Source organism: Pseudoalteromonas sp. Angola-7 (genome assembly GCF_028599255.1).
In the GTDB taxonomy this organism is placed as follows: domain Bacteria; phylum Pseudomonadota; class Gammaproteobacteria; order Enterobacterales; family Alteromonadaceae; genus Pseudoalteromonas; species Pseudoalteromonas atlantica.
In genome coordinates, this window is record NZ_JAQREL010000015.1 from 57,672 (window position 1) to 115,342 (window position 57,671).

The 57,671-nt window shown below is 41.5% G+C and carries 51 protein-coding genes (2 of these 51 cut by a window edge); 28 read left to right on the forward strand and 23 right to left on the reverse strand.

Translation table 11 applies throughout. The features are described 5' to 3' along the window. The 4 genes from PSH50_RS17150 to PSH50_RS17165 all read left to right on the forward strand — a co-directional run. Positions 1-345, forward strand: partial view of an ABC transporter substrate-binding protein gene (locus PSH50_RS17150; protein ID WP_273609873.1) — the 3' portion only. 408 nt of this gene lie to the left of the window's left edge; 345 of the gene's 753 nt are visible here — the last part of the coding sequence; the start codon falls outside the window, past its left edge; its stop codon occupies positions 343-345. 177 nt (positions 346-522) lie between these two features. Continuing rightward, on the forward strand, positions 523-1,257 hold the full coding sequence (locus PSH50_RS17155; RefSeq protein WP_273609874.1) for an ABC transporter substrate-binding protein: 735 nt from the start codon (positions 523-525) through the stop codon (positions 1,255-1,257). 186 nt (positions 1,258-1,443) lie between these two features. Next, positions 1,444-3,045: an ABC-F family ATPase gene (locus PSH50_RS17160; protein ID WP_083901829.1), complete on the forward strand. Its 1,602-nt coding sequence runs from the start codon at positions 1,444-1,446 to the stop codon at positions 3,043-3,045. 1,176 nt (positions 3,046-4,221) lie between these two features. Then, complete coding sequence (locus PSH50_RS17165; RefSeq protein ID WP_095206753.1) at positions 4,222-4,677, forward strand: transposase; 456 nt, start codon at positions 4,222-4,224, stop codon at positions 4,675-4,677. Positions 4,678-5,111: 434 nt separating this feature from the next. Here the strand turns inward: PSH50_RS17165 and katG are convergent, their stop codons facing one another. Beyond that, positions 5,112-7,292 carry a catalase/peroxidase HPI gene (katG, locus tag PSH50_RS17170; RefSeq protein ID WP_273609875.1) on the reverse strand — a complete coding sequence of 727 codons (2,181 nt, stop codon included), beginning with the start codon at positions 7,290-7,292 and terminating at the stop codon, positions 5,112-5,114. A 658-nt stretch (positions 7,293-7,950) separates the two neighbouring features. On the opposite strand from katG, the gene PSH50_RS17175 reads away from it, so the two are divergent. Further along, positions 7,951-8,829, forward strand: coding sequence for a tetratricopeptide repeat protein (locus tag PSH50_RS17175; protein WP_024032988.1), 879 nt, complete (start codon positions 7,951-7,953; stop codon positions 8,827-8,829). 313 nt (positions 8,830-9,142) lie between these two features. On the opposite strand, the gene PSH50_RS17180 is transcribed toward PSH50_RS17175, so the two are convergent. From PSH50_RS17180 to PSH50_RS17200, 5 genes are all read right to left on the reverse strand, one after another. After that, positions 9,143-9,463 carry a hypothetical protein gene (locus PSH50_RS17180; protein WP_248444208.1) on the reverse strand — a complete coding sequence of 107 codons (321 nt, stop codon included), beginning with the start codon at positions 9,461-9,463 and terminating at the stop codon, positions 9,143-9,145. Positions 9,464-9,479: 16 nt separating this feature from the next. Then, positions 9,480-10,211, reverse strand: coding sequence for a nuclear transport factor 2 family protein (locus PSH50_RS17185; RefSeq protein WP_029773547.1), 732 nt, complete (start codon positions 10,209-10,211; stop codon positions 9,480-9,482). A 92-nt stretch (positions 10,212-10,303) separates the two neighbouring features. Next, positions 10,304-11,047 carry a ferredoxin--NADP reductase gene (locus tag PSH50_RS17190; RefSeq protein ID WP_273609876.1) on the reverse strand — a complete coding sequence of 248 codons (744 nt, stop codon included), beginning with the start codon at positions 11,045-11,047 and terminating at the stop codon, positions 10,304-10,306. Between the two features lie 398 nt (positions 11,048-11,445). Then, on the reverse strand, positions 11,446-12,147 hold the full coding sequence (gene deoD / locus PSH50_RS17195; protein ID WP_004587192.1) for a purine-nucleoside phosphorylase: 702 nt from the start codon (positions 12,145-12,147) through the stop codon (positions 11,446-11,448). 15 nt (positions 12,148-12,162) lie between these two features. Then, the gene (locus PSH50_RS17200) at positions 12,163-13,380 is read right to left on the reverse strand and encodes a phosphopentomutase (RefSeq protein ID WP_096042662.1); all 1,218 of its coding nucleotides are present in this window, start codon (positions 13,378-13,380) and stop codon (positions 12,163-12,165) included. 194 nt (positions 13,381-13,574) lie between these two features. Here PSH50_RS17200 and udk point away from each other — a divergent pair, with 194 nt between their 5' ends. The 3 genes from udk (at position 13,575) to PSH50_RS17215 (ending at position 16,501) form a co-directional block, all read left to right on the forward strand. Next, the gene (gene udk, locus PSH50_RS17205; RefSeq protein ID WP_004587190.1) at positions 13,575-14,204 is read left to right on the forward strand and encodes a uridine kinase; all 630 of its coding nucleotides are present in this window, start codon (positions 13,575-13,577) and stop codon (positions 14,202-14,204) included. 17 nt (positions 14,205-14,221) lie between these two features. Continuing rightward, positions 14,222-15,445: a NupC/NupG family nucleoside CNT transporter gene (locus tag PSH50_RS17210; protein WP_055013477.1), complete on the forward strand. Its 1,224-nt coding sequence runs from the start codon at positions 14,222-14,224 to the stop codon at positions 15,443-15,445. 354 nt (positions 15,446-15,799) lie between these two features. Continuing rightward, positions 15,800-16,501 carry an ABC transporter substrate-binding protein gene (locus tag PSH50_RS17215; protein ID WP_273609877.1) on the forward strand — a complete coding sequence of 234 codons (702 nt, stop codon included), beginning with the start codon at positions 15,800-15,802 and terminating at the stop codon, positions 16,499-16,501. Between the two features lie 93 nt (positions 16,502-16,594). Here PSH50_RS17215 and PSH50_RS17220 read toward each other — a convergent pair whose 3' ends face one another. Beyond that, a complete protein-coding gene (locus tag PSH50_RS17220) occupies positions 16,595-17,350 on the reverse strand; it encodes a transporter substrate-binding domain-containing protein (protein ID WP_337946903.1) in 756 nt (251 codons plus the stop codon). 121 nt (positions 17,351-17,471) lie between these two features. Continuing rightward, positions 17,472-17,681 carry a cold-shock protein gene (locus PSH50_RS17225; RefSeq protein WP_004587186.1) on the reverse strand — a complete coding sequence of 70 codons (210 nt, stop codon included), beginning with the start codon at positions 17,679-17,681 and terminating at the stop codon, positions 17,472-17,474. A gap of 557 nt (positions 17,682-18,238) precedes the next feature. Between PSH50_RS17225 and PSH50_RS17230 the strand changes: the two genes are divergently transcribed. From PSH50_RS17230 to PSH50_RS17240, 3 genes are all read left to right on the forward strand, one after another. Beyond that, the gene (locus PSH50_RS17230; protein ID WP_273609878.1) at positions 18,239-20,035 is read left to right on the forward strand and encodes a glycoside hydrolase family 3 protein; all 1,797 of its coding nucleotides are present in this window, start codon (positions 18,239-18,241) and stop codon (positions 20,033-20,035) included. 19 nt (positions 20,036-20,054) lie between these two features. After that, positions 20,055-20,789 (forward strand): 5-oxoprolinase subunit PxpA, encoded by a 735-nt coding sequence (locus PSH50_RS17235; protein ID WP_054982061.1) that lies wholly within the window; start codon positions 20,055-20,057, stop codon positions 20,787-20,789. A gap of 363 nt (positions 20,790-21,152) precedes the next feature. Beyond that, a complete protein-coding gene (locus tag PSH50_RS17240; protein ID WP_273609879.1) occupies positions 21,153-23,189 on the forward strand; it encodes a S9 family peptidase in 2,037 nt (678 codons plus the stop codon). A 489-nt stretch (positions 23,190-23,678) separates the two neighbouring features. On the opposite strand, the gene PSH50_RS17245 is transcribed toward PSH50_RS17240, so the two are convergent. Continuing rightward, the gene (locus PSH50_RS17245; RefSeq protein WP_004587182.1) at positions 23,679-25,280 is read right to left on the reverse strand and encodes an isocitrate lyase; all 1,602 of its coding nucleotides are present in this window, start codon (positions 25,278-25,280) and stop codon (positions 23,679-23,681) included. Positions 25,281-25,516: 236 nt separating this feature from the next. Here PSH50_RS17245 and PSH50_RS17250 point away from each other — a divergent pair, with 236 nt between their 5' ends. Further along, positions 25,517-27,709, forward strand: a complete 2,193-nt coding sequence (locus PSH50_RS17250; RefSeq protein ID WP_064385846.1) for a malate synthase G — start codon at positions 25,517-25,519, stop codon at positions 27,707-27,709. A gap of 280 nt (positions 27,710-27,989) precedes the next feature. Here PSH50_RS17250 and PSH50_RS17255 read toward each other — a convergent pair whose 3' ends face one another. From PSH50_RS17255 to PSH50_RS17270, 4 genes are all read right to left on the reverse strand, one after another. Continuing rightward, positions 27,990-28,715 (reverse strand): YebC/PmpR family DNA-binding transcriptional regulator, encoded by a 726-nt coding sequence (locus PSH50_RS17255; protein ID WP_024032996.1) that lies wholly within the window; start codon positions 28,713-28,715, stop codon positions 27,990-27,992. A 178-nt stretch (positions 28,716-28,893) separates the two neighbouring features. Beyond that, entirely contained in the window at positions 28,894-29,511 is a 618-nt protein-coding gene (locus PSH50_RS17260) for an HAD family hydrolase (protein ID WP_004588262.1), read from the reverse strand. A gap of 257 nt (positions 29,512-29,768) precedes the next feature. Next, positions 29,769-30,260 (reverse strand): DUF6702 family protein, encoded by a 492-nt coding sequence (locus PSH50_RS17265; protein WP_004588263.1) that lies wholly within the window; start codon positions 30,258-30,260, stop codon positions 29,769-29,771. Next, positions 30,260-32,695: a M1 family metallopeptidase gene (locus PSH50_RS17270; RefSeq protein ID WP_273609880.1), complete on the reverse strand. Its 2,436-nt coding sequence runs from the start codon at positions 32,693-32,695 to the stop codon at positions 30,260-30,262. The genes PSH50_RS17265 and PSH50_RS17270 overlap by 1 nt, the downstream gene beginning before the upstream one ends. Positions 32,696-33,077: 382 nt before the next feature. On the opposite strand from PSH50_RS17270, the gene PSH50_RS17275 reads away from it, so the two are divergent. The 5 genes from PSH50_RS17275 (at position 33,078) to PSH50_RS17295 (ending at position 39,327) form a co-directional block, all read left to right on the forward strand. Next, positions 33,078-33,314 (forward strand): hypothetical protein, encoded by a 237-nt coding sequence (locus PSH50_RS17275; RefSeq protein ID WP_004588265.1) that lies wholly within the window; start codon positions 33,078-33,080, stop codon positions 33,312-33,314. Positions 33,315-33,449: 135 nt separating this feature from the next. Then, on the forward strand, positions 33,450-33,686 hold the full coding sequence (locus PSH50_RS17280; protein ID WP_004588266.1) for a hypothetical protein: 237 nt from the start codon (positions 33,450-33,452) through the stop codon (positions 33,684-33,686). A gap of 77 nt (positions 33,687-33,763) precedes the next feature. Next, positions 33,764-35,011 (forward strand): exonuclease SbcCD subunit D C-terminal domain-containing protein, encoded by a 1,248-nt coding sequence (locus tag PSH50_RS17285; RefSeq protein WP_273609881.1) that lies wholly within the window; start codon positions 33,764-33,766, stop codon positions 35,009-35,011. Next, a complete protein-coding gene (locus PSH50_RS17290) occupies positions 35,008-38,658 on the forward strand; it encodes an AAA family ATPase (protein WP_273609882.1) in 3,651 nt (1,216 codons plus the stop codon). The genes PSH50_RS17285 and PSH50_RS17290 overlap by 4 nt, the downstream gene beginning before the upstream one ends. Before the next feature lie 12 nt (positions 38,659-38,670). Next, a complete protein-coding gene (locus PSH50_RS17295) occupies positions 38,671-39,327 on the forward strand; it encodes a class I SAM-dependent methyltransferase (RefSeq protein ID WP_096042652.1) in 657 nt (218 codons plus the stop codon). A 1-nt stretch (position 39,328) separates the two neighbouring features. On the opposite strand, the gene PSH50_RS17300 is transcribed toward PSH50_RS17295, so the two are convergent. Together PSH50_RS17300 and PSH50_RS17305 are read right to left on the reverse strand one after the other, a co-directional pair. Next, the gene (locus tag PSH50_RS17300) at positions 39,329-39,499 is read right to left on the reverse strand and encodes a hypothetical protein (RefSeq protein WP_273609883.1); all 171 of its coding nucleotides are present in this window, start codon (positions 39,497-39,499) and stop codon (positions 39,329-39,331) included. 103 nt (positions 39,500-39,602) lie between these two features. Then, positions 39,603-40,190 carry a short chain dehydrogenase gene (locus PSH50_RS17305; protein WP_273609902.1) on the reverse strand — a complete coding sequence of 196 codons (588 nt, stop codon included), beginning with the start codon at positions 40,188-40,190 and terminating at the stop codon, positions 39,603-39,605. Positions 40,191-40,375: 185 nt separating this feature from the next. Between PSH50_RS17305 and PSH50_RS17310 the strand changes: the two genes are divergently transcribed. Further along, positions 40,376-41,257 carry a LysR family transcriptional regulator gene (locus PSH50_RS17310; protein ID WP_273609884.1) on the forward strand — a complete coding sequence of 294 codons (882 nt, stop codon included), beginning with the start codon at positions 40,376-40,378 and terminating at the stop codon, positions 41,255-41,257. Positions 41,258-41,382: 125 nt separating this feature from the next. Here PSH50_RS17310 and PSH50_RS17315 read toward each other — a convergent pair whose 3' ends face one another. Genes PSH50_RS17315 through PSH50_RS17325 form a run of 3 tightly spaced genes read right to left on the reverse strand, consistent with a single transcriptional unit; the run spans position 41,383 to position 42,792 of the window. Further along, the gene (locus tag PSH50_RS17315; protein WP_273609885.1) at positions 41,383-41,775 is read right to left on the reverse strand and encodes an ACT domain-containing protein; all 393 of its coding nucleotides are present in this window, start codon (positions 41,773-41,775) and stop codon (positions 41,383-41,385) included. A 17-nt stretch (positions 41,776-41,792) separates the two neighbouring features. Continuing rightward, entirely contained in the window at positions 41,793-42,335 is a 543-nt protein-coding gene (locus PSH50_RS17320; RefSeq protein WP_138685448.1) for a hypothetical protein, read from the reverse strand. A gap of 1 nt (position 42,336) precedes the next feature. Beyond that, positions 42,337-42,792, reverse strand: coding sequence for a YaiI/YqxD family protein (locus tag PSH50_RS17325; RefSeq protein ID WP_004588273.1), 456 nt, complete (start codon positions 42,790-42,792; stop codon positions 42,337-42,339). 120 nt (positions 42,793-42,912) lie between these two features. Here PSH50_RS17325 and PSH50_RS17330 point away from each other — a divergent pair, with 120 nt between their 5' ends. Continuing rightward, a complete protein-coding gene (locus PSH50_RS17330; RefSeq protein WP_004588274.1) occupies positions 42,913-43,434 on the forward strand; it encodes a lipocalin family protein in 522 nt (173 codons plus the stop codon). A gap of 237 nt (positions 43,435-43,671) precedes the next feature. Here PSH50_RS17330 and PSH50_RS17335 read toward each other — a convergent pair whose 3' ends face one another. From PSH50_RS17335 to PSH50_RS17345, 3 genes are read right to left on the reverse strand one after another with little or no spacing between them, the layout of a single operon-like run. Then, on the reverse strand, positions 43,672-44,013 hold the full coding sequence (locus PSH50_RS17335; RefSeq protein WP_273609886.1) for a DUF3325 domain-containing protein: 342 nt from the start codon (positions 44,011-44,013) through the stop codon (positions 43,672-43,674). After that, positions 44,010-45,605: a PepSY domain-containing protein gene (locus PSH50_RS17340; RefSeq protein WP_273609887.1), complete on the reverse strand. Its 1,596-nt coding sequence runs from the start codon at positions 45,603-45,605 to the stop codon at positions 44,010-44,012. Before PSH50_RS17340 ends, PSH50_RS17335 begins: the two co-directional genes overlap by 4 nt. After that, positions 45,602-45,940: a hypothetical protein gene (locus tag PSH50_RS17345; RefSeq protein WP_138579619.1), complete on the reverse strand. Its 339-nt coding sequence runs from the start codon at positions 45,938-45,940 to the stop codon at positions 45,602-45,604. The genes PSH50_RS17340 and PSH50_RS17345 overlap by 4 nt, the downstream gene beginning before the upstream one ends. Before the next feature lie 222 nt (positions 45,941-46,162). Here PSH50_RS17345 and PSH50_RS17350 point away from each other — a divergent pair, with 222 nt between their 5' ends. The 4 genes from PSH50_RS17350 (at position 46,163) to PSH50_RS17365 (ending at position 50,530) form a co-directional block, all read left to right on the forward strand. Next, the gene (locus tag PSH50_RS17350; RefSeq protein ID WP_006793291.1) at positions 46,163-46,519 is read left to right on the forward strand and encodes a VOC family protein; all 357 of its coding nucleotides are present in this window, start codon (positions 46,163-46,165) and stop codon (positions 46,517-46,519) included. Between the two features lie 150 nt (positions 46,520-46,669). Further along, positions 46,670-47,260, forward strand: a complete 591-nt coding sequence (locus tag PSH50_RS17355) for a uracil-DNA glycosylase family protein (RefSeq protein WP_054982047.1) — start codon at positions 46,670-46,672, stop codon at positions 47,258-47,260. After that, positions 47,257-47,994 (forward strand): phytanoyl-CoA dioxygenase family protein, encoded by a 738-nt coding sequence (locus PSH50_RS17360; protein ID WP_273609888.1) that lies wholly within the window; start codon positions 47,257-47,259, stop codon positions 47,992-47,994. The genes PSH50_RS17355 and PSH50_RS17360 overlap by 4 nt, the downstream gene beginning before the upstream one ends. A 163-nt stretch (positions 47,995-48,157) precedes the next feature. After that, entirely contained in the window at positions 48,158-50,530 is a 2,373-nt protein-coding gene (locus PSH50_RS17365; protein WP_273609889.1) for a TonB-dependent receptor, read from the forward strand. On the opposite strand, the gene PSH50_RS17370 is transcribed toward PSH50_RS17365, so the two are convergent. Next, positions 50,514-51,443 carry a LysR family transcriptional regulator gene (locus tag PSH50_RS17370; RefSeq protein WP_024033009.1) on the reverse strand — a complete coding sequence of 310 codons (930 nt, stop codon included), beginning with the start codon at positions 51,441-51,443 and terminating at the stop codon, positions 50,514-50,516. The two genes, PSH50_RS17365 and PSH50_RS17370, sit on opposite strands and share 17 nt — an antisense overlap. Before the next feature lie 90 nt (positions 51,444-51,533). Here PSH50_RS17370 and PSH50_RS17375 point away from each other — a divergent pair, with 90 nt between their 5' ends. From PSH50_RS17375 to PSH50_RS17385, 3 genes are all read left to right on the forward strand, one after another. Continuing rightward, a complete protein-coding gene (locus PSH50_RS17375; protein WP_273609890.1) occupies positions 51,534-52,340 on the forward strand; it encodes a class II aldolase/adducin family protein in 807 nt (268 codons plus the stop codon). A gap of 129 nt (positions 52,341-52,469) precedes the next feature. Continuing rightward, positions 52,470-54,455: an AMP-binding protein gene (locus PSH50_RS17380; RefSeq protein ID WP_273609891.1), complete on the forward strand. Its 1,986-nt coding sequence runs from the start codon at positions 52,470-52,472 to the stop codon at positions 54,453-54,455. Position 54,456: 1 nt separating this feature from the next. After that, on the forward strand, positions 54,457-55,329 hold the full coding sequence (locus PSH50_RS17385; protein ID WP_126009617.1) for a bile acid:sodium symporter family protein: 873 nt from the start codon (positions 54,457-54,459) through the stop codon (positions 55,327-55,329). A gap of 57 nt (positions 55,330-55,386) precedes the next feature. Here PSH50_RS17385 and PSH50_RS17390 read toward each other — a convergent pair whose 3' ends face one another. Next, on the reverse strand, positions 55,387-56,295 hold the full coding sequence (locus PSH50_RS17390) for a LysR family transcriptional regulator (protein ID WP_273609892.1): 909 nt from the start codon (positions 56,293-56,295) through the stop codon (positions 55,387-55,389). Between the two features lie 115 nt (positions 56,296-56,410). Between PSH50_RS17390 and PSH50_RS17395 the strand changes: the two genes are divergently transcribed. Both PSH50_RS17395 and PSH50_RS17400 read left to right on the forward strand, forming a co-directional pair. Continuing rightward, positions 56,411-57,631: an acyl-CoA dehydrogenase family protein gene (locus PSH50_RS17395; RefSeq protein WP_273609893.1), complete on the forward strand. Its 1,221-nt coding sequence runs from the start codon at positions 56,411-56,413 to the stop codon at positions 57,629-57,631. Positions 57,632-57,640: 9 nt separating this feature from the next. Further along, a protein-coding gene (locus tag PSH50_RS17400) for an SDR family oxidoreductase (protein ID WP_273609894.1) crosses the window boundary here: on the forward strand, positions 57,641-57,671 show its 5' end (the start). It continues 791 nt past the right edge of the window; 31 of the gene's 822 nt are visible here — the first part of the coding sequence; its start codon is at positions 57,641-57,643; its stop codon lies off the right edge, out of view.

Genomic DNA, 57,671 nt, shown 5'->3' on the forward strand with positions numbered 1-57,671 from the left:
AAAAAAGGCTTAACAGCCGGCGTTAATCGCGGCAGCTTTTTAGGGCACACGTTTAAAACGTTAAGCGATAAATATAACAAGCAAATAGTACTTACTAGCGATGCCGATAAACGCTTTGCTTTATTAAATAAAAAGCGGGTAGATTTTGTAGTAGACGATTCGTTAGTGGCGCACCATTTTGCTAACAAATACACGGCTATTTTACCCGTTGAGCAAGTAGCGCCTATTAACGTAAATAATGTGCATTTTATGATGAGCAAAAAAACGATTTCTTTAGAAGAAGTTAACACTATTAATGCGCATATTGTAAAAAATAAAGCGGCGCTTAAGGCGTTATTTAAGTAATAATACCAACCCACATTAATACTTAATCATTTTCAGGGGCTAAATGTGTCGCTATCTGCGTTAAAAAATTCTCATTTAGAACAACTAAATAGCGAATTTTTTGCCTTGCTATCAACACGTTTATCCATCCTCAAAATAGATCACTTAATTATGCGGATTGGTATAAAAGGACGTTTTATGAAGATGTTTCTGTTAGCGTTTATATTTTTGGTTGCGCAATTTAATGTGCTGGCATGCACTAAAACGCTAAAAATGGGCACCAACGAAACCAACTGGGCGCCCTATTTAATTAAACAAGGCAATGCCTTTGTAGGCGCAGAGGTAGATACGGTTAACGCTGTTTTTAAAAATTCGCCTTTTTGTATTGAGTGGGTTTATTTTCCGAGCTTATCGCGGGTTCAGCAAGAGCTAAAAACAGGCCATATTGATATTACCTTTGCGGCAAGTTATACAAAAGAGCGCGCCGAGTACTCTTATTTTACTGATGTTTATCGCGATGAAGTTATGCTGCTTTATAAGCATGAGAACGCTAAAGATGTAATTAATTTGGCGGCGCTTTTTAAACGTGGCTTTATTGTTGGCGTTAACAGAGGCAGCTTTTTTGGCGCTGAGTTTGAAAAAATAAGAAAACACTACCCCAACCAAATAGTACTGACCGCAGATGCAAATACGCGCTTTGGTATGCTTAACAAAAAGCGAGTTGATTACGTGATTGACGACTCTGTTGTCGCAGAATATTTTGCTAAGCGCTACAGCACCATTTTGCCGGTAAAAACGGCGCCAGCTATTAATGTTAATGGCGTACATTTTATGATGAGTAAACAGTCGGTCACGGTTGACGAAGTAGCAGTAATTAATCGCCTTATTAAAAATAATAAAGCGGCCATAGAGCGCATTTACAAACCCTATTAACCCGCGGCTTTACACTTATATAGATTCATAACCCAACGTGCTGCCATTTTAGGTATGTATCTTTTACCTTTCATTACCATGGGGGGATCTGTATAATTCGCCAGCTAATTTACCCTATTGCTTGGTCTTGTTTGTGGCGTTTTGCTGCAGTTGGCCCCTGTCAGTACTCATTCTAGGACTAACTTTTTGATCTCCACCGCAAATATTACGATGCAGTTTGGCGCAGAGCCGTTATTTGAAAACATTTCAGCTAAATTTGGTAACGGTAACCGTTACGGTTTAATTGGCGCTAACGGCTGTGGTAAGTCGACCTTCATGAAAATTTTAAGCGGTGCGCTTGTGCCAAGTGCGGGTAATGTGTCGATTACGCCAGGGCTAAAAGTAGGTAACCTAAGCCAAGACCAGTTTGCGTTTGAACAATACAGCGTTGTAGATGCCGTAATTATGGGCGACGTAGAGCTTTGGAAAGTAAAGCAAGAGCGCGACCGTATTTACTCATTACCCGAAATGAGCGAAGAAGACGGCATGAAAGTGGCCGACCTTGAAAGCGTTTTTGCCGAAATGGACGGTTACACAGCCGAAAGCCGCGCTGAAGAAATACTATTAGAAGCGGGTATAGATAAAGAGTTTCATTATGGGTTAATGGCAAACGTTGCCCCAGGTTGGAAATTACGTGTGCTTTTAGCGCAGGCGCTGTTTGCAAACCCAGACATACTGCTACTCGATGAGCCAACCAATAACTTGGATATTCATACCATTACGTGGCTTGCTAATGAGCTTAATAAACGTAAATGCACCATGATTATTATTTCCCATGACCGCCACTTTTTAAACTCGGTATGTACTCACATGGCCGACATTGATTACGGTGAGCTGCGTATTTACCCAGGTAACTACGAAAAGTTTTTAGAAGCGGCTGGCTTACAGCGCGAGCAATTATTAGCCGAAAACGCTAAAAAAAGCGCTGAGATTGACGAGCTTCAAGACTTTGTTAACCGTTTTGGTGCTAACGCGTCTAAGGCTAAACAAGCCAGCTCGCGTGCTAAAAAAATGGATAAAATTAAGCTTGATGAAGTAAAAGCGTCAAGCCGTATGAGCCCATCATTAAGTTTTGACGAAGGCAAAAAAATGTACCGCCAAGCGCTTGAAGTTAATAAACTTGGCCACGGTTTTGATGGTGAAACATTATTTAGCGGCGGCGACTTTTTACTAGAAGCAGGCGCTAAGCTTGCGGTTATTGGCGAAAACGGTGTGGGTAAAACCACCTTTTTACGCTGTTTAGTAAACGAGCTTAAAAGTAATGAAGGCGAAATTAAGTGGTCTGAAAATGCGACCTTTGGCTACTGCCCGCAAGACAGCACAAAAGATTTTGATAACGATTTAACGTTATTTGATTGGATGTCGCAATGGCGTACAGCCAAGCATAACGATTTAATGGTTCGCGGCATGTTAGGGCGTTTGTTGTTTACCGCCGACGATTCAAACAAAAAAGCGCGTAACTGTTCTGGTGGTGAAAAAAACCGTTTGTTGTTTGGTAAGCTAATGATGCAAGACGTAAACGTACTTGTAATGGACGAGCCAACCAACCACATGGATATGGAAGCCATTGAAGCGCTAAACAATGCACTTAAAGACTTTGCGGGTACGCTTATTTTTGTAAGCCACGACCGCGAGTTTGTATCATCTTTGGCAACACGTATTATTGATATTAAAGACAAGCAGGTCATTGATTTTCAGGGTACGTTTGACGAATACCTAGCAAGCATAGAAGAGAAAAAAATCGCTTAAGTTGTAGCAGCGATTTTATATCGCGTCTGTTTTAGGTTTAAGGTTTAAGCTTTTAGGTTTCAAAAACTAAAAATAGAGCCTAAATCATTTTAAAAAGGTGCTGTTTAGCGCCTTTTTTGTGGGTGTTTGAATAGGTGGGTGCGCATTGTTTTAGCCATAAGAAGCTAAGCTCTGCTCTGTAGACGCGCAGCTTGCTGGCGTTTTAAAAGCAGCGCTTTTACCTAAGTGTAAACCCCTCGGCTAAAACCATGAGAAGCTACGCTTCTAACGTGAGCAAGCTCTACGTCTTGTATATCTCATTTTAAGCTTCAAGGTCGTATTTAACTTTCTTGGAACTTAAAATGAGAGATGGTATCTACAAGACAAATTAACGCCGAGTCTAACCTCTTCCTTGTAGACGCGCAGCTTGCTGGCGTTTAAAAGCAACGCTTTTACCTAAGTGTAAACCCTTGGCTAAAACCATGAGAAGCTGCGCTTCTAACGTGAGCAAGCTCAACGTCTACAAGACAAACTAACTCCGGAGCTAAACCCTACTCTGTAGAAGCGCAGCTTGCTGGCGTTTAAAAGCAACGCTTTTACCCTAGCGTAAACTCCTTTGCTAAGGCCATGAGAAGCTACGCTTCTAACGTGAGCAGGCTCAACGTCTAAAAGTTAAACTAATAACGCCGGAGCTAAACCTAGCTCTGTAGACGCGCAGCTTGCTGGCGTCTTAAAAGCAACGCTTTTACCTAAGTGTAACAACCTTTGCTAAAGCCATGAGAAGCTGCGCTTCTAACGTGAGCAAGCTCAACGTCTACAAGTCAAATTAACGCCAGAGCTAAGCCCAATCCTGTAGACGCGCAGCTTGTTGGCGTTTAAAAGCAGCGCTTTTACATAAGTGTAACCACCTTTGCTAAGGCCATGAGAAGCTACGTTTCTAACGTGAGCAAGCTCAACGTCTACAAGTCAAACTAACGCCGGAGCTAACCTCTACCTTGTAGACGCACAGCTTGCTGGCGTTTAAAAGCAACGCTTTACCCTGATGTTAAACCCCTTCGCTAAAGCCATGAGAAGCTACGCTTCTAAAGTGAGCAAGCTCAACGTCTACAAGTCAGATTAACTACTGTTTTAAAAACTTGCCTTGTGTAATAAACAGGTTTTCCTATATTTATTAAAATATATTAAGAAATGGCTCTCATGGTTTCTTCAACAAAACTATTAAAAGGTCGCTGCTCGTCTGCAAATAAATATTATTCAGTCACCATATGCTGCGTGCAAAGAGCCGATTTATTTGAAAACTTTGAGAATGCCTGTATAGCCGCTCGCGCGATCTTTTATATGCAAAAAAATGTTAATACTATTTGCTATACCGTAATGCCAGATCACCTTCATTGGCTTTTTCAAGTTAAGGCGCTCTCACTATCTGAGGTAGTTAGGCAGTTTAAAAGCTTAACAACCGTGAAGATTAATGCGCTTAGTGGTGATAAAGGTCCAATTTGGCAACAAAATTATTTTGATCATCAAATCCGCAATGAAAGAGATTTAATAATTCAGGCTCGTTATATTGTTGCAAACCCATTAAGAGCTGGGATTGTGCAAAAGATTGAACAATACCCTTTTTGGGATTGTATATATTTGAACGGCGGGGGTTGAGGGTATTATTTTTATTTTTCGTGAACAAGCATCGTGTACCAACGCCGGAGCTTAGCCCTAGTCTGTAGACGCGCAGCTTGCTGGCGTTTTAAAAGCAGCGCTTTTACCTAACCTAAGTGTAAACCCCTTTGCCAAAGCCATGAGAAGCTACGCTTCTAACGTGAGCAAGCTCTACGTCTACAAGTCAAATTAACGCCGGAGCTAAACCTTGCTCTGTAGACGCACAGCTTGCTGGCGTTTAAAAGCAGCGCTTTTACCTAAGTGTAAGCCCCTTTGCTAAAACCATGAGAAGCTACGCTTCTAACGTGAGCAAGCTCTACGTCTACAAGACAAACTAACGCCGAAGCTAAGCTCTGTGCCTACAGGCCACGAACTAAAATTTAGATAATAAAAAAGGGAGCTATGTTGCTCCCCTTCGTGCCTATAATTTTGATTTATTTAAGATCAAATCTGTCGGCGTTCATTACTTTTACCCATGCATTTACGAAGTCATGTACAAAACGTTCATTGTTGTCGTCTTGTGCATAAAATTCGCTTAGTGCACGTAATATAGAGTTTGAACCAAACACTAAATCTATACGTGTTGCAGTCCATTTTATGGTGCCTGTTTTACGTTCAACAATGTTGTAAACACCTGGCTCAGACGGTTTCCAGTTATTGGCCATGTCGGTTAAGTTTACAAAAAAGTCGGTAGAAAGCGCACCTACATTGTCGGTAAATACGCCGTGTTTGCTGCCTGCGTAGTTTGTGCCTAACACGCGCATTCCGCCAAACAGTACGGTCATTTCTGGTGCTGTTAGGCCCATTAACTGGCTACGCTCTAAAAGTAGCTCTTCTGGCGATACGCTAAAGTCGCCTTTAAGGTAGTTTCTAAAGCCGTCGTGTACTGGCTCTAACGGTTCGAACGACTCGGCATCGGTCATTTCGTCGGTTGCATCGCCGCGCCCTGGCGCAAACGGTACTGTTACATTAACACCAGCTTGTTTTGCAGCTTGCTCTACAGCAGCTGTGCCACCTAATACTATTAAATCGGCAATACTGATAGGCTTAGCTAAACCTGCTTTAAATTTTTCAAGGGCGCTAAGTACGCTTGCTAGGCGCTCTGGCTCATTACCTTGCCAATCTTTTTGCGGAGCTAAGCGAATACGCGCGCCATTTGCACCACCACGGCGGTCTGAGCCACGGTACGTACGTGCGCTATCCCACGCTGTAGTAATTAAATCAGTTGCGCTTACGCCACAATCAAGAATTTGTGCTTTTAGCTCGCTAATTTCATCATCAGACAGAGTGTAGTCAACAGCCGGAATTGGGTCTTGCCAAATTAGGTCTTCGCTTGGTACGTCTTTACCTAAGTAACACGCTTTAGGACCTAAGTCGCGGTGCGTAAGTTTAAACCAGGCGCGGGCAAACACATCAGAAAAATACTCAAAGTCGTTGTTAAAACGTTCAATAATTTTACGGTAGATTGGGTCTACCTTCATGGCCATATCGGCGTCGGTCATCATTGGGTTTAAACGAATTGATGGGTCTTCTACATCTACCGGCTTGTCTTCTTCTTTAATATTTACAGGCTCCCATTGGTGCGCGCCTGCTGGGCTTTTAGTTAGTTCCCACTCGTAGTTTAATAGTAAGTGGCAGTAGCCGTTGTCCCATTTTGTTGGGTGGGTAGTCCACGCGCCTTCTAGACCCGACGTTACAGTATTGCGACCAAAGCCGCCTTCTTTAGTGCTGTTCCAGCCTAGGCCTTGCTCGTGTACGTCGGCCGCTTCTGGCTCTGGGCCTAAGTGCTCAGCTTTACCGTTACCGTGGGTTTTACCTACCGTGTGACCACCTACAGTGAGCGCTGCGGTTTCTTCGTCGTTCATTGCCATGCGAGCAAATGTTTCACGTACGTGCTGCGCGGTTTTTTGCGGATCGGGTATCCCATTAACGCCTTCTGGGTTTACGTAAATTAAGCCCATTTGTACCGCAGCTAATGGGTTTTCCATGGTGTCGGGTTTTTCTACGTTGTCGTAACGCTCATCACTCGGTGCTAGCCATTCTTTTTCTGCGCCCCAGTAAATGTCTTTTTCTGGATGCCAAATGTCTTCACGGCCGCCCGCAAAGCCATAAATTTTTAGGCCCATTGATTCGTATGCCATGTTACCGGCTAAAATAAATAGGTCGGCCCACGATAATTTGTTACCGTATTTTTTCTTGATTGGCCACAATAGGCGGCGCGCTTTGTCTAGGCTTGCGTTGTCTGGCCACGAATTTAGCGGCGAAAAACGCTGGTTGCCGGTGCTTGCGCCACCACGGCCGTCTGATAATCGGTACGTACCCGCAGAGTGCCATGCCATGCGGATCATTAAGCCGCCGTAATGGCCCCAATCGGCAGGCCACCAATCTTGGCTATCGGTCATAAAGGCTTTTAGGTCTGCTTTTACTGCGTCTAAATCGAGAGATTTGAATGCTTCGGCGTAGTCAAAGTCTGTGCCGTAGGGGTTTGATTTTGTGTCGTGCTGATGAAGAATGTCTAAATTTAGAGTATTTGGCCACCAATCTGTGTTTACTTTAGAAATAACTGAGTTACTACCGTGCATTACGGGACATTGGCCCGATTTAGTGCTGCTCATTTTCAGCTCCTTACTTTAAATGAAGAGTTTAACTATTTTACTCAAGCCCCAGCGCTTACATTTAAAGTAACACGCTAAGGTTTATTAATTTTGTGCATAATTTTTATTTACTGCTCAAACAATATAGACCCCTAATATTACATTCGCCAGCGTATTAACTTGAATTAAATCGATTGAAACCATTGGTTTAATGAATACAGTTTAAACTCCACAATTAGTGTGATCGGATTAAATAGATAACGCGTAATGGTATGTGAAGGGTTTGAAAGTGGCTTTTAATTAAGCGCACATTGGAATACCCCCCTTCACCATGAAATTAAAGTTGTTTATAAAGGTGCATTACTAAGCCCAATGCACCTTTACTTTATAACTTATTGAAATCTATTTTGAATAATTAAGTAAATGTTCAGATTAACTTGATTATTATGACCACTCACTCCTGTTATTTCCCTGCGACAATTTATTGTTGTTTTAAGCAGTTTTGCCAGCCCACATTGAGCTGGCTTTTTTTTGCCTAAAATTTAGAATCCTTTGAGGCTATGTGAACAGTTGTATGATTTTGTTAACTTGTTTAATGTTCAAAGCCAACACGCCCTAGTGCCAATAAGCCTTGCATGTTAAAGTGCGATTAGTCACTAATAATTAACTAGGCGTACCCATGCGTTTTTATATAACTATTCTATTTGTTTGTTTTGTTTCGCTTTTAAATACTGTTAATGCCCAAGAATCTGCTGCACCAACAGAAGAGCAACAGCAACAAGCGTTAGCGCAATTAAATGAGCCCATGTATAAACCGCTTTTAGAACGCTATATTCTTGATGAGTTAAAAGCCGTTCGCCAAGACCAACAACAATTACGCGAAGATGTAACAAAACAAGTTACACACGCCCAGTTAGATACCGCCGACAGAGCGCTTATTTACACCACCGACACTATTAATAACGTGTTTTTTATTATTACTGCTACGGCCTCTATTTTGGTTTTAGTAGGCTGGAACTCGCTGCGCGATGTTAAAAATAAAGTAGAAGACATTGTAAATACGCGTGTCAGTGTGATCACTGACGAGTACGAAGATCGCTTAAAAATTCTTGAAGAAAAACTGCGTGTACGCTCAGAAGAAATACTCAGTAACCAAGAGCGTATATCGGTCACTAACGAGGTGCACTCGTTATGGATGCGCGCAAACCTAGAAAGCGACTTTGCAAACAAAATAGAAATATTTGACGAAATTTTAAAACGTAAGCCAGAAGATGTAGAAGCCATTGCCTATAAAGCCGATGCATTATTAGAGCTAAACGAAACCGCCAAAGCCATTGAGTTATGTAACCAAGCCATTGATATAGATAGCGACTACGGCTATGCCTACTGGCAGCGTGCGTGTGCGTATGCACTTACACACAAACATGCCGATGCATTAGCCGATATAAAAATGGCCCTTGAATACTCGCCAAACTTACGTAATGAGCTACTACACGAAAGTGCATTTGCTAGCCTACACGACAACGACAGCTTTAATACCATAGTAGCGGGTAGCTAGAGTTTTGTAGGCGCGTTATTGGCGTAAAGTGCGAAGCCCACAATAGCAGTAGCAGCGGCTTTATGCCGCGAAAAAGTTTAATATAAAACGCGAGGTAAACTCGCTGCTACACGATAAACCCTATTCTGTAGACACGTCTTAAAAGTGATTATCTCACCACAAAGAAGTAACTCACCAATGCCTGTTTTCTCTGTGTAGCGCGAAATGCCTTCTGTGGTGCAATTAGTGAGAAGCTGCGCTTCTAAGGTGAGCAAACTAGGCGTATACAGGCAAAATTAGCTACAGGGTAAAACTTGTATTCAGGCGTTTATAATTATCGTTTAAAGTATAAATCGATGGCTTTGGTGAGGAGTTCGTCGAGTTGCTCTTCGAAGGTATCTATATCAATTTCAAAATGGTTTAAATAGGCCTTGGCTTGTACTCGCGATAGGTTGCGGTTTTTTACGCTGTATTGACGCTCATCTTTTTGTTTATCAAAACGTGGTAAAAACAAAAATTGCCCGTAATAAGGTGATTTAATATGCTTATTAGCATAACGACAAAAGTCTTCTATGTGTTCTGCGCCCTGCGGCCCTAAACACCCTGGCTCAACGCGGTACATTAAGCGAATTTTTTTGTCGTCTGCTAACTGCATAGTATGCCTTTTATAATTATCTAAAAAATAATACGCGGATTATTTTTCCGTCTTTTATTTGGTAGCTCGATACTAACTCAGAGCGTTTATCTACCACGTTTTCGTCTGTTGAACAGGTTTCTGATAGTTCGTGGTCTATTACTATGTCGCCGTGCACAATACGCTTTATTGGCGAGCTATTAATGCACTTTAATTTTTTAAACATTAAGCCATAACGGGCTATTAGTTTTTCTTTTCCTTTAAATAATAGCTCATTAGGAAAAATATAAAACTCTACATCTTCATCGTACATACGAATAAATTGTTCAATATTACGTGCGTTATAGGCTTCTACTAATTGCTCTACAACAGCAAGCGACTCGCGAGATTGCTTAGCTTTAGCTTGCTGCTTAGCGGTTAATGCCTCTTTGGCTTGCGTTACCGCTTTTTCTGCCTCAGCCACAGCTGCTGCTTTTTCTACTTTGTTTTTTGGTTTTTCTACCGGTTTTGGGGTTTCGCTACCCAGTACTTTTGAGTCGTCAGGTTTAGTAGTATCTACTGTTGGCGTTTTAAGCTCTGGGGCTTGGTACTCAAGCGTGTTTAACTTTTCATCTTTTGCTTTTGTTGGTGAATTGCTGGCTTGAGTAGAGCTTGACGCTTGCTCGGTACTTTTTTGCTCTTCTTGAGTCTCTTCGGTTTGCTCTGCTGCATAACTGATCAGGGCAACAGTGGCAATAAGCGAAGCAAAAATAATAGATAACGATTTCATAACTTTCCTAATATGAACATATAACGCTGTTAATGCTGCAACATAACAAATTTGAGCGTTTTCGGGTAGCAATTAAATGATTGTTATACACTTTACCAATACTGCTCAACCGTTATGTGCCCTGGGTCTCTGCGACGATTTCGTTTAAAGTTTTTGTCTAAAAGTAACTGTGTGGTGTCTTTTACCATTTGTGGGTTACCGCAAATCATAAATTGCGAATTACTCGGGCTTGGGGTTCTAGAGGCTTTACTAAATAGCTCGCCGTTTTGAATTGCTGTAGTTATACGACCTTTCAGGCCTTGCTGTGGCTCCTCACGGCTTACAACCGGAATGTAGTTAAGTTGCGTAGGGTGTGTGTTTATTAGGGTGTGTATTAAATTTTGATAGCTTAAATCGGCATTAAAACGTACGCCGTGCACTAAATTAATCTGTGTGTATTTTTGCCATACCTCTTGTTGCTGCAAAATAGATAAAAACGGCCCTATTACAGTGCCTGTACTTAGCATCCATAACTGCTCGCTTGGCGGTATTTCGTCTAAGGTAAAAAAGCCTGTGGCACGTTGCTCTATTAATACAGTGTCGCCTGGTTTTAATTGCGCCAATCTAGGCGATAATAAGCCGCTCTCTACATTGATAAGGTAAAATTCTAAATCGGGGTTATTAGGCCCGTTTACATAAGAGTATGCCCGAGCAATTCGTTTATCGCCCTCCATAATCGAGAGCTTAGTAAACTGCCCCGCTTTAAATGGCTCTACGCTTGCGTTTACTACCAGGCTGAAAAGTGTATCGCTCCACCATGTTACTTTTTTTACGGTTGCATCTACCCAGTTAGACATAGTCAACTCCATAGCTTAACGGTTAAACAACAAAAACAATAAATGGTTGTAATTTATACACTAGCATTAACTTAGTAAGAGTGACACTGGGTGTAGTGACTTTTTAAACGTAATGCTTTTACTTTGGGTGTTATATTGGTTTGTTTAAAGAAGATGAGTAGCAGCGGCTTTATACCGCGAAAAAGATTAATACCAAACGCGAGATTAACCCCAGCTACGCGGTTAGCTCGTGCTGTGCAGCTTGCTGGCGCTTTAAAAGCAGCGCTTTTATAGGTATAAAAAAAGCCGCATAAAATGCGGCTTTGGGGGTTTAGTCTCACTTCACTTTGGGCGTGTCTCCAAAACTTAGTGAATACGTTACCAAGGAACTGTTTGCTAATTTAATAAAATTGCGTTTATTAAATAGACTCTAAAGCAATTTTAACCATTTCGTTAAATGTGCTTTGGCGCTCATCTGCAGGTGTTGCTTCACCGGTGATCACGTGATCACTTACGGTAAATAGTGCCATTGCGTTAGCACCATACTCTGCAGCTACACCATATAAACCTGCTGTTTCCATATCTACAGCTAGTACACCTAGTTTATCTAGGTCTTTGTAGAATGTGTCGTCAGCTTGGTAGAAGGTATCGGTAGTAAATACGTTACCTACTTTTGCTTTAATGCCTAGGTCTTTAGCGGCGTTAACACCGTTTAAAAGTAGGTCAAAGTTAGCAATTGCTGAAAAATCATAACCACGAACGCGTGCACGGTTTACGTTTGAGTCGGTGCTTGCGCCTTGTGCAAAAATTACGTCGCGAATTTTAATATCTGTACCAATACCACCACAGGTACCAATACGAATAATATTTTTAACGCCAAAGCTTACAATTAACTCACGCGCATAAATAGACATAGATGGTATGCCCATGCCCGAACCCATAATACTTACAGGTTTACCTTTATATGTGCCTGTAAAGCCGTACATGTTACGTACGCCTGTTACTTGTACTGCATCATCTAAAAAGTTTTCAGCAATGTATTGTGCACGAAGCGGATCGCCCGGCATTAATACTGTTTCAGCGAAGTCACCAACGTTTGCACTAATATGCGGAGTACTCATTAATTGTTTTCCTTTTTATTTAGGCGCGTTTAGCTTATTTAAAAAGCCGTCACCGTATTCAAGTGCAGGTAAGTTAAACCACTGTGCAAGGGTTTGGCCTATATCTGCAAAGCTATTGCGCTCGCCAAGCGGGGTATTTTGCATGCCCGGTTGATAAGCTATAACTGGTACATATTCGCGGGTGTGCTCTGAACCTGGAAAGGTTGGGTCACAGCCGTGATCTGCAGTGATCATTAACACGTCATCTGCATTTAATTGGTTTAGTATAGTTGGTAAGTAATCGTCAAATTCTTTTAACGCTTTTGCATAACCAACTGGGTTGCGACGGTGGCCAAACTTTTCGTCAAAATCAACTAAATTGGTAAAAATTAAGCTGTTATCTGGCGCACTTGCTAATACTTCGCTGCTTTTTTCAAGCAAATTCATCAGCCCTGGGGCTTTGTGTTTTTGGGTAATGCCTTGGTGTGCATATATATCTGCAATTTTACCAATGCTTATTACTTCACCGCCGTGTTTAGATAGAACATCTAATAGGGTCGGTGCTGGCGGCAATACTGAATAATCGCGACGATTACCAGTACGGGCAAAATCTGCGTTGCTTGTGCCTAAAAATGGCCTAGCAATAACACGGCCTATATTTAGTTTATCAAGTAATTCGCGGGCAATTTCACACACTTCGTAAAGGCGCTCAAGGCCAAAAGACTCTTCGTGTGCGGCAATTTGAAACACACTATCTGCAGAGGTGTAACAAATTGGTTTGCCTGATTTTACGTGCTCTTCGCCTAGCTGCTCTAATATGGTAGTGCCTGATGCATGGCAGTTGCCTAAAATGCCAGGTATACCGGTAGCGGCTATAAATTCGTCTACAAATTCTTGTGGAAAACTCGGCTGTGTTTTAGGGAAGTAGCCCCAATCAAATAACACAGGTACGCCGGCCATTTCCCAGTGCCCTGATGGCGTATCTTTACCGCTTGAAAGCTCTTTTGCATAACCCCATGCACCTTGCGATGCTTGACGCTCAGAAACTAAACACGTTTCACCGCCCGCTGCCTCACAGGCATCGATTAAACCTAATTTAGATAAATTAGGTAACGATAACGCTTTACCCGTTTCGTCGTGGTATGCTTTTAATAAGTGGGCGAGTGTATTTGCTCCAACATCACCAAATTTGTCTGCATCGGGTGCTGCGCCTATACCTAGGCTGTCTGCCATTAAGATGATTGCTCTTGCCATGTTGACCTCACTTTGCTTCTAGGTGGTTACTTTATCCGCTGATCGAATTTTCCGTACAGGACATAAGTCCTGTTTCATAAAAGCTAAACATTATAAATTTGCGTTCTTAAGCAAAGCAAAAGAGATTATTCGTGTCTTTTTTGCTATTGTGATCAACCAAACAACTTTTCCTTTCTGTGTGGGTGAGAACTTTAGTGACACGAACTATTATAGCTATTGCTGGCGCATCAGCGTCGGGCAAATCTCTTTTTAGCCAAACTATTTACAATGAGTTGGTTAATGAGCTTGAACCAGGCGCTATCGCCATTATTGAAGAAGATGCTTATTACAAGGATCAGTCGCATTTGCCTATGGAACACCGTACGCAAACTAACTACGACCATCCTGATGCATTTGAACATGAGTTAATGCTTGAACATTTAACTCAACTTCGTAGTGGTAACTCTGTCGAAGTACCTACTTATGATTATGCACAACACACACGAAGCGATGAAACTCGTCGCGTTGCTGCAGCTAAAATTTTAATAGTAGAAGGTATTTTATTATTAAGTGATAAAGCACTTAATAAAGAATTTGATATTAAGGTATTTATAGATACACCCCTTGATATTTGCTTAATGCGTCGTATGCAACGAGACATGGAAAAAAGAGGCAGAACATTACAATCTGTTGTTGAGCAATATCAAGCAACTGTTAGACCGATGTTTTATCAATTTATTGAGCCTTCAAAGCATAACGCTGATTTGGTTGTGACTCGAGGCGGAATGAACCGCGTTGCGATTGATATTATTAAAAGTAAAATTAAGTATTTACTACAAGAATAATAACGGGAAACATCTGTATGACAACATTTATGAGCTTAGTAGGCATGTTTGTACTACTAAGTATTGCTTTTGCGGCTTCGACTAATCGTAAAGCAATAAACTTACGCACCGTAGCGATAGCCTTTGCTATGCAAGTAGTTATTGGTGGGTTTGTACTGTTTTTTGAAGCAGGTAAAAATGTGTTAGCAAGTATGTCTAGTGCCGTCTCTTCGGTAATTAGCTTTGCAAACGACGGGATTGGGTTTTTATTTGGCCCACTTGCTTCGCAAGATACACTCGGTTTTATTTTTGCTATTCAAGTTTTACCGGTCATTGTGTTTTTCTCAGCACTTGTTGCTGTGCTTTACCACATTGGCATTATGGATTGGATAATTAAAATTCTGGGCGGCGGTTTACAAAAACTATTGAAAACCTCTCGCACAGAGTCGCTCTCAGCAACGGCTAATATATTTGTAGGCCAAACTGAAGCACCCTTAATTGTTAAGCCGTTTATAGCAACCATGACTAAGTCTGAGTTGTTTGCAGTAATGGTAGGTGGCTTAGCCACGGTAGCAGGCTCTGTAATGGCAGGTTACGTAATTATTGGTGTAGAGCTTAAGTATTTAATTGCCGCTAGCTTTATGGCTGCACCTGGTGGGTTTTTAATGGCTAAAATGATTGTGCCAGAGACCGAAACACCTAAAGATACGCTTGCAGAGTTAGATAGCGATGAAGACAAGCCAGTTAATGTTATTGATGCAGCAGCATCAGGCGCAGCTAACGGCATGCATTTAGCGCTTAATGTGGGCGCAATGCTATTAGCTTTCGTAGCATTAATAGCGTTATTAAACGGCTTATTAGGCGGAATTGGAGGGTGGTTTGACTATCCTACTTTAACGCTACAAGAAATTTTAGGTTATGTATTTGCCCCTGTTGCATGGTTACTTGGCGTACCATGGGATGAGGCAATCATAGCAGGTAGTTTTATTGGTCAAAAGTTAGTAGTAAATGAGTTTGTTGCTTACTTAGACTTTATAAATTATCGCGATACGTTAAGTGCGCACACTCAAGCGATTGTAACATTTGCCTTGTGTGGGTTTGCTAATCTATCGTCGATAGCTATTTTACTAGGTGGATTAGGCGGTATGGCGCCTAGTCGGCGAAAGGATATCGCGCGCTTAGGGCTCAGAGCAGTGTTAGCAGGATCTATGGCTAACCTTATGAGCGCAGCAATTGCTGGGTTTTTCCTCTCGCTAGCTTAGAAACTTAATGAGATGAACACCGGTGTTGCAAAACAAGAAGATAGTACTTTAAGGGGTTAAAGCACTATTTGACTTGAACGATACTTCACCAAGGGCCGCAAGGCCCTTTTATCGTTTTAGGGCCCTTATAAATATATTCTTCCTTTTAATAACTACTTTCTCTTTCTTACCTTTAAGTACATATACGCACATGGCTTTTTATATTTTTGCGATAAATTTGTATTATTGAAAAGTGGTAAATTATAAATTTTAGGCCACAATTAGGTTTATCCTAATGTAACCTACTGTTTTATTGATGCTCTACCTTTAAGCACACTCATAAAATAGCCGCTGTTGATAAGTCGATTTATATAAATGCGTAAACTTTTATTAGTATTGTTGTTTGTTTTTTTTAATAGCTACGCAAGCTCTGACCCTCTTTTAGTTGTCACGGAACTCTCGCCGCCCGATCAAATACTCGTTGATGGAAAAGTGACAGGCAAAGGCACTGAGTTTATAAGGGCTATTTTTGCAAAGGCTAACCTAACGCCCGATATACAAATGTACCCATGGGCGCGAGCATTTAGACTTGCCAGCACTATCCAAAACACCTTTATTTACACCATAGCGCGCACCAAAGGGCGAGAAAACAACTTTCATTGGATAGGCCCAGTCTCGCATTTTGAACTTGCTTTTGTTGCGCTTAAAGAGCGTGACGACATAATTATTAACAATACTGAGGAAGCAAAAAAATACAAAATAGCGATGCAACGTAACGACTTTTCTACAGATATATTAACCAACTTGGGGTTTGAGGTTGTGCTAACCACCGATATACAAAAATCGTATGCGTTATTGGTTGCCAAAAAAGTAGACTTAATTGTTGATGACCCCGAACTAATAAATCAAATAAGTCAGTATTTACCCACCCCTGACGCTCAATTTAAAGCCATATATAATGTAGAAGAACTCAAGGTAGATGCCTATTTGGCAGCAAATAAAAACACCGATATGCGCTATATAAATGCGCTACAAAAAGCCTTTTACACACTTAAAAATACCCAAGGGCTACCCTAGCACCTAAGCTAAACCTTGCTTATTTAAGCGCAGTTTTAACGCTTAGTTACGTTAATTAGTGAAGTAATGAAGTCTAAAATAGGGGCTTAGTGATTAATTATTGCTATATGGCGCTATGAACGAATCGAGACTGCGCTCTTGTTTTAGCACTTTAAAGGCGCGTTGAAAGCGCTCTACTATGTGCTTCGGCACCGCTTTATTAAACGCTAAATAATTATCTTTAAGGTCGTTACTTACAGGTAGCTCAGTAAGTTGCTCTACATCAAGTAAGCTCACGTTATAAGGCTTTAATTGGTTATAAATAACGTGCTCCGAGCCTAAAATAAGATCTATTTTATTGTTTATAAAAAGCTGAATATATTGTTGCTCTTCACCAAACGTCATTAAGTTTTGCCCATTTACAAACCCTATTTTTTTGACCAATGATTGATATATATCTCCCCTTACCATGCCTAACGAATAAAGAGTGGTGTCGTTAAGGGTATTTACAGTGACATCAGGACGGCTTTTTAACTTATAAAAATAAGTTCGTGCAGTAGTTAACGGGCCAAGCCAATTAAATAAAGGAATTCGGTTAGTATGTTGCGCCATTGAAAAAATGGCTGAATAAGGCTTTTTATGCACAAGCATTGCGGCACGCTTCCAAGGCATGACTTTAAAGTCGCACTCTACTTCTGCTTTAATACACAGTGCGTTGACTATATCGTAGTTAGCGCCAACAAGTTGGCCGTGCTCGTTTATAAAATTATAAGGTGCAAACTGATCTGTATAAATAACTAACTTAAAATGGTTTGCATAAGTAAACGTGCTAAAGAAGAAACAAGCAATAAAAGGAAAGAGTTTTAGAATAACCGCACCACTACATTAATTTATATTATTAAATGATAGATGGCGCTATTTTACAGTCAAATTTTAGACACAAAAAAAGCGCCTTAAGCGCTTTTTTTTATTTTCACTTTAAAAGTAAAAATTATAACGGAGTGATGTTATCCGCTTGAGGACCTTTTTGACCTTGTGAAAGAGTGAACTCTACACGTTGGCCTTCAGCTAAAGTTTTGAAACCTTCGCTTTTGATTGCTGAGAAATGTGCGAAAACGTCTGGGCCGTTTTCTTGCTCGATGAAACCAAAACCTTTAGACTCGTTGAACCACTTAACTGTACCTGATACGATGTTAGACATTGTAATATCCTGATATAAAAATAAAAAATATGCTCATAAGAGCGGGTGTAGCAAAAAATGAGATGGTACTTAAAAACTTCAGGACGGTACTACAAGTATTACTTATACAACAACGAAATGGAGATTTATAAATTACATGCTTTCTTTCTAGCTGCGGCCTACTATATAGAGTTAACTATTTATGTCAAGCCTTTATAGTAATGCAGGCAATAAATAGTGTTTGTGCTTAGCCTTTAATAACTCCCGTGGCTAGCCTATAGCTTAACCCCTGCGCGGCTTTAATAGTTAACTGGCCAATTAAAACAATGAACTATTTAATCTTTAGTTTTTAAAACGGCGGCAATGAGTACAGCTAATTTAACACCTACTCACCATTTAGATAAAACGTATTCAGCCATGATACACGCCTTACAATTTACCCTGTGTGTACAAACAGCTGCACTTTGCAGTTGTACACAAAAATAGATAAGCTACTGCCACTTATCTATTTAGCGTTGGAGTGTGTTTTGCTAAATAAATGCTTTATTTCGTCTGTTGTTTTTTTATCTGGGTGTTTAATGCCATTACAATCTTCTTTTGCTAAGCCTACACTGTCTCTTGAACAACAATTGGGGCAAAAACTAATTCTCGATTTACGCTATTTTTGTCAGCAAGGGTCAAGCAAACAATGCAGAACACCGGTTACTACCCTACCTGATGAACTTGCAGCGGCCATTGCTAAGCATAATATTGGTGGTGTAATTTTATTTTCTGAAAACACCCAATCTATTGAGCAAACCATTACCCTTAATAGCCAATTACAAGCTGCGGCGAGTAAATCAAGTTCAAAGCTGCCATTATTTATTTCGATAGACCAAGAAGGCGGCCGAGTAGCGCGTTTACCTCGCGATGTTGCCACTTCATTTACTGGTAATATGTCTATTGGTGCAACCTATAAAAAGTATGGCACTCAATACGCAACCCAAACTGCCACTGTTATAGCTAAAGAGCTAAATTCGTTAGGTATTAATGTTAACTATGCCCCTACGGTAGATGTAAACATGAACCCCGATAACCCGGTAATTAATGTTCGCTCGTTTGGCGAAAACCCAGCGCTTGTCAGTAAATTAGGCGCAGCACAAGTGGCAGGATTTGAGAGCAACGGCGTTATTACATCGTTAAAGCATTTCCCAGGGCACGGCGATACCAACGTAGACAGCCACACAGGGTTACCACAAGTAAATCACTCCAAAGAAGACATATACCAACAAGACTTAGCTCCCTTTAAACACATAATTGCCACGCAAAACCCAGGCATGATTATGACGGCGCATATTCAATACCCACAACTCGATAATAGTACGTTTGTAAGTGTTGATGGCAAAAGCATGATAAAACCCGCCACTATGTCGCGTACTATAATTACTGACATTTTAAGAGGGGAGTTAAATTATCAAGGTGTGGTGGTAACCGACGCTTTAGATATGGCTGGCATTAGTCATTTTTTCACCCCAACCCAAGCGGTAATCAATACCTTTGCAGCAGGCGTTGACCTAGCGCTTATGCCAATAGAGATCAGAACACCAGCTGATTTAAACGCACTCGACAAACTAATGGATGAATTAGTCGCATCTGTTAATAATAAACAACTCAGTAAAGACGAAGTTGCTCAATCGGCTGCGCGTATAACCGCTTTAAAAAATAAATTTAAATTAACCACACAGCTAGACCCATTAAGCACTTTGGCTAAAGCAAAAGATATTATTGGCTCTCAAGCACATCGCAAAATAGAAGCTGAGCTTGCCGTAAATGCTATTACTGAGGTTAAAAATAACAATAATGCATTGCCTCTTAATTTAAGAAAAGGGCAACACATCCATATTATTATGCCCGATACCCGAAAATGCATGGCCATGCAGCAAGCGCTTAGCGCTATAAGTAATGCGGCGCTTAAATATAGTTGCAGTAGTTTACAAGGGTTTGACCCTGTAAAGGCGCATAGCTTAATTAAAAATGCAGATGTTGTTATTGCAGGCAACGCTACGCCTAATCAAAGTGCTGTAGAGATTGGCGGAATGGATGATTTAAAAGACGACCCTCGCTTTGCACTCAATACCGCTGAGCAACCTAAAGCGCTGTCATCTTTATTGGATATAGCTGCATCAGTGAATAAAAAAACAATATTTATAAGTTTACGTGCCCCCTACGACATAGCTCAGTTTGGCAGCAGAGCTAATGCAGTTCTTGCTTCTTATGCGTATAATATAGATACAGATAAAAACAATGCTGTTGCAGGGCCTGCGTTTACAGCGCTTGCTAAGGTATTGTTAGGCAATGCACACGCTCATGGCGTACTGCCAGTTACCATAAAATAATAATAACAAGGGATAAAAAATGAAACTGAATTGCGATTTAGGCGAAAGCTTTGGCGCATGGAAAATGGGATTAGATGATGAGGTAATGCCTCATATTGATATGGCAAATATTGCGTGTGGTTTTCATGGTGGAGACCCAGATGTAATAGCCGACACGTTGTATTTAGCAAAGCAGCACAATGTACAAATAGGTGCGCATCCAAGTTACCCCGACCAACAAGGCTTTGGCAGGCGCTCTATGGCGCTTAGCGCGCAAGAACTGACCAATTGCTTACATTACCAAATTGCCGCCCTTGATGGCATGGCTAAAGTACAAGGCTTAACACTTAGCTATGTTAAGCCACATGGTGCTTTATATAACGACATGATGAAAAACGATCATATTTTACAAACTGTTATTACTGCCATAGCGCACTACCCTGCACCATTAAAGCTTATGCTATTAGCCACAAAAGACTCTGCAAAACACACCTTTGCCGCCAATAGTTTAGGTGTAGATCTTATTTTAGAAGCCTTTGCTGATAGGCAATATACAGACGAAGGGCATTTAGTATCTCGCCACCTTGATGGCAGCGTTCACGACAAGCCAGCACTTTTAGCACAAGTAAAACAGCTATTAACCGATGGTTGTGTAACCACTCGTTCAGGAAACACCCTAAACTTAAATGCCAACAGTTTGTGCGTACATGGCGATAACGCAGCCGGTATAGCTCTTATTAAAGAAATTAAGTCACTGTGTGCTTCAGCAACCTAACTTTGCTTTTAACTCGTTATTAAGCCTCAAGTTACAAAACGCGTGTTTGCTTTACTTTAAAAACTATTTAGCTGTAAAGGGGCTTTACAGCTTTAACCTCCATTTGCGCCAATCATGTACAACCTAATATCACTTTAAAAATAGCCCAGCAACACAGCACAGTAACAAAGCATAAGTCACACAGCGCAGTAATACATGGCGCTGCATATAAAAAAATTAACGCAGTAAGCCCGCTATTTATTACTCTAAAATAACCAGGCTTTACTTAAACCGGTATTAAATTATAGTTTCACCGCATCGCGCTTTTCATCCCTTCCCTACTGACATATAACTACATATACAAAAACCAAACAGGGAATACAAATGAAGACGCTTTTAGCACTTAGTTTAAGTAGCAGTTTATTACTTGGTAGTAACCAGTTAGCTTTTGCAAAGGACAACACATTACAACTACAAGATGTGTTTAATCTTGAATACGCCAATCAAATTGATATAACAGACGATGGTAAAACGGTGTACTTTGTACGTAACCGTATGGATATAAAAACGGACCGTAAAGTCAGTAATATTTGGTCAGTTGATTATAAAACTAAACAACTGCAACCGCTTACCTCGGGCGTGCATATGGATCACTCCCCGGTACTATCGCCAGATGGGCAACGCCTTGCATTTATATCTAACCGCGATGGCAGCAGTCAAATTTATATGAAGTGGCTTAAAACAGGTGCTGTAGCAAAAATTAGTAACCTAACCAGCAGCCCACGCGCAATTACCTGGCATCCCGACTCTCAGCAGCTTATTTTTAGTATGTTTGTACCAAGTAGCAGTGCACCACCTGTTAACTTACCTGGCAAGCCTAAAGGCGCTACATGGGCCGAACCTGCTAAATTTATAGACGATGTATACTACCGCGCCGACGGAGGCGGTTATAGCCAAAAAGGCTTTAGCCAATTATTTGCAATAGATGCAAATGGCGGCAATGCAAAGCAGCTCACAGACGATGAGTTTAATAACGCCGGCGAAGTGAGCTTTAGTAAAAACGGCAACAGCCTTTATTTTTCGGCCAATCGGCATGAGCAAAATCAACTAAAGCCCACTAATAGTGAAATATACCAGCTTGATTTAAGCACCTTAAAAATTGCTGCCATTACCAACAGAAACGGCCCTGACCATCAGCCTAAAGTATCTCCCGATGGGCGTTACCTAGCCTTTACAGGGTATGATGACAAACGCACCAATTACGAAAACACGCAGCTTTATATTCGTGATTTAAAAACGGGCGATACAAAAAGCCTAACCCCTAATTTTGATAGAAGTGTGGGGCAAATTAAATGGAGTGCCAATTCAAAAGGGGTTTACTTTAGCTACGCAGACGAAGGCCAAACCGCCCTTGCCTACCAACCACGCAGTGGTAAGCGTAAAGTGCTCACCGAGCAAATAGGTAGCGTTGCGTTTGGTCGTCCTTATTCGGGCGGCGATTTTGATGTAAGCGAAGATGGCGAAATTGCTTTTACACTTGCCGATACTCAGCGCCCTGCAGATATAGCCACTATAAAACGAGGCAAAGCTCGTCGCCTCACTACACTCAATGCCGATGCGTTAGGCGATAAAGAACTTGCCAACGTAGAAGAAATTTGGCTTAAATCGAGCCACGACCAGCTGCCAATTCAAGGTTGGATTGCATACCCTCCTGGGTTTGATAAATCAAAAAAATACCCACTTGTTTTAGAAATTCATGGCGGCCCTGTGGCCAATTATGGCCCTCACTTTAGTACCGAGGTGCAATTGTTTGCAGCCAAAGGGAACGTGGTTTTATACATGAATCCACGAGGCAGTGATTCATACGGTAAAACGTTTGCCCAAACAATTCATCATAATTACCCAAGTAACGATTTTGATGATTTAATGACCGGCGTTGATGCGCTAATAGCGAAAGGCTTTATTGATGAGTCTAAATTATTTGTAACAGGTGGCTCTGGCGGCGGTGTATTAACCGCATGGATTGTAGGGCACACCGACAGGTTTGCTGCAGCAGTGGTGGCTAAACCCGTTATTAATTGGATCAGCTTTGTACTAACTGCCGACTTTTATCCATTTTTTGCCGATTACTGGTTCCCAGGTAAACCTTGGGAACATATTGAGCACTATATGAAACGCTCACCTATTAGCTATGTTGGTAACGTAACAACGCCCACTATGCTTTTAACAGGGGAGGCAGATTACCGTACCCCTATTTCTGAAACAGAGCAGTTTTATCAAGCCCTTAAGCTGCAAGGTGTTGATACCGCCATGGTGCGTATTCCTAATGCATCACACGGTATTACGGCGCGCCCTTCTAATTTAATGACTAAGGTAGCCTACATTCAATGGTGGTTTGATAAACACTCAAACAAAAAATAAACTCCGTGTTTAGGTTTAAAAATAGCCACACCTAAGTGGCTATTTTTTTGTAATTACCAACGCTTAGGTTAATTAATGTAAAACTGTAAACCCCCTTTACAGTTTTGAGCTTATCCATATCGGACTTAGGCGTTTTTCAGTTAGTAAAATTTCGGTTTATTGCAATTTTAATTGCTTGAGTTGGTAAAAAATCGGTTTGAGCCACTGTTTATAAGCACTCAGTTAGTAAAAAATTGTTTTATAAAGGCACCAGGTTAGTAAAATTTCGGTTTATTATTTTACTTATACTTAGTAAAACAGCTAAAAATAGCCTTTTAAAAGGGGGATTTTGCACTTTAAACCGGCTTTACAGTAAAAAAGCAGCCATATAGCTGTACTTAATATCTACCTAGTTAAATTGTGATCCAAACTAAATTTAGCCGAGCCTGATTTATATTAATACAACAAAAAAAGGGCCTTACGGCCCTTGAGTAACACTATCTAGAAAAGTTAAAACTGGTTCATGGTGTTATCTTCACCACCGGCTTTAAGTGCGTTTTCACCAGAGAAGTACTCTTTGTGCGTATCGCCAATATTAGACCCAGCTAAATCTTGGTGCTTAACTGAGGCTTGCTCGCGGCGAATTTCTTGACGTTGTACATCACGTACATAAGCAAGCATGCCCATATCACCAAAGTAACCTTCTGATAAAATATCGGTGCTTAGTGCAGCCGTATGGTATGTAGGCAGTGTAATTAAGTGATGGAAAATACCCGCTTCACGTGCACCATCGCGCTGGAAGTTTTGCACTAATACATCCGCTTCGGCAGCAAGCTCTGTATCGTCCATTTCTGGCGCCATTAGGCCTTTATTATCACCTAGGCTTGGGTAAGCGCTCAAATCGCGACCCGCTTCTTGCCACTCTTGGTACACTTGCTCGCGGAACTTAAGCGTCCAGTTGAATGACGGTGAATTGTTATAAACAAGCTTAGCGTCAGGTACTTGCTCTTTAACGCGATTTACTAGCTCTGCAATTTGCTTAACATGTGGTTTTTCAGTTTCAATCCACAATAAATCAGCGCCCGATTGTAAGCTTGTTACACAATCTAGTACTACGCGGTCTTTTTCAGTGCCTTCGCGGAACTGGTATAAACCGTTTTCTAAACGCGTTGGCTTACATAATTGGCCATTAATTTTCATTGCCGTATCGCCTTCGTTTAAATCATCTACACCGTTAATAGGTGTGGTTTCTAAAAACGCGTTGTACTGGCTAGCTAAGTCTCCTGGCGTTTGTGACACAGGCACTTTTTGCGTAAGGCTTGCACCTAATGAGTCGGTACGCGCAACAATAATACCGTTATCAATGCCGAGTTCTAAAAACGCGTAACGTACAGCGTTAATTTTTGCTAAAAAATCTTCGTGCGGTACAGTTACTTTACCTGCTTGGTGGCCACATTGTTTAGCGTCAGACACTTGGTTTTCTATTTGAATGGCACACGCACCTGCTTCAATCATCTTTTTCGCAAGTAGGTAGGTTGCTTCTTCGTTACCAAAACCAGCATCAATATCGGCAATAATAGGCACTACATGTGTCTCAAAATTATCAATTTTATCAAGCACCGCTTGCACATCGCCGCCATTGGCTTTCGCTTCGTCTAGATCATTAAATAAGTGGTCTAGTTCACGGGCATCGGCTTGTTTTAAAAACGTATAAATCTCTTCAATAAGCGCAGGCACTGAGGTTTTTTCGTGCATGCTTTGATCCGGTAACGGGCCAAATGCAGAGCGAAGTGCAGCAACCATCCAACCACTTAAGTAAACATAACTGCGCTTAGTTGTTTTTTGATGACGCTTTATTGCCATCATCATTTGTTGCGCAGTAAAACCATGCCAACAACCTAAAGACTGTGTGTATTGGCTGGTGTCTTTATCGTAAGCGGCCATATCTTCACGCATTACATCTGCGGTGTATTGTGCAATTTCAATCCCTGTACGAAAGCGGTTTTGCAAACGCATGCGGCTTGCATATTCAGGGTTAATGGCTTTCCATGCGCTACCTTGAGATTGGCAAAGTGTTGCTAGAGTATCGGTTTCACGTGTGTATGTTGTCATAATAAAATCCTTCGAACGGGTCTATAAATTATTTAAATTATTGTGAGAGTGGCTAGGAGTGTGTGCTCCGTATCGCTTAATTCAACATTAGGCTTATTTTTTAGATTTAGTAAATTTATAGTTGTTATTACCGCTATATTTTTTGTGAATGGCTAAAAAGCACGCACTGAGCCTTTTTTGCGTTATTGTTGCTTTAACGCACACAACAACACCGCGACCGTTTAAGGAAGGTAAATATGGCACACACTCTCACACACTCAGGGCTAAGCGTAGATACACAGCTGGCCAACTTTGTAAAAACACAGCTACTCCCAGGCACTCATTTATCTGAGCAGCAATTTTGGCAAAGCTTTGCAAACATAGTACAAACGCTTACCCCGAAAAATAACGCTCTTTTAGCTAAGCGCGAGCAGCTACAACAACAAATAGATGACTACCATAAAACAAATAAAACGTGGGATAGCGCGCAGTACCAAGCGTTTTTAACAGACATTGGCTACCTAGTACCAGAGCCTGCAGACTTTGCCATTGAAACGCAAAATGTAGAGCCCGAAATAGCACTCAGCGCAGGCCCTCAGCTTGTTGTGCCTGTTAGCAACGCACGTTTTGCGCTTAATGCGGCTAACGCGCGCTGGGGTTCGTTATACGATGCGCTGTACGGCACCGACGTATTAAGTGAAGACGACGGCGCTGAAAAAGGCACTACGTATAATCCGGTTCGTGGTTTTAAAGTAATGGCGTATGCGCGCCAATTTTTAGATAAAGCCCTGCCCCTTAAAAATGGCTCACACATAGAAAGCACCAACTACTCAATTGTTGAAGGCGCCTTGTCTATCACCCTAAGAGACAGCTCGCATACTCAATTAAAAAACCCTGAGCAACTTATTGGCTACCAAGGCGAGGCGCAAAACCCAAGTGCTATTTTATTAAAAAACAATGGCCTGCATGTAGAGCTGCAAATAGACCATCACCACCCTATCGGCCAAGCCGACAAAGCAGGATTAAAAGATGTTTTGCTTGAAGCTGCACTAACAACCATTATGGATTGCGAAGACTCTGTTGCCGCAGTAGATGCCGAGGATAAAGTACAAGTTTACAAAAACTGGCTGGGGTTAATGCAAGGTAACTTGGTTGAATCGTTTAAAAAAGGCGATAAAACCATAGAGCGTACTTTACAAAGCGATAGGCAATATACAGCCCTTGATGGCAGTAGCCTTACGCTTAAAGGCCGCAGCATGATGTTTGTCCGTAATGTAGGCCACTTAATGACAAACCCTGCTATTACCGACATTTACGGCCAACCCGTATTTGAAGGCATTATGGATGCGATGTTTAGCGCAACCGCAGCCCTGCACGATTTAAATAAAAAAACAGGCATTAAAAACACCAGTGCGCAAAGCATCAATATTGTAAAACCCAAAATGCATGGCCCTGAAGAAGTTGCTTTTACAAATACGCTTTTTAGCATGGTAGAAGAAGCGCTTAGCTTGCCAAAAAACACTCTAAAAATGGGAATTATGGATGAAGAGCGCCGTACTTCAGTAAATTTAAAAGCCTGTATACACGCAGCCAAAGCGCGCGCGGTGTTTATAAATACTGGCTTTTTAGACCGCACGGGCGATGAAATTCATACCTCTATGCACGCAGGGGTCGCTTTGCCAAAAGCCGCTATTAAAGCTCAGCCGTGGATCAAAGCGTACGAAGACCGTAACGTTGATACAGGCCTTGCCTGCGGCCTAAGCGGTAAAGCACAAATAGGTAAAGGTATGTGGCCAATGCCAGATAAAATGGCACTTATGATGGAGCAAAAGCTTGCTCATGTGCAATCTGGCGCTAATACCGCGTGGGTGCCCTCGCCTACCGCAGCCACTTTGCACGCTATGCATTATCACGATGTAGATGTATTTACCGAGCAAAAAGAAATTGCCAAACGAGGTATGGCAAGCCTTACTGATTTACTTACACCTCCTTTAATGGCTCAGCCGCAAACGCTCAGTAAAGAAGATATTCAAAGTGAGCTTGAGAACAATGCACAAGGCATTTTAGGCTACGTAGTACGCTGGATAGACCAAGGTATTGGCTGCTCAAAAGTGCCTGATATTAACCACATAGGCTTAATGGAAGACAGAGCAACCTTGCGTATTTCAAGTCAACATATGGCAAACTGGCTACAGCATGGGGTGTGTACTCAACAACAAATAGAGTCGATTATGGCTAAAATGGCTAAAGTAGTCGATGGCCAAAATGAGCACGACAGCGCGTACAAGCCAATGGCACAAAGCGAAGAGTCACTTAAAAATAGTATTGCTTATCAAGCCGCTTTAGCGCTTGTATTAGAAGGTGCTAAGCAGCCAAGTGGCTACACCGAGCCCCTATTACACAGTTACCGCTTAAAATATAAAGCAAAACACCATAACCTAGCTGAATAGTTAACATTAGTTTAACAGCAAAAAAGCGCGTTTTGCCTACACAAAACGCGCTTTTTGTTTATTAGGGCGTGTTGATCTTTGCAGATTGAAATTTGTTCAACCTAGGCAGAACCCAAAAGGGCAGCGTATGTTTGGCATTTATGCTACGTTATCGCCTATTTATGGGGAATAACCACACTTCATAGGCTCTGCCTTGCCTAAAAACCAAACATACTGCTGCAAATTCAAGCGCCAAAGGTCAACACGCCCTAATTTAGTGCTCACTGTACCTAGCGCTAAATTAATTTTTAATTATTGCATTGTGATACACGTTTTGAACGTCATCACAGTCTTCAAGCATATTGATGAACTTGTCAAAATTAGCAATAACTTCTTCATCTTCAATTTCTACATGCACTTGCGGAACAAACGTAATTTCATCAACTTCAAAGTTAATCCCTTCAAAGTTTTCCTCAAGCGCTGTTTTCGCTTTATAGTACTCAGTATGGGGTGCAAATACCGACACTTTACCATTTTCAACTTCAACGTCGGTTACATCAACGTCGGCCATCATTAGTGCTTCAAGTACCACTTCGTCATCGTCACCGGCAAAACCAAGTACGGCAAGGTGATCGAACATATGTGCAACACAGCCCGGTGTACCAATTTTTGAATCTGTTTTGGTAAACGGTAAACGTACATCTTTAATTGTACGGTTTGGGTTGTCGGTTAAGCAATCAACAATAACCATGCAGTTACCTGGGCCATAGCCTTCGTAACGTGCGGGAGAATAATCTTCCCCTGCCCCACCGGCTGCTTTTTCAATTGCTTTTTCTATTACGTGAGCAGGAACCTGGTCTTTTTTTGCTTTTTCAATTAGACGACGCAGTGATTGATTGACATCGGGGTCTGGTTCGCCATTTTTAGCGGCAACATAAATTTCTTTACCGTACTTTGAGTTAACTTTAGTTTTTGCGTTGGCTGTCTTAGCCATCGAGCTCTTACGGACTTCAAATGCTCTGCCCATCTTGTGCCTCTAATCAATACGTTAATTTTGCCATATTTTACCAATTCAAACCCTATTGGGCTAGGGTCTGTTGAACTTTACAAACTGAATTTAAAACAACCTATTTGCTAAATAAATAAGGCCGAGCCTATGCAAATAATACAGGAGTAATTACGCAAAAATAAAAGTTATGCGCTATTTAACATAACTCCACTTTTTGTGAGTAACTTTCGACTAAAGTAACTAACTCTGTAAATTCACGTAAAACGTAATCAGCTTGGTCGGCATAAATAGGCACCGCGTTTGGCGCGTACAAACAAGCGCGCATATTTGCATTATGTGCTGCTTGAATGTCGTATAAAAAATCCCCTACGTATAACAAGTTGCTGGCGTTTATATTCCAAAGCGTGGCAATTGCATTTAAGGCACTGGGATCGGGTTTGGCTGGGGCATCGCTACGGGTTAATACCGTTTCGATAGGTAGCGGGTTATTTTGTAGCTTTATTGCTGCCGCTTTATCAAAATTGCGGGTAACAATAGCCATAGGAATATTTTTAACTTTAAGGGCGTTAACGGCTTCGGTTACGCCTGGCAATATAGTGGCAAACTGAGCGTCTTGCAGCTCGTGCTGATGCACTATATTCATCGCTTCTTCACGCATGTAGGGCGATGGAAGCTGGGCAATATAATCAAGTAGGTCTTGCTCGCATGGGCAACCTATTTGTGCTTTTATAAGAGAGAAATCTAACTCAGACGATACTAAAGTGCCATCTAAATCAAATATAACTCCTTGAATAGCCTCTACTTGAGCTTTCATATCATTCCTTGAATGGGGTAAAAATCAATACAACATGTGTACACATAATGACTCTACTTCATGAGAATAATTTAGCAAATGTTTATCAAACAAATTATTAGAAAAGTATTCACTTATCTATTACTTAGCCTTATAAACACCAATTAATTACTAAAATTCTACGAACAGCTAGTAATAACAGATCAAAAATGAACACAGCATAAACAAAAGGAGAATACGCGCACATAAACTGCAGTGCGCGTAGGTTGGGGAAGTACTTATTGCTCGAACTTAGCCTCGAGCCAGGTATCGTTTTGGGTAAAGTGAAGGGTTTTAATCTTGCCTTTACCTTCTACGTTTACCATATTTACTTGAGAAGGCCATAAGTCACGCAGTGCGCCGTTACTCATTTTTATGCCTTCAATCCCTTTTGGGATAGGAGCTTCTTGATACACCCAAAAAAACTTTCCATCAATTTGCGCACCTACTTGGCTAAGCGTTAATGGCTTACCCTTTAAGGTTTGCAGCGCAACATGCGACTCAACATACTCTACAAAACGTTGTTGGTCGGCCTTGTTGCTAATGATATCGGCTTTTCCATTAAATAAATGCGCTACAGCATGCTCAGTATCATGTAAATAAAAGCGATGCATAAGCTCAATATTGTTAGTACGTTTATTAAAAAGCACCGTAGTAACCGATGACTTTAGTTGATGCGCCATACTTGGCGCAGCAACTAAAAGGCAAACAATAATAAGCAAAAAGCGCATTATTGTTGCTCCTCACCATCTTTTTTCTCGTCTTTTTTAAGCTCAGTTTTAATGTCTTGCATAATATCTCGACTTACTTTCGCTTTACTCTTTTTCTTTTTATACACTTCAATACGTGAAGGAATAATACGACGAGGGTAGTTGTTGTTCTCAACATCTACATCAGCTGTTTCCCAGCGAGGGTCAACGCTTACCGATACCAATGGCTTATTTTTATCTGTAACAATAAGCTTTTGTACATTTTTGTGATTACGGCGCCAAATTTCAGCCGGAATGTAACGCTCTTCGGTTGTGCCATCTTCATAAGTTAGCTCTAGTAAAATAGGCATTACCAAGCCACCTAAATTTGAAAACTCCATAACATAGTAGTTTTTATCTTCTTCAAGCGCGCGATCTAGCGTTTTACGCTCCCACGGCTCTAAGCCTTTTAAAAACTTGTTGTACGCGTTACGTTCTTTATTGGTAACAGTAAAGCGGTCGTTTTCGTCGTAAAAGTCGGTAATATCTGGATTTTTTTCAACCCAAGTTTGCTTACCTTCTTCACGGTTGCGCTTAACAAATAGTGATGTTGGTTTGTCTGCTTCTATATCGCGTAAGCGTTTAAAGTCAATATCAGGGTTTTTAGTATCTAAACGTAATTGATACACTTTATCTAACGAGATATCTACATGGTCGGTGCTGTAAAACCAGCCGCGCCAAAACCAATCTAAATCAACACCCGAGGCTTCTTCCATCGTACGGAAAAAATCTGCTGGAGTAGGGCGCTTGTATTTCCAGCGCTGTGCGTACTCTTTAAAAGCAAAGTCGAATAAGTCACGGCCTAAAATAACTTCACGTAAAATATTAAGTGCCGCAGCTGGTTTAGTATAAGCATTAGGGCCTAAACGAAGTACGCTGTCTGACTGCGTCATAATAGGTACTTGGTTTTGCGATTTCATGTAGCTTACAATATCGCGCGGCTCAACACCCCACGGTATAGTTGGGTCCCATTCACGCCCTGCAACACCATCTAAAAAGCTATTTAAACCTTCATCCATCCAGGTCCATTGGCGCTCATCAGAGTTTACAATCATAGGGAAGTAAATATGGCCAACCTCATGAATAACCACACCAATTAAAAAGCGTTTTTCAGCTTGAGAATAAGTGCGCGAGCCATCATCTTGCAGCTCTGTACGTGGGCCATTAAAAGTGATCATTGGGTATTCCATACCACCTACAGGGCCATTTACCGATTGCGCTACAGGGTATGGGTAGTCAAATGAATAGCGAGAATACACTTCCATTGTATGTACTACAGATTCAGTTGAATACTTTTTCCATAAATCGCCACCCTCTTTAGGGTAAAACGACATAGCCATCACTAAAGGTTGTTCATCGCCACCCTGCTGATAGCCCTTTGCATCCCACATAAATTTACGCGATGACGCCCACGCAAAGTCACGCACATTTTCTGCTTTAAAGTGCCATGTTTTTGTTTTATCGGTACCTTGTTTTTCGTTTTCTAACGCTTCTTCTTCAGTAACAATAAATACAGGGCGTTTTGCTGTTTCAGCTTTTTCTAAGCGGTTACGCTGCGTGCGAGTAAGCACTTTGCTTGCGTTATCTAACTTACCTGTTGCCGATACAATATGATCAGCAGGTACAGTAATTTCTACATCATAATCACCAAACTCAAGCGTAAACTCACCACGGCCTAAAAACGGCTTGTTTGTCCATGCTTCGTAATCGGTGTACGCAGCTAAACGCGGAAACCACTGCGCAAGTAAAAATATATCGTTGCCATCTTCTTCAAAGTGCTCGTAACCAGAACGCGCACCTACGGCATCTTCTTCAACAATGTTAAAAGCAAAGTTCATACTAAACTCAGCTTCTTTGCCTGGTTTTAACGGCTCGTTTAAATCTATACGCATTAGCGTATCAACAACAGTAACGCGCAGTTCATCGCCATTGTCATCTTTTACATTGCTAATTGTATAGCCTAGCTCGTTGTCGCTCATAAATTGTTGACGACGTAGCTCACCTAAACTTAATTTAGCCGGCTTTTGCGCAGGTAAACTATTTAGCGTGCTTTTAAACGTTTTTGTGGTTTCGGCAATTGAGTCGCTTTTAAAAATATTTTGATCTAACTGTAACCACAAATATTTAAGTGTATGCGGCGAGTTATTTTTATACTCAATGCTTTGGCTTGCTGTTAAGCGGCGCTTTTTTTCATCAAGCTTTACATCTATGTCGTAATTAACACGTTGCTGCCAGTATTTTTCGCCAGGCTCACCGGCGGCACTACGATAAACATTTGGGGTAGGAAGCGCTTCGTCTAACTGACGAAATTTATCAACGAATGAGCCTTTAGTTTGCTCAACGGATGACGCTAACACAGCGCTCGACATTGCCAAAGGCAACACAAACGCGCTTAGCGTAAGAACTATTTTTTTCATTATGAGTCCTAGTGGAATTTTGTGAGCGTACTTTGACAAAGTTACTATTTTTGTTCAATTAATTAGCGACCAACCGCCCATTAAACACGGTAATATTCACGTTGTTTTAACATGCTTTTTTAATCAGTAAATTAAGCCGCTTTTAAAACTGTAAAGGGGGTTTACACTTCACAGCTAGTTGATGTGTATTAATTAAGGTACAAACGCAGTATTTATAAGGGTTCAGGCCTAATTCATGCCATTAGCTTAGGATTAAATTAAGGTGCAAAAATATGTTGTTTTAATTGAGCTTAAATTTATAGCGTTAGCAGTGTTTACACGGTTTTAATGCGCTCAGGTTCAATACAAATTAAGCAGTATATTTAAACTAAAGGAGCCCGATATGAAATTTTACATTGTAAAAAAAGATCATCAGCTCGAAGCTATCCCTGCTGATAAAGACTTACTAGAGCGCTACGAATCAAACCAATATTCGTATGTTAATGTGGTGTCGGCATGCAATAAGCAAGATGCACTAAAACGCCTATCTACTGAACAAAAACACAGTAAAAAGTGGCTAATAATTGGCGCAAATATTGCCGTGATCTCACTAATATTAACTATTTATACGATAAATTAAAAATAGTGAAATTTTAGGTTGATATTTAGTGCATTTTATATTTAAAATCGCCCACTTTTTTTATTTGAGCATAATAAAATCGTTACAATTATTCTCAAATATGTACTTATTACCAGTAAGCAATGTGGTGGGTGTATGGATTTTTATATCCTAAAAAAACAACAAGAGCTAATAGCCATTCCAGCAAATCAGCAAAGTTGTAAGCAGTATCTAGACTCAGGTTATTTTTATATTGATAAAGTAGCCGCCTGTAACGAAACGAATGCCATAAAAGCATTGCAAGCAAAGCAAACTAAAAGTTTAAAAATGCCGCTAGGTATGGCTTTGTTAGCGCTTCCTGTCATTATTATTGCTATATATAGTTTTACCTAAACTAAAGCCCTCCCGAGGCTTGCATCTTTACTTGCCTTGGGTATATTGGCGCTCTTATGGTTTTTTAAGAGCGCGATATGAAAGTTCTCCACACCTCAGATTGGCACCTAGGCCAACAATTTTATGAACATGACCGCCGTGATGAGCACGCTGCATTTTTTACTTGGCTACTTAGCACCCTAGTAGAGCAACACATAGATATACTTTTAGTTGCAGGCGACATTTATCATACAGCCACACCCAGTGCCAGCGCCGAAAACCAACTCTACCAATTTATAAAAGATGCTAAAAAGCGTTGCCCGCAATTGCATGTTGTTATTATTGCCGGTAACCACGACTCAGCAAATCGTATATTAGCGGCGCAGCCCTTACTTGCTCAGTTTGACACCCATGTAGTGGGGCGCTTTGAAGTAACCGACCCAGCCAATACCGTGATTGAAATAAATACGCAAAATAAACGCGCTGTAATCGTCGCTATGCCTTTTTTACGTACCAGCGACATAAGTTCACTTAGTCATACTAAAAACGGCCCTAGTTACGCACAAGGCGTTAAAAACGCCTATCAGCTTGCCCTTGATCACGCCTATAGCATTAACGCGCAAAATTCGCCGTTAATTGTAATGGGGCACTTACATGCCAAAGGCGGTGATATTTCAAGTGACTCAGAACGTAATTTAGTGATTGGTGGGGAGGAGTCTATTTCGGCCAGTGTATTTGGTAACAAGGCAGACTACGTAGCACTGGGGCATTTACACAAAGCGCAGCAAGTCGCTAAAAAAGACGTTATTCGTTACAGCGGTACGCCTATTCCTATGTCGTTTTCAGAGCGTAACTACACGCACCAAGTTAATATAGTAGAATTTAAAAGTGATGAAAAACAAACTATTAGCACATCTGTAAACCCCCTTTACATTCCACGCTCTGCTGAAGTAATTATTTTACCAAAAGGGGAGTGCGTGCCATTAAGCGACTTATGCGAGCAAATTAAAGCGCTCGATACATCACAACATACTATTGCCCCTTATTTACGCGTAAAACTTAAATCAAGTGATACCGACACCACCTTTCGAGAACAAATAGAGCAAGCACTTGAGGGTAAACACGTAAAATTTTGCGGCATTGAGCGGGTACGAGAACAAACCATAACAAGTGATAACAGCGCCGTATTTGAAGATTTAAGCGAAATTGAAATGCTCAACCCATTAAACTTATTAGAACAAGCCTTTGCAAACGACAAAGATATGGCCGGCCAAGCTGTACCAGATGAGCTAAAAACACTGTTAAACGATGTAATAAGTGAGCTGACGGAGCAAGAGCAACTATGAAAATAACCGCAGTTCGTATTCATAACTTAGCCTCAATAGTCGATGCCGAAATCGACTTTACTCAAGCTCCACTAAAAGACGCGGGGTTATTTGCAATAACCGGCGACACAGGCGCAGGTAAAAGCACCTTTTTAGATGCTATTTGTTTAGCGCTTTATACTAAAACAGCACGCTTAAAAGGCGATAAAGGCAACTTAATTGATTTTAACGGCGACAGTATAAAGCTAAACGATGCGCGTAACTTACTGCGCAGAGGCAAATGGGAAGGCTTTGCTGAGGTTGATTTTTTTGGCCAAGACAAACAATTATACCGCGCACGCTACGTTATTACCCGTACCCACAAAAAGGCAACAGGCAAGTTAAAAGTAGCTGAGCATACGTTACTAACCTTGCCCGATGAAACCCTAATAGCCGATAAAAGCCAAACCATAAAAGAAGTAGAAAACAAAATAGGGCTAAGCTTTGATCAGTTTTCGCGTGCGGTATTATTAGCACAGCACGAATTTGCAGCCTTTTTAAAAGCCACAGGGGATGAACGCGCACAACTTTTAGAGTGTTTAACCGGCACCGATAAATTTAGCTTAATAGGTAAACGTATTTTTGAGCGTAATAAAGCGCTAAAAGATCAATATGAATTACTTAATGCAAGCCTTGCAAGCTACACCTTATTAAGCGATGACGAATTAAGTGCTAAACAAACCCTGCGCGATGAGTTACTTAAAAAAATTGAGCAAACTAAAAAAAAGCATGCAGCAACAGAGCAAGACTTAAATTGGTATAAACAAGCAGCTAGCTTATCGCAGGCACTAGAACACGCAATAAAGCAGCAACAACACGCGCAACAACAGCTTGATGCAATAGCAAAGCAAAGTGAGCAAGCTAAACAAGCACAAAGCGCCCTTGAAATAAAAGACAACCGCAAACGTCATGAGCACTTAGCGGCGCAAAACAAAGCACTTAGTACGCAAATAAGCGATTTAAAAGCGATTGACCATGCTGCGCTTATAAAAGAGCAGGCCGCAACACTTACAACAAAGCAAAGCGAGTTAAAAACAGCGCAAGAGCAAAAGCAAACGGCAGAGCCAATTATTGCAAAAGCCCGCGAGCTCGACAGCCAACTTGCTATTCACGCACAAACAATTACAAGCCTGACTCAGCAAAGCGAAAAAGAGCAGCAGCAACTTAGCGAATTACAAACGCAGTACACGCAAAGCCAAAATGCACTTGATGAGGCAAACAAACTCAGCACTGGGCATCAAACGTGGCTAAACGAGCACACGCAGCTTAAACCATTGGCTAATGATTGGAATTATTACCAACACAGCTTTAATACATATTTAAGTGCCAATGAGCAAATAAAGGCAACCGCTTCGCAAAACCAACAGCTGTTAGAAGAGCAAAGTAAACAAGCGGCGCTGTTAGCAGAGCAAACTAAAAAAGTAGAGTTGCAAGAGCAACAACTTGCGCATCAACAAAATGATCTTAACCAGCTAAGTGAGCAACAACGCCAATTTAATATTGAACAATGCGATAGCAAACTTAAAAATATTGAATATTTAAAAGATCAGCGTTTGCGCTACCAGCAGTTTAATCAAGAAATAAAACACAGCACACAACAACAAGCGGCGGTTGCGGCCAAGCTTGTACACAGTGAGCAAACGCAAACAACATTGCAACAAAGCTTAGCCTCGTGCGAGCAAGCACTTAAACACAGTGAATACGCATTAAACCAAGCTCGCCTGCGTGCCAGCGAAAACGTAGAGCATTTACGCACGCAGCTTACCCCTAACGAGCCATGTGTAGTATGCGGGGCAATAGAGCACCCGTATGCAAGCAGCCAAAACCCGCAATTAAATAACCTAATAGCCGATTTTGAAACAAGTTATGACCAGGCTAAGCAGCAACACGATAGCGCCCAAGCTAAGCTACATCAGCACCAAACTCAACATGCTGTACTTGTCACTGAACACGCCCAATACAGCCAAGCCATACAGAGCGCACAGGCAAAGCAGCTAGAAATTAAAACAACAATGCAAGGGGCACGTACAGAGCTTAACGACTTAACAGCACAGCAGCTTGATGAAACATACGCCCAACTCAGCAGTCAAAAATCGCACTATTTTGAATCGCAAAAACAGCAAACAGCCCTGCAAGAACAAGTAAATCAGCTAATAAATAACGTAAAAGCCGAGCAACATACACAGCAGCAATTGCATAATCAGCATGTTGAATTAACCAATAGGCTTGGCCAAATAAACACTAAACATGCAGAGCTAAATACGCAAGTTAACGAGCTTACCAGCACTCTTAATGCACAGTTTGAGCACAGTGACTTTTGGCAGCAATTGCAAAACAACACGCTTAATATGACCGATTTAAGCCAGCAGGTTGAGCAGTACCAACAAACACAAGTTCAGCTTGAACAAAGTCAAAAACAAATAGACAGCGCTAATCAGCAATTACAGCAACTCACACCGTTAATTGCTAAAAGTGAGCAAGCGCTTAAAGTTTTAAAAGACGATTTAGCCAAAGCGCAACAACTGCAAAGCACCACACGCACAGAGCGCCTTGCTTTATTTAACAACGAGCCACTAAGTGCCGATGATTACCAAGCAAAACTTAATGCGCAGCTTGAGCAATGCCAAAAGGCGTTACATACAAGCCAACAAGCCCACGACAGCGCAATTAAAAAACGCGATGAGCACGCTATAACACTCAAAAACATTGAGCAGCGCTTGGCAGAGCAAATTCAAGAGCAAAGTATACTTGAAGAACGCTACAATGCCTGGTTTAACGACTTTAAAGCGCAATATAGCGAGGCAAATCACGAACAGATCGCTATTTTACTAACTCTTACTAGTGAGCAAATAAAAGAGCAATTAATGCAGTTTGAGCAGCGTTTAGCAGCACTTACAGACGCAAATGCAGCGCTTAAGCAACAGCAAAAGGCGCAAACAGATCACCAAAATACTAACAAGCCCGAAAAAAGCGAAAGCCAATTAGCAGAGCAAGAAACGTCCTTAGCCAATGAGCAAACTGAGCTACAAAATAGTTTACTTGGCACTAATACCGCGCTTGAGCAACACAACCAAAACGCCACAGCACTTAAAAGCAAACACGCTGAACTTGCTACCCTTAAAAAGCAGGTAGAGCAGTGGCACGTGCTTAATAAAGTATTAGGGGATGCAACCGGTAAAACCATGCGTAATTTAGCGCAAACACAAACCCTTAAAATATTGCTGCATTATGCTAATAGCCATTTAAAAACCCTCAATAAACGCTACGAGCTCACTGCCATTGCGCAATCGCTCGATATTGCCATTATTGACCGCGATATGGCCGACGAACAACGCTCTGTTAATACGCTCTCTGGTGGTGAATCATTTTTAGTATCACTAGCACTGGCATTAGGGCTTGCATCGCTTTCTTCAAATAAAGTGCAAATCAACTCTTTGTTTATTGACGAAGGGTTTGGTACGTTAGATAGCGAAACACTCAGCGTTGCTATGGACTCACTCGACTCATTACAAGCACAAGGCCGTAAAGTAGGGGTTATATCGCATGTGAGTGAAATGAGTGAACGCGTAGCCACGCAAGTACATGTAAGTAAAAAAAGTGGTGGATACTCCACTGTTGAAGTCTTATAAAGGAGTTAAAAAATGCCAACATTCACAGGCGAGCAAGCAACGCATTACAACGACCGCATTACCCGTTTAGTCCCTGGTTATGAGCTATTGCACCAACTTACTAATGCTCAACTTAAAGCAACCCTTAAAGATAACGCACATATTTTAGTCGTGGGCGCAGGCACAGGCAAAGAAATACTCGCCCTTGCCGCGCTTAACCCTACTTGGCAATTTACCGCGCAAGATACCTCAAGTGATATGCTCGCAATTGCTAAACAAGCGTTTGAAGAGCACGGCATAGCAAAGCGCGTTAATGTTATTGAAGGCGAGCTTGATAAGCTATCTACTAAGGCCGATGCGGCGCTATGCCTACTCGTAATGCACTTTTTAAAAGACGACGGCAGCAAAAAGCAGCTTCTAAAAAATATTAAAGCTAATTTAAATAAAGACGCAAACTTATTTATTAGCGATTTAATGAAACCCGAAACCGACTTTGAGCGCGAAGCACAAATTACTGTGTGTGCCGATTTAGGCTTAAGTGATGCAGGGCAAGCCTACACAGCTCAAAACTTAGACAGTGAATTTTACCCACTTGATAGAATGCGCTTTAGCGAGTTACTTAATGAATGCAAATACGGTATTCCTAAGCTTTATTTTAAAGCGCTCGGTTTTAGCGGATACGTTGTTTAACTTATCTTGAAGGATGCGGCCTGCACCATTTAACCGTATGTTTATGGCGCGGTATGGTTTTACATTCTTTATTAGAATCGGCACCTGGCTCGCTAACATATTGCGAGCTTGGTGCTATACTGGCACAGCCTGCGGCCAATAATATCGCAAATACGGGTATTAATTTTTTCATTTCATCACCTATTAAAATCTGTATTTAAGCGCTTTGCAGTTACTGTTAATGCAGAGCGCTTATTTGTTTAATTTGCCACGTCACTCACCAATATGGCGGGTAGTTATGCATCTACAAAAATAACTTCGCCAGTAATAAAGCCATCAACCGAGCGCTCAAACGCTTTACCTACAAGCTTGCTTGGTACGGGTTGAAAACCTGGCATCATTTCGCCATATACGTCCCACGCTTCTTCAAGCACAGTAGGGTTAACCACATTAATACGCGTGCCACGTGGCATTTCTAGTGATACGCATTTTGCAAACGTATCTATTGCGCCGCTTGTTGTTGCATCGGCAATCGCAAAAGGAATCGGTTTAACGTTTAAAATACCGCTAATTAGCGTAAATGAGCCGCCATCAGCAATGTACTTTTGACCAATACGTACAAGGTTAATTTGCCCCATCATTTTGCTCATAATGGTCGTCATCCACTGCTCTTCGCTCATATCAGCAAAGGTTTCGTATTCGCATAAACCCACTGTATTAACTACCGCATCAAAGTGGCCTACTTTTTCGTACAAAGCAGTAATTGACGCTTCACTCGTAATATCAACAATATGATCTACATCGCCCGAGCGACCCGCTGTAATAACTTTATGCTTAGATAAACCGGTCAATGCCGCTTGACCCATTTTGCCCAGTGCACCGATTTAAATTACTGTTTTCATTGTTTGCTCCAATCATTCAATTTAGTGTGTAGGGGCATAATAAGGGGGTAGCTCGACAATTAGAAACAACCACTTCATGTAAGTGATACAAAAATAAATGGTAATGTGATACAAAAATAAATGGTAATGTGATACGTTAATAATGCTAAAACAACAAAGGCATTGGCATGAGTAAGTTAGACAGGCTAGATATAAAGCAGCTGCGTATTTTCCAGGCGCTCATTCGCGAAAAAAACGCATCAAAAGCGGCGAGTAAATTAGGCTTAACCCAACAAGCTGTGAGTGAGCAACTCAAAAAGCTGCGTGATGTATTTAACGACCAGCTGTTTTTAAGAAAAACCACCGGCTTTGTGCCAACGCCTTATGCAGAAGAGTTATCGGTAGATATAGACAAGCTGCTAAACGATTTTCAGGCATTATTAGCGCCTAAGATATTTGACCCAGAAACAGTTGATGGTGCGTTTGTAATAGCCGCTACCGACTACGCACAGCAAGTTGTTTTGCCAGCGCTTGTAAAAGAGTTAAGAGAGCAAGCGCCTAATTTAAAATTAATAATAAGAGACTTTGAACTCGACAGCCTGCACGATTTAATGGAAAACGGTAAAGTTGATTTAGCCATTGCCTTCCCCGACTACATCCCAAGTACTTACCCCATTATTAAGTTATTTGAAGAGCAACATATTTGCGTTACTTCAGCTAACTCATCAATAGCAGGTACAAAACCAACCCTTGCACAAATAGCCAGTTACCCAAGCATTATAGCCTCGCCTTCGCGCCCAAATTTTAAAGGCTCTATTGACGATTGGTTTAAAAGCTTTGATTTAACGCGCAATGTTGTTGTATCGGCACCGTGTTTTTCAATTGTACCTATGTACCTAGAAACCACCGACTCCATCGCGTTTTTACCCTCACGCGCGGTAAGCTCCGAACTGGTAAAGATAGAGCTACAGCAGCTGCCAGCTCCGTTTGATGTAATAGCGGCGTGGCATCCACGCTACAATAAAAACCCACTGCATAAATGGGTAGTGTCAAAGTTAGTGGTTGAGTAATTTGGATATATTAATTCTGATCAAACGCTTAAGACAAGCTCATCCTAAAACGTAGGTCGGTTAAGCGAAGCGCCACCCGATGCGCTAATATCCACATCACCTAACATGTTGCTGTGCCCGCAAACTCAAGAAATCTCACCAAGTGCTTTCATCGCGGCCTGCGCTTTATCGGTTTGTACAAAAATATGATCGTGATAAAACGCAGCTACTACGTTAGCGCTTATATTATGCTCGGTTAATTTGGCCGATACCGCAGCGGTTAACCCAACAGCCTCAAGGCTTGAATGCACATTAAGGGTGATTAAATTATATTTAGCTTCATAAGTAATACCGGCTTTATTGGCGGTATCTGCATTTAAAATAAGGGTTAGGCCTTCTTCTTCAACGTAACTGGCAAGCGGGTTTAAATGAACGTAGTCGGCAAGGCTGCCTGCTAAAGAGCAAAATATATATTCACCTTGTTTAAGCTCGGGGTTCATTGATTTTAATAACGTATTTAGCTCTAAAATTCCCGCCATGTTGAGTCCTTACATTTTTAATTAGATGTTTTAAGCTTGGCAACTAGCTCGCTTAATCGGGCTATTTTAATATTACTTAACTGCCGGTAATCAAAGTACGGGCACACGATAATGTTATTCGTTGTATCAATTGCAAACTCATCGTCTAACCAATTAAATTGCGCATTAAGCTTACCTTGCTGTAATAAGTTTTTAGCATGGGTTCGCCCAGCAATAATATGCAGTTGATTTTTATTTGCGCCGTTAATAATGGGCGCACTAAATAACAGCGCTGTTTTACTGTTTTTTTGCAGTAAAAATGTATCGCGATACGCTTGCCAGCTAGCGGCTTGTTTAGCAAAGCTGTAATGCTCACTCGGTAGCGCAAACAACACTTTAGCGTATACGTTAAACACTTTACGCCAGCCATTCCCGCAGTGCTGGTTTATTGTATTTATTTGCTCGTTTATTACAGGCTCAACACTGTGTAGGGTTGCAAAGTAGGGCATAGGCGGCGCTTTTGCCACATAAACGGCTACGCTAAAGGCTTGCTCACCTAAGCCAATTAGTTGCTCACTCACACTAGCTCGCCTTTTTCTGCGCTAAAATACGGTCGAGGTTATTAGCAAAATTTTGGCGGTCGGTTTGGCTAAGCGGTGGTGGCCCGCCACTCATTTCTACGCCGCTTGAGCGCATGGTATCCATAAAGTCGCGCACGTTTAATAACGAGCGAATATTCTCTGGCGTGTAAAGCTCACCGCGTGGGTTAAGTGCTTGGCCACCGTTATCTATAACTTCACTGGCAAGGGGTATGTCGCCAGTAATAACTAAATCGCCTTTTTCTACGCGTTTTACTATTTCGTCATCGGCCACATCAAACCCGCTCGAAACCTGTACGCGGCTTATAAATTTTGAAGGCGGAATGCGCATTGCATGGTTAGCTACTAAAATGGTTGGTGTTTGCGTGCGCTCAGCGGCTCTAAAAAGTATTTCTTTTATTACCACAGGGCATGCGTCGGCATCTACCCATATTTTCATGCTTAAATCTTTTAATTGCTCTAGTATTTAGCTGATCCTATAGCAATTTATTTTAATCGGCTAGCAAACTTTATTGGCTTAGTGCCGTACAAACAACATCACTTTTAAAAAGGAGCTTTCATGAAGGCCATTACGACTATTTTACTCATTACAGGGTTATTTTTACTCACCGCCTGTACAAGTGCACCTGAGGGCATTACCCCGGTTAAAAACTTTGACCTTGAGCAATACAAAGGTAAGTGGTACGAAATTGCCCGCCTTGATCACTCATTCGAAGAGGGCATGGAGCAAGTAACCGCGACTTACACCGTAAATGACGATGGCACAGTAAAAGTGCTCAACAAAGGTTTTATAACTAAAGAGCAAAAGTGGGATGAAGCACAGGGCTTAGCTAAATTTGTAGAAGGGACTGACACAGGCCATTTTAAAGTCTCGTTTTTTGGTCCATTTTATGGTGCTTACGTTATTTTTGAATTAGACCAAGACGACTACCAATATGCGTTTATTACAAGTTATAACCGCGACTTTTTATGGTTTTTATCGCGTACACCTACCGTTAGTGACAAACTTAAACAACATTTTATAGCTAAAGCAAACAAACTAGGCTTTGCTACAGAGCAAATTATTTGGGTTAAACAGTAGGATATTTGGCTATGTAAAGGGGCTTTACAGTTATTGAGCAAATGATTGTTACAGCTGTAATAAAACGATCATCTCACTGTAAGGTAAGTTAAATATGTTCGGGCTATATTAGCTGCACTTGCAACGAGACATGCAAGTGTTGGACATACTGAATATCCCCCTATTGTTGGCAAGCTTTATAGTTTGCCATTTTTTTGCCTAAAATTAATGGCTTTCTTTGGATCAGGTTTTTACTAACTAAAGTGAATTTACTGCCAGTAATAGCCCTGATAAGCCAATCAGTAACATATTTAAAAAGCTAAATGGCTTAATCAACTTTTCTATAAAATTATAAAAAACCGTTATAATTAATACACTTAGACCCATAAAGCCACAAAACAGTAAAGTACCGTATCCCTGCTGCGTAACCACACAGAGCAATAAACTTAGTAAAATACTGATCCAGGCAACTATTAACAGTAAATTACTTTGCAGCTTAGAGGGACGCGTTATAAACACCGTTTTAAAATGCGCTGTTTTTGCCAAAGCAAAACCATTAAAAGCAAACAAACAGAGGCTAAAGCTAAGTAAATCAATCATGCTTTTTGCCTCTTTTTATTATCGGCTAGGTTATTAGCTGTTTTTTTAGATGCGCTAGGAGCAGTACGTAATTTTTCGGTTTGTACTAAAAATAGTATGCTAAACAGTAAAAATACCGCATCGAAAATAAACAAGGCCCATTGTTTATTAAGTAAGTAGCTCACTATATTGCCCTGTGTGGTGAGCGCATTTATTGCCGGTACACTCAAACACGCGAGAGCATTTATGGCTGCCATTACACGCCATTGCAGCCTATCGCGCTTTAAAAGTGCCATAACGGCAACCACTAACCATGCTAAAAAGAACGCTGTAACTTCTTTTTCACCACGCCCTGCTACGGTTGGACTAAGTAATCTATTGGCAATAAAAAAGGCGCAAGTAGCCAGTGGTAAACCCATAATGGTGGCAAGGTTTAAAGCTTCGACTAATTGTAAGCCAAATGAGGCTTTTCCCTTATTACGCTCGCGTATGCGTTTAGCCCACATTATGCAGCCAGAGCCAATCATTACGCAGCCTGCAATACCGCCAAGTACGTATAGCCAGCGCAGTAAAGGCGTAGCAAAGCGCCCTGTATGCATAGAGTTAAGTGATTCATAAAGTGCTTTACTACTGCTAAGTTCGTCATCAGTTTGTGCAACTAACTCGCCCGTAGCACCACTAAACAAAAGCCGCGGAGATTGATCGCGAAGCGCCTTTGCAGGGCTTACCAATACCGTTACTGTTGAAGCGGCCATATTCGGTTTACTAACCTGAACACGCGTAATATCTGCACTAGGCCACTTGGTATAAACTTGATCCAAAATAGTGTTTATAGGGAGCAATTCTGCACTGCCTTGGGCGTTATTAGTCACATTATTGCTAGGTGTTACATCGTTAAAAAAGCCACGCATACCCTTGTCGTACGTCGTTAACGCAGGGTAGGGGAACAACATAAATATAAGCGTAATAATGCCTGTGTAGGTAATCATTAAATGAAACGGCAGGGCAAGTACCGAGCTTAAATTATGCGCATCTAACCAGCTACGAGTCCCTTTATTGCGCCTAAAAGTAAACATATCTTTAAATATGCGCTTATGAATAACCACGCCGGAAATTATTGCCAGCAGCATAAAAAAGCTGGCAAAACACACTACCCAGCGCCCTGTTATGGCATCTAAATAATAAAGCTGATAATGCAACCGGTAAAAAAAGTTACCGCCTTTACTTTCAACAAAAGGAGGCAGCGCTTGCATGGTGTTTGGGTTTAATTGGGTATTTACAAACTGGCTGCGGCGCTGCCCCGGCTCTTTAGGTTTTGCATAGCCATATACCAAATATGGTATTCGCTCTTCAGGCAAGGTAATACGCCAACTAGGAGAATTTGCAGCGTGCTGATTTAAATAATCAAAGCCCTTTATAATTTGCTGCCTTTGCGCGGCCACTCTGTCGGTTTGGGCTTGCACATTGTGTATAGCCGGCTGATTCCACAAGTTTATTTCATCTCTAAAAAAGCTCGCTGTGCCTGCAAAAAATATTACGTAAATAATCCAACAGGTAAGTAAGCCCACCCAGGTATGTAGCCATGTCATCGACCTAAAAAAACTGTCTTTCATAGCCAACCCTTCAGTAATGCCAATACAGCAACAAAAAAACCTGTGCTTAGTAAAATACTGATCCAAACAGTTTTTAACGACTTAACCGAAAACGCATAAATAAACACTGCGGCGTAAATTAAGATACTGATAGACACACACAGTAATACGGCATCTTGCTTAGGAATGGGCAGCAGTACACTTAACACTGAAATACACGCTGAGGTAAACGCATAGCCACCCACTATGGCAATAATAAAACGCAAAAATACTAACACTCTATAGCTTTGGGCCACCTTTAAAAGCGCAGCTAGGTTAGTTTTTGTAAAAGGTGCTATGTGCAGAGGTGCCTGCATAATTAACAAATCCCTTATTCAAATACGAGAATAAAAATAAGGCGTTATTATAAAGCTTACAAATACAAAAGATAGCGATTCTCATTTGTATATTCTAGTTAATTTAACATTCGTGCCTAGCATGTTAGTAAAATACTGATCTCTGCCATTTTAAGGTTATTGCTTAGCTAATTACGAAGGTTTACAGTGGTCAATACTGGCAAGCCAAAGAGTAAATTTAAAATGAGCAACCACGAAAAACTAAATTATGTAGAGTTTCCCGCGTGCGATTTAACAGCCACAAAAAGCTTTTTTACTAACGTGTTTAACTGGCAATTTACCGACTACGGCCCAGAGTATACGGCATTTAGCGGCCAAGGGCTTGATGGTGGCTTTTTTAAAGCACCGCTTAAATCACTTACTCAACATGGGGCCGCACTGCTGGTGTTTTACAGTAACGACATTCACGCTACCTATAAAAAAGTAGCGCAATATGGCGGCAAAATAGTAAAACCTATTTTTGAGTTCCCCGGTGGCTGCCGCTTTCATTTTACCGAGCCGAGTGGTAACGAATTTGCCGTATGGTCAGAAAAACAATAAATATATCAGATAATTAGTTGTTGTTTTTAGATGAGATCACGATTTTACCAACTAATAACTAATTTGAGTAAAATAAACCGATTTTTTACCAACTCATTAGGTCTAAATGGCCGTTTAGAACAAAATTTAAGCATTTAAGGCCAGATTTATATGGATCCGATCAATTTAATTGAGCAAGTTAGTAAATGCGTGATCTGTGAACCTCATTTACCGTTAGGTGCTCGCCCCGTTATACAATTTAATGCCAATGCACGTATTTTAATTGCCGGCCAAGCACCGGGCATAAAAGTACACGAAACTGGCAAGCCCTTTAACGATGCCAGCGGAAACCGCCTACGCGAGTGGCTTGGGCTAAGTGTTGATGAGTTTTATGATCCGCAAAAAATAGCTATTTTACCTATGGGCTTTTGTTACCCTGGTAAAGGTAAGTCGGGCGATTTACCCCCGCGTAAAGAATGTGCACCCGCTTGGAGAGCGCAATTACTGGCCGCTCTGCCAAATTTAGAGCTTACAATCGTGCTTGGTAAATACGCGCAGGCTTATCATTTACCGCATACTAAAAACAGGCCCTTAACCGAGTTAGTAAAATCGTGGCGTGAGTATTGGCCGGAGCATTTGGTGCTACCACACCCAAGCCCACGCAATAATATTTGGCTTAAAAAGAATCCATGGTTTGCACAAGATGTACTGCCAGAACTTGCTGAGCGCGTTGCTGCAATATTAAATGAAGAACCACAATGAACAGCTATAAATCAAACGGTTACATGCTTGTAAAGGGGCTTTACAGCACCGAAGAGCTAAATAAAATTAAGCTCCTAGTTAATGCCTTTCATACAAAGTGGAAAACTAATAACCGTGAGTTTTATCAATCCCGTGCAATTAATAGCTCGGGCATAACAAATAGTGAGTATTTAACGGCGCAGCAAAACGAAGCCTTATTTAGTTTAATAGCTGATAACAAATTAATTAAGCGTGTAAAACAGGCGATTAGTGAGCCACTGTTTTTAAATACTCAGTTATTTTTTAATCCCGTTAATGTTACACAAAAAAATTATTGGCATCGCGATATGCAATACCATTTAAATGTGCAAGAGCAACAAGCTGCGTTAAACGGGCCCGACGTAGTGCACTGCCGGTTAGCCCTTGAAGACGAACCAGGCATAGAGCTTGTGCCCCGCTCGCATAAAAATTGGGATACACCAGAGGAGCTAAATGTACGTTTTGCAAAAAATAATAAGCTGCCAAGCGATAACTTAACTACAGGCAAAGTTATTAAACTTAATGCGGGTGACTTACTGTTGTTTTCAGCCAATATGATTCACCGAGGCTTATACGGCAAAAACCGTTTAGCACTGGATATTATTTTTTGCGAAAATGCACCACAGCTTACTGCCTTTATCAATGCAGCAAACACCCCAAGCTCGGCAGTAGCAAATAAAACCGCTAATCCACAGATATTTTTTAATCCACTTTAAACCCGCTATAACCCCATTTAAAACAACACTTTTTCGCTTAACTATAAATATTACTAATAGTGTTGAATAAATAAACATCACTGTTATTTATTTTAAGACTCGTCAGTATGAAATAGACGCAAAATTATCCAATAAAAATAACCTCTATAATGGAGTTGCAGCTATGACAACTGAACACACACGTTTAAAACCTAGTTTTTTAAAACAAAAAACACTTACTTTATTTACGCTCAGCGCATTAAGCGTGGGTATGGCACAAGCCGGCGAGCAAAAAATAAATAAAAGTGAGCTTGAAACCATTACCGTCACCTCGCAAAAGCGGGTCCAATCGCTACAAGATATTCCTACCTCTATTCAAGCGCTTTCTGGCGACTACCTCGAGCAAAACAGTGTTGACGATTTACTCGCCCTAAGTGAAAACCTACCTAACGTGCATATAACCGAAACCTCAAGCAGCAAACGTATTTTTGTACGCGGCATTGGCTCGGGTACTAACTCAGGCTTTGAGCAATCGGTTGCTATGTATAAAGATGGCGTGTATTTAGGGCGCGGGCATCAGGCTAAATTTCCATTTTTAGATATGCAGCGCCTTGAGCTTATAAAAGGCCCGCAGTCGGTTATGTTTGGTAAAAACGCCACAGCAGGAGCCTTTAGTATGATCTCAAATTCGCCAACCGATGTACTTGAAGGCAACGTATCGGCAGAGTTTGGCTCTGATAACGAAAAGCGCTTTACAGGCGTTATAAATATTCCTATTAACGATGATTTAGCCATACGTATTGCCGCGTTTGACCACTCTGTTGATGGCTTTTTATATAACCAAGCGCGCCAAAGTGATGAGCAATCTAACGACTCATCAGGTGCACGTTTATCAATAGATTGGCAAATAAACGATGATATAAACGCATTGTTTAAGTGGGAACACGGTGAGTTTGAATCGCATGGCTCGCGCTACCAATACATTATTGATACTCCCAACCGAGATTTACAAATAGCAAATGACCCTACTAACCCAGGCAATGTAGGGTATCGTTCACTTTTATTAAGCGACAACTCGGGCCTTGATTACACAAGTTCGGTATCGGGCGATGGTCACCCAGGTGGGCTTAATGAGCAAAGTAAAACCACGCTTGATAATGCCTCACTACAGTTAACCTATAACCATGGTGAATACGAATTTACCTCTGTAACCACGTATAGCGAGTACGATTGGGACTCAACCTTTGACGCGGACTTTTCAGAAATCCCGCTTATAAAACAAGACTACTTAGAAAACTATAACCAGTTTACGCAAGAGTTTAGAGTAAGCTCGCCAACAGGGCGCACGCTTGAATACGTAGCGGGCATTTTTTACATGAGCAGCGAGCTTGAACACCCAAACGATATTTTATTTGGTGCATCGTTACTTATTCCTGATTTAGTGGGTACATCATTGGGCGTAAATGCGCTGTTTGATCAAGACCAACAAAGCTACTCAGCATTTACCGCCCTTACTTGGAATGTAAACGCGCAATGGCGCGCTAATTTTGGCCTGCGTTATCAAAAAGAAGAAAAAGAAGTAAGCAGCGTACAAAGTGTGTATAGCGTATTTGAGCCAAACACACCGCAAGCCGTACAACAATTTGCTAATGCCGCTGCGCCCACTATTGCAGGGCAGCTTTCGGGCGCGGGGGTACATAACCTTAACGCTAAGCGTGATGAATCGCACTTATCACCCAATATTAGTGTGCAATATTTAGGGTTTAACAACACCATGTTATTTGCAAGCGCTGGCATAGGCTACAAAGCCGGTGGTTTTGATGGCTCTGGCTTAAATGGCTCACAAGGTAACACGGTTGATGAAAACTCAGGCTTTGAGTTTGACGACGAAAAAGCCACAAACTTTGAATTTGGCATAAAAGCCGAGCCAATTAAAAATACTCTACAAGTAAACGCTACACTGTTTTACACCCTGTACGATGACCTACAAGTATCTGAATTTAATGGTAATGCATTTGTAGTTAAAAATGCCGCCGAAACCGAAGTAAAAGGGATTGAGCTCGATTCGCGCTGGGCAATAAATCAAAGTTGGCAGCTATCGGCAAACCTTGCGGTGCTTGATTTTGAATACGAACAATACGCCAGTGCATCGCCAACGGTTATGCAAAGCGAGTTACTTGGCCAAGCATTTCAAGATTTAACCGGGCAAACTGGCGCGTTTGCTCCCGATTACTCAGGCAATATAGCGATTGATTACAATACCGAGGTATTTTCTAATTTAACTTTAAGTAGCAATTTAGCGCTTAACTTTAGTGACGATTACTTTTTAGAGCAAGATCTTGACCCAATAGCCAAGCAAAGCGCTTTTGAAAAACTAAATTTACGTATAGAGCTAGGTAGCAGTGAAGGAGATTGGTCGGTGGCGTTATTAGCTAAAAACCTAACCGATAAACACACTTTTTCGCAGGCCAACGATGTGCCAGTAATTAGCTACGCACACCGTTTTTTATCAGAGCGTGGGCGCAGTTATCACGCACAATTTAATTACCGCTTTTAAGTTTGTCAGCGGGGATAAGTTGCTGGGCTAAACCTAGCAGCTTTTCTCGCATCCAACTATTTACTAAATCGTCATCGGCTTGTTCGTGCCAATACATGTGCACGGGCATTAACGGCACATCAAACGGCAAGCTAGTTACATGCACAGGCATTTGCTCTTTTAATACTTGCGCGTACGCGTTTGGCATTGTCATTATCATGTCGCTTTGGCTAATCACTTTAGTCGCCGCAAAATAATGCTCACATTTAAGCACTACATTACGGGCAAGTGCATGCTTTGCCAGCGCCATATCAATAATATCTACCTGCGCACCTTTTAACGACACCAACGCGTGCGATGCCTTTGCGTAATTTTGTACGGTTAAGTCATTTAATATTGGGTGATCGTGCCTACAAATTAGCGAAAAATGCTCATTACAAATAAAGGTGTTTTTTATGTGGTTACTCGTTGGGGTAAGCACATCAATGACTATATCGAGCTCTTGGTTTTCGAGTGATTTTTCCATATCAACATGCGACACCTGTCGGCTGTTAATCGTGATATTGGGGGTGTTTGTGAGTAGGTCGCTCATTAGCGGCGGAAAAAATATCGATTCTAAAATATCTCTAAAGCCAAATTTAATTTCGCGCTTAAAGGCGGCTATATCAAAAAGCCGTTCGTTATTTAAGGTTGACTCTAATACCTGCACCGACTCAATAACTTGCGCTATTATTTTTTGGCAAAAAGGTGAGGGCACCATACGCCGACCGTGGCGAATAAATAATGGGTCGTCAAACTTTTCTCTAAGGCGAGAAAGCGCATGGCTAACAGCAGGTTGCGTTAAATGCAGTTTATCCGCTGCAGTGGTAATACTGCCCTCTTGATATACCGTTTTAAGTATTACAAACAGGTTTAAATCTATCTTTCCATGCATAGTATTTATGTTTAACCATTAATTAACATCACTTCTATTTATCTTAAGCGAGACTAAACTAAAGTCAACAGAGTTTAATTTAGGATTATTATGAGCAATACACTAGAGCAGCAAGCCGCAAAAATGACCATAGGCAGCGACAAATTTAAACTTATTATGCCGCCTAAATTTAACACCCTAAACGAGCAACGCAGCTACGAAAAACAACGCCTAGCCGCAGGCTTTAGAGTATTTGCTATGTATGGCTTTGACGAAGGACTTGCGGGGCACATAACACTTCGCGACTGCATAGAGCCCGATACCTTTTGGGTAAACCCTGTGGGTATGCATTTTTCGCATATTAAAGCGTCAGATCTTATTCGGGTTGATCATAAAGGTAATATTATTGAAGGCAGCACACCGATTAATAACGCCGCGTTTGCTATTCATTCACGCATACACATGGCACGACCCGACGTAAACGCAGTAGCCCATGCCCATACACGTTATGGCCGTGCGTTTTCGGCATTAGGAGAGTTACTTAAACCAATTTCGCAAGATGCCTGCGTATTTTACGAAAACCACAGCGTATTTGATGTATTTAGCGGCGTAGTGGCCGACAGCGAAGAGGGCGATATGATAGCTAAGTCACTGGCTGATCACTGCGCTGTTATTTTGCAAAACCATGGTTTACTTACCGTTGGTTCGTCGGTTGATGCCGCAGTTGCCAATTTTGTATTGCTAGATAGCTGCTGCCAAAGCCAATTATTAGCGCAAGCCGCAGGCGAGCCTAAGCTTATTTCTCACGATGTTGCGCTACACACTAAACAAGCCAATGGCTCAGAGCTAGTTACATGGGGGAACTTTCAGCCCATGTATCAGGTTGTTGCCGCAAAAGATAACAGCTTTTTAGATTAAAACACTGGCAATAGCTTAATTTTGATAGACTAAAATTTGCGCGGTAATGGCCCACACACCCAAAGCCGCGTTTAAATACTATGCACTCACACGCAAACACACACATTATAAAGATACGTTGAGGGTTTTATGAATATAACAACAATTAAAAACCACGCCGATGTTGGCAATTTAAACCTTGCTGAAATATCACCAGAGCAACTTCCTCGCTCTACTTATCATGCCATTTTACAATCGGCAAAAGACTTTGGTGATGCAACCGCTATTGAATACATTTTAGATGGCGACTGCATTAGCGAAGCGCAAATTCCGTTTGCAAAAAGGCTTATTCATCGCATTTTAATGACCTTTAAAGGTAAAAGCTTTGCTAATCCGCACCGTAAAATGAGTTACAACGCGCTCGCAAAAAACGTAACAGGGCTTGGCAATGCATTGCACTCGTTAGGTATAACAAAAACCGAGGTTACCTCGCTGGTATTACCTAACTTCCCTGAAACCTATGTATCGCTTTGGGCAGCAGAGGCCGCAGGCATTGCAAACCCCATAAACCCCTTGCTTGATGAGTCCATAATGAAAGAAATTATGATCTCAGCCAATACCAAAGTAATCATTGCCCTAGGCCCAGTCCCTGGTAGCGATATTTGGCAAAAAGTAATGGCAATTAAAGAGCATATACCCGGCCTAAAAGCGGTTATTAGCTTATTTGGTGACGACATAGCGTGCTCGCAAAATAATAAAGTACCCGTGTATGGGTTTAAAAAATTACTCGCGGCGCAAAGTACGCAAGCAGCTAATTTTACTTTGCCTGAGCAAAGCGATGTGTGCGCGTATTTTCATACGGGTGGTACCACCGGCCTACCAAAACTTGCCAAGCACTTACACTTAAACCAGCTCACCAATGCAGGGCAGGTTAATTTGCTTTCGCCAGTAAACGCAGGCGATACCATGCTAGTAGGTTTGCCCATATTTCATGTAAATGCGGCGGTAGCCACAGGCATAGCCTCGGTTATGAAAGGCTGTAAAATTTTACTCGCAAGCCCTTCTGGCTTTAGAGGTAAAAACATCATTCAAAACTTACTCACCCTAATTAATAATTACGATGTAGCCGTTATGACCGCCGTACCTACGGTTTACGCTGCTATGGTTGAGCAAATTGCCTCGCAAAAAATATCGGTGCCACCGCTTAAAATGAAGTTTGCTATTTGTGGCGCCGCGCCGCTTTCATCAGATTTACAAGCCCTGTTTACTAAACTCACAAACACCCCACTGGTAGAGGGTTATGGCTCAACTGAGGGCAGCTCAGTAAGTACGTTAATGCCTGTAAACCCAATTAATAAAGAGGCTTCTGTAGGGCTGCCAATACCTGGTATTACGCTTAAAATTGCCGATATAAACGAGCAAGGCACGCTTGTTAAAATTTGCGATACACTCGATGTTGGCGAAATAATAATAACTGGTAATAACGTATTTCCCGGTTACGTAGAAGATGCGCATAACCAAGGCGCATGGGTAGTTGATGAAAACGGCCAACAGTATTTTAGAACCGGCGATTTAGGAAAAATCGATGAGAGCGGGTATGTATCCTTATGTGGTAGACAAAAAGAGCTAATAATACGTGGCGGGCACAATATAGACCCCAAAATGATAGAAGATGCCGCAACCAGCCACCCCGATGTAACACTTGCAGCCGCCGTGCCACGCCCCGACAGCTACGCAGGCGAAGTGCCGGTACTTTACGTAACGCTAAGCCCAAATAGCTCGCTTAAACTTGATGCTCTCACCGCATATGTTAGCGCCAACATACCTGAGCGAGCAGCAATACCAAAAGCTATTTATATAATTGATGAAATACCGCTTACTGCCGTAGGTAAAATTTATAAGCCCGAACTGGTTTGCCTAGAAATAAAACAAACCATTACAGAGGCTCTTAGCGAGCAATTAATCAACAAAACCGTGCAAATAAATGTGTTTGCTGATAAAAAGTTAGGCATAAAAGCCACAATTTTAGTTAATGAAGATGAGTTAAACGCGCTGCAACAACAGATAAAAACGCTGCTAACCCCGTACTCATTTAACTACGAAGTGCTGGCATTAAAAACAACAGAGGCCGCCTAATTTGAACGCATCATTTTTAACAGAAATTATACTCCCACTCGCCCTTGCCCTTATTATGTTTGGCATGGGGCTTGGGCTTACAGTTGGCGACTTTACGCGGCTTTTTAAAAAGCCCTTAGCAATTGCTATGGGCTTACTAGGCCAAATTATTGCCATGCCGCTACTGGCTTTAGGTTTGTGTTATTTACTTAATTTACCCACGCCTATAGCAATAGGGTTAATGATTTTAGCCGCGTGCCCAGGTGGTACTATGTCAAACGTAGTGAGCCAGCTGGCAAAGGCTAATTTAGCGCTTTCGGTAAGCTTAACCGCTGCCTCAACTGCTATTAGCATTATTACCACCCCGTTTATTATTGGCTTTGCCATGCACCAATTTGCGCCGCAAGACGATGCTAATTTTTCTATATTAACTACATCTCTTGGGCTATTTGTAATCACCTTAGTGCCTGTAGCCATAGGGATAAGCCTGCGCCATTTTAAAAGCGAATTTGCGATTAAAAGCGAGCCGTTTTTTAGGCGTTTTTCGTTATTTTTTATGCTTGCCATGATAGCCGCGCTAGTAATAAAAGAACGCGCCTTACTCATAAACTCGTTTGATGCTGTATTTTGGGCCTGCCTTGCATTAAATATTGGCTCAATGGTCATTGGCTTGCTCATAGCTAAACTTTCAAACCTTAACCTGACCGATTCACTAACACTTGGGATTGAGGTAGGGATTCAAAACGCATCGCTGGCTATTTTAATTGCTATAAGCTTTTTAAATAAGCCCGAATACGCAGTAACGGGCGGTGTATATGGCCTTGCCATGTTTATTGGGCCGCTATTATTAATTGCTGGGCTTAAGTTTAAAAACAAACGCTTTGTAAACGCTTAAAAAATAATGCGAAGCGCCAAATTTAGTTCACTAAGTTTGGCGCTTTTTTTATAGCTATTAACGTTTAAAAATAGGCTGTACTTGCCCGCGTAACCATATTAAAGCGTCGTCTTTATCAGTACTTTGATGCCAGTATAAATGCTGATAAATAGCAGGCATAGTAGTGGGCACGGGGCGTGCTATTAGCGTGTCGTCTAGCAATTGACTGGCAACCATTGAAGGTAAAGTAAGTAAAAATGGCGCGTCTTTTATTACCTCTTTCGCGGCAAAATAATTTTGACAACGTATAGCCACCTGCCTATTAAAACTCAATTGCAATAACGCAATATCTTCAATAACAGTACCGGTTGCCCGGTTAGATACCGCAACATGCTTAGCCGCTAAATAATTGTCTATATTGAGTTGGTTTTTAAGCGGGTGGTTTTTTTTCATGAGTACACAAAAGTGATCACTTGAGAGAACAGCATGGCTAATGGGCGCTTTTATTGGCCGTGCTACATCAATTGCCATATCTATTTGATGATTAGCTAATTGCTTATGCATATCTTCACGGCTTAATTTTACGCTCGCTAAGCTTGCATTTGGAGCATGTTTTGCCAGTGCAAGTTGCAATTTAGGCAAAACAATAGGCTCTATTGCATCGTGCAGGGCTATTTTAAAAGTTTGCGCAGTGGTCGCTAAATTAAAGTCACCGCAGGCTTGTAGCACTTGGCGTAATTTTTCGAGTAAATCTATTAGCTCGGGTGCCATACGTTGGCACGCAGGGGTGGGCAGCATTAATTGCCCTTGGCGCTCAAATAACGGATCGTTTAATACACAACGCAAACGTTTTATAGCATGGCTGACTGCTGAGGGCGTTATGTATAGCACCTTTGCGGTTTCGCTCATGTTTTTTTCACGGTATAGGCATTCAAATATTTTAAGTAAATTTAAATCTAACTGCTGAATATTTTTAGCTTCAATCATTATTACCCGCTCACATTATGAATGTAATTCACACTTAACTGGTAATATATTTCATTTAATTCATTCGGGCGAATGTTTTATGCTGGGTTAACTAAAAAATAAACAGGCAACCCTAATGAACTTTGAGCCAAGCCAAAAAAGCCAAGACTACCTAAAGCGTGTAACCGCCTTTATGGATGAGCACGTATTGCCTATTGAGCAAGCAGTAGTTGCGCATAACCATGCTAAAAATAATTCAAACGATTGGACCACTTGGCAACTAAGTGAGCACATTGAGCCATTAAAAACTAAAGCAAAAGCCGCTGGCCTGTGGAACTTATTTTTACCCGATGCAGAACTAGCACAAGGCTTAACCTGCTTAGAGTACGCCCCTATTGCAGAGCAAATGGGTAAATGTTTATTTGCCTCAGAAATATTTAATTGTAATGCCCCCGACACCGGCAATATGGAAGTGCTTTATCATTTTGCAAATGATGAGCAAAAACAGCAGTGGTTAACCCCATTATTAAATGGCGATATTCGCTCAGTATTTGCCATGACCGAACCCGATGTCGCTTCATCAGATGCGACAAACATGCAAGCAACCATAGATGTTGATGGCGACGAGCTTATTTTAAATGGCAAAAAATGGTGGACCACCGGCCTTGGTCATCCTAATGCACAGGTGGCTATTTTTATGGGGCTTTCTAACCCCGAAAACGATAAACACAGCCAGCATTCAATGGTACTTGTGCCGCTAAACACACCGGGTGTAAACATTAAGCGTATGCTAAGTGCCTGTGGCGATTTTGATGCCCCCTACGGCCACGGCGAAATGGAATTTAATAACGTACGCGTACCAAAACAAAATCTTATTTTAGGGTTAGGCAAAGGTTTTGCCATTGCACAAGGGCGCTTAGGGCCTGGGCGAATTCATCATTGTATGCGCGCAATTGGCGCAGCAGAGCGCTGTTTAGAGCTCATGATTAAACGCGGGCTGTCGCGCAGTGCTTTTGGTAAACCCTTACTTAAATTAGGCGGTAATTTAGAACGCGTTGCGCAAGCGCGTATGGCAATAGACCAAGCCCGTTTATTAACCCTGCACGCGGCATGGAAAATAGACACTCAAGGCGTTAAACACGCCATGACCGAAATATCGAGCATAAAAGTAGTCGTGCCTAATATGCTGCAAATGGTCTCAGATATGGCAATACAAGTGTTTGGGGGCGCTGGGGTGTCGAGCGACTTTCCTATTGCCTCGTTTAATGCAATGGGGCGTATTTTACGCCTTGCAGATGGCCCAGACGAAGTACATATGGGCATGGTTTCGCGCCTCGAACTTAACAAATACCGCTAAGGCAACACCATGAAAACACGACTAATAATAACAGGTGGAG

What these genes read in the sequence shown, in the direction of transcription:
- PSH50_RS17155 (WP_273609874.1), top strand. Translation starts at nt 523, where the DNA reads ATGAAGATGTTTCTGTTAGCGTTTATATTTTTGGTTGCGCAATTTAAT.
- PSH50_RS17165 (WP_095206753.1), top strand. Translation starts at nt 4,222, where the DNA reads ATGGTTTCTTCAACAAAACTATTAAAAGGTCGCTGCTCGTCTGCAAAT.
- katG (WP_273609875.1), bottom strand. Translation starts at nt 7,292, where the DNA reads ATGAGCAGCACTAAATCGGGCCAATGTCCCGTAATGCACGGTAGTAAC.
- PSH50_RS17175 (WP_024032988.1), top strand. Translation starts at nt 7,951, where the DNA reads ATGCGTTTTTATATAACTATTCTATTTGTTTGTTTTGTTTCGCTTTTA.
- PSH50_RS17180 (WP_248444208.1), bottom strand. Translation starts at nt 9,463, where the DNA reads ATGCAGTTAGCAGACGACAAAAAAATTCGCTTAATGTACCGCGTTGAG.
- PSH50_RS17185 (WP_029773547.1), bottom strand. Translation starts at nt 10,211, where the DNA reads ATGAAATCGTTATCTATTATTTTTGCTTCGCTTATTGCCACTGTTGCC.
- PSH50_RS17190 (WP_273609876.1), bottom strand. Translation starts at nt 11,047, where the DNA reads ATGTCTAACTGGGTAGATGCAACCGTAAAAAAAGTAACATGGTGGAGC.
- deoD (WP_004587192.1), bottom strand. Translation starts at nt 12,147, where the DNA reads ATGAGTACTCCGCATATTAGTGCAAACGTTGGTGACTTCGCTGAAACA.
- PSH50_RS17200 (WP_096042662.1), bottom strand. Translation starts at nt 13,380, where the DNA reads ATGGCAAGAGCAATCATCTTAATGGCAGACAGCCTAGGTATAGGCGCA.
- PSH50_RS17210 (WP_055013477.1), top strand. Translation starts at nt 14,222, where the DNA reads ATGACAACATTTATGAGCTTAGTAGGCATGTTTGTACTACTAAGTATT.
- PSH50_RS17215 (WP_273609877.1), top strand. Translation starts at nt 15,800, where the DNA reads ATGCGTAAACTTTTATTAGTATTGTTGTTTGTTTTTTTTAATAGCTAC.
- PSH50_RS17225 (WP_004587186.1), bottom strand. Translation starts at nt 17,681, where the DNA reads ATGTCTAACATCGTATCAGGTACAGTTAAGTGGTTCAACGAGTCTAAA.
- PSH50_RS17230 (WP_273609878.1), top strand. Translation starts at nt 18,239, where the DNA reads ATGCCATTACAATCTTCTTTTGCTAAGCCTACACTGTCTCTTGAACAA.
- PSH50_RS17235 (WP_054982061.1), top strand. Translation starts at nt 20,055, where the DNA reads ATGAAACTGAATTGCGATTTAGGCGAAAGCTTTGGCGCATGGAAAATG.
- PSH50_RS17240 (WP_273609879.1), top strand. Translation starts at nt 21,153, where the DNA reads ATGAAGACGCTTTTAGCACTTAGTTTAAGTAGCAGTTTATTACTTGGT.
- PSH50_RS17245 (WP_004587182.1), bottom strand. Translation starts at nt 25,280, where the DNA reads ATGACAACATACACACGTGAAACCGATACTCTAGCAACACTTTGCCAA.
- PSH50_RS17250 (WP_064385846.1), top strand. Translation starts at nt 25,517, where the DNA reads ATGGCACACACTCTCACACACTCAGGGCTAAGCGTAGATACACAGCTG.
- PSH50_RS17255 (WP_024032996.1), bottom strand. Translation starts at nt 28,715, where the DNA reads ATGGGCAGAGCATTTGAAGTCCGTAAGAGCTCGATGGCTAAGACAGCC.
- PSH50_RS17260 (WP_004588262.1), bottom strand. Translation starts at nt 29,511, where the DNA reads ATGAAAGCTCAAGTAGAGGCTATTCAAGGAGTTATATTTGATTTAGAT.
- PSH50_RS17265 (WP_004588263.1), bottom strand. Translation starts at nt 30,260, where the DNA reads ATGCGCTTTTTGCTTATTATTGTTTGCCTTTTAGTTGCTGCGCCAAGT.
- PSH50_RS17270 (WP_273609880.1), bottom strand. Translation starts at nt 32,695, where the DNA reads ATGAAAAAAATAGTTCTTACGCTAAGCGCGTTTGTGTTGCCTTTGGCA.
- PSH50_RS17275 (WP_004588265.1), top strand. Translation starts at nt 33,078, where the DNA reads ATGAAATTTTACATTGTAAAAAAAGATCATCAGCTCGAAGCTATCCCT.
- PSH50_RS17280 (WP_004588266.1), top strand. Translation starts at nt 33,450, where the DNA reads ATGGATTTTTATATCCTAAAAAAACAACAAGAGCTAATAGCCATTCCA.
- PSH50_RS17285 (WP_273609881.1), top strand. Translation starts at nt 33,764, where the DNA reads ATGAAAGTTCTCCACACCTCAGATTGGCACCTAGGCCAACAATTTTAT.
- PSH50_RS17290 (WP_273609882.1), top strand. Translation starts at nt 35,008, where the DNA reads ATGAAAATAACCGCAGTTCGTATTCATAACTTAGCCTCAATAGTCGAT.
- PSH50_RS17295 (WP_096042652.1), top strand. Translation starts at nt 38,671, where the DNA reads ATGCCAACATTCACAGGCGAGCAAGCAACGCATTACAACGACCGCATT.
- PSH50_RS17300 (WP_273609883.1), bottom strand. Translation starts at nt 39,499, where the DNA reads ATGAAAAAATTAATACCCGTATTTGCGATATTATTGGCCGCAGGCTGT.
- PSH50_RS17310 (WP_273609884.1), top strand. Translation starts at nt 40,376, where the DNA reads ATGAGTAAGTTAGACAGGCTAGATATAAAGCAGCTGCGTATTTTCCAG.
- PSH50_RS17315 (WP_273609885.1), bottom strand. Translation starts at nt 41,775, where the DNA reads ATGGCGGGAATTTTAGAGCTAAATACGTTATTAAAATCAATGAACCCC.
- PSH50_RS17325 (WP_004588273.1), bottom strand. Translation starts at nt 42,792, where the DNA reads ATGAAAATATGGGTAGATGCCGACGCATGCCCTGTGGTAATAAAAGAA.
- PSH50_RS17330 (WP_004588274.1), top strand. Translation starts at nt 42,913, where the DNA reads ATGAAGGCCATTACGACTATTTTACTCATTACAGGGTTATTTTTACTC.
- PSH50_RS17335 (WP_273609886.1), bottom strand. Translation starts at nt 44,013, where the DNA reads ATGATTGATTTACTTAGCTTTAGCCTCTGTTTGTTTGCTTTTAATGGT.
- PSH50_RS17340 (WP_273609887.1), bottom strand. Translation starts at nt 45,605, where the DNA reads ATGAAAGACAGTTTTTTTAGGTCGATGACATGGCTACATACCTGGGTG.
- PSH50_RS17345 (WP_138579619.1), bottom strand. Translation starts at nt 45,940, where the DNA reads ATGCAGGCACCTCTGCACATAGCACCTTTTACAAAAACTAACCTAGCT.
- PSH50_RS17350 (WP_006793291.1), top strand. Translation starts at nt 46,163, where the DNA reads ATGAGCAACCACGAAAAACTAAATTATGTAGAGTTTCCCGCGTGCGAT.
- PSH50_RS17355 (WP_054982047.1), top strand. Translation starts at nt 46,670, where the DNA reads ATGGATCCGATCAATTTAATTGAGCAAGTTAGTAAATGCGTGATCTGT.
- PSH50_RS17360 (WP_273609888.1), top strand. Translation starts at nt 47,257, where the DNA reads ATGAACAGCTATAAATCAAACGGTTACATGCTTGTAAAGGGGCTTTAC.
- PSH50_RS17365 (WP_273609889.1), top strand. Translation starts at nt 48,158, where the DNA reads ATGACAACTGAACACACACGTTTAAAACCTAGTTTTTTAAAACAAAAA.
- PSH50_RS17370 (WP_024033009.1), bottom strand. Translation starts at nt 51,443, where the DNA reads ATGCATGGAAAGATAGATTTAAACCTGTTTGTAATACTTAAAACGGTA.
- PSH50_RS17375 (WP_273609890.1), top strand. Translation starts at nt 51,534, where the DNA reads ATGAGCAATACACTAGAGCAGCAAGCCGCAAAAATGACCATAGGCAGC.
- PSH50_RS17380 (WP_273609891.1), top strand. Translation starts at nt 52,470, where the DNA reads ATGAATATAACAACAATTAAAAACCACGCCGATGTTGGCAATTTAAAC.
- PSH50_RS17390 (WP_273609892.1), bottom strand. Translation starts at nt 56,295, where the DNA reads ATGATTGAAGCTAAAAATATTCAGCAGTTAGATTTAAATTTACTTAAA.
- PSH50_RS17395 (WP_273609893.1), top strand. Translation starts at nt 56,411, where the DNA reads ATGAACTTTGAGCCAAGCCAAAAAAGCCAAGACTACCTAAAGCGTGTA.